We start from the raw sequence: 57,671 nt of genomic DNA on the forward strand, positions 1-57,671 counted from the left end.
CGTGACCGCCTCGACGACGCTCGGTCCCGACGGGAAGAACTCACCAAGTTCGAGGCTCGAACCGAAGAGATCGGCGACGAAATCCGGGAACTCCGCGGTCGAATCGACCGAATCGAAGGCGAAGCGGTGGACGCTTTCAACGACCACATGGAACGCGTGCTCGACATCCTCCAATACGAAAATATCGAGCGAGTGTGGATCGAACGCATCCATCAAGAAGAGTCCGGACGCGGAACGTCCCGCGACCGCAGAGCGTTTGAACTCCACATCGTTAGACAGACCGAATCTGGCTCCGTCTACGAGGATACGGTTGACCATCTGAGCGAGAGTGAACGCGAAGTTATCGGTCTCGTGTTCGGTCTCGCCGGCTACCTCGTCCACGACGTGGCCGAGCAACTCCCGTTTATGCTTCTGGACTCGCTCGAAGCAATCGACTCCGAACGTATCGCGGCACTCGTGGAGTACGTCCACGAACACGCCGAATACGTCGTCGTCGCGCTCCTGCCCGAAGACGCCTCGGCGCTCGACGACGGCCACGAGCGAATCACGGAAATTTAGCCCGAGGAACCGCTTTTACAGCGGAATTGCGTCTCTCTTCTCATTCGTGTCGGTGACTGCGACCGTTACAGGTGTATTGGTGTAATATAATTATCAGAGTGTGAGAATATATACCGTCTCGTCAGCGAAGAGATAGTCGTGCAGTCAGGCGTCAGCTATCGTCTGAAACGCTGACATTCGACGCCATAATAAACTGGTATGTACTTCTGGTTGAGGGCACGCAGTCTGTTGGTTCGCTTTGAGATTATCGCCCTCGAGTATCTATCAAACTCACCAATACCAGCTTGTATTGATATGTTTGTTAGTTTTTATATTGGTTTCTGCTTTCTAATGAAAGAATCAAATGTATCTATTATTCATTTTGCATTCTAGTAAATATATCTGTGGCTGGCCACTCTTCAACACTTATGTGGTCGCGCGCCGAAGATGCCATTATGAGGGTAGATATCGGCCGGGCCGGCATTGCGATTCTCCTCACGTTGTTCGTTATCCTCGGTATCGAAGACGCATACATCTGGGCCGCCTCGGGTGTCGTCCCCGGTATCGAATTCTTCGTTGCGCTCGTGTTCGTTCTCGTCATCGCCGTCGTTGCAATCCGCGAGGCGCGGGCACACCCCCCAAGTCGGTAGCCGATTTCAGTCCCGTCCGCGTTTCGTCACCGTGGATTCGTCTTCTCGTCGTTCGTGCGACAGTCCAGTGACGCCTCACAGCACGCCGACCGGTAGGCGGACGACTCTCGAACCAGTTTGCAATCTCGATACCGGTAGGCGATATCGCTTCCGCAGTCGGCGCAAGTGAGGATATACTTCGGTTCGGCGAACCGACGAACGCGAACGGGCGCATTCACAGCGTCGGCACGCCGTTTGAACGCCGACCCGTGGTCAGTCGCTCCGAACGCCTGAAACTGCTCGACGTGAACGAGTTCGTGGCGAAGTATCGAAGTCCACTCGTCTCGGTCGAACGCTTCGAACGCCCGCCACGAAAGCGACATAGTACACGGCGGTGCCGTCGCGTCGTCTCCGACGGACCGAGACGCCCAATCGACCCGCTTGCCGACAGTCGTCCCATCGACGGTCGGAGTCTTCACCGCCGCCGCCCTCCGCTTTGCGCGGGTCGAAACGTCCCACCGAACGAGGCGAAGACTGACAGCGAAATCGTACGACGACACGGCACGCGAACAGTACGCCCGAGACCAGCGAATCAACTCTTCGTGTGTCTGGATGGTCTCGAACTCCTGTGTGTTCTCGTCGTCGTGTGCCACGTTCTACTCCGTGGTTCGGAGTTCGGTGTGATGGATGTTTTGTTCGTTAACCTCGATTTCCGAGTTCGTCGATTTCGGTTCTCCGATTCCTGCACGCGCCCCGACCAAAATTCCGAGGCGTCTCCGACTTACCAACTATCTAAGTTGTGTTCCCTGCCGTCCGATGGGATAGCTGAACCGTTTCTATCGCGTTTTCAACGCTCAGTCTCCGCTCTAACTTATTCGACCGATAATAACGTCTCTCGGACCCGGTGTGTCTTTATGAGCAGTGTTGCCACCATTCGCATTCCTGCGTCCGCGTTCGTTCTCGACGACGCGCTTTCTCGAACGCCTGCGCTCGAAGTTCGGCCGCTTCAGTCGGTCCAGCTCGACCGCGGGAGCCTCGAACCGCTGTTGTGGATTCGAGGTGCTGACGGTCCCACAGTCGAGTCGTGGTTGCGTGACGACCCGAGTATCTCCGCCCTATCGCGTCTATTTTTGCTCTCAGAGACGAGTCCCGGGGAGACCGCATCCGCCCGCGGTGGTGTCTATCGCGCCCGACTTTCCCCGGCCGTGGACGCGGTTATGCGCGTCTTCGCTGACAACAGAGTGTGTGTCCGTCGTGTACACGGACAGGACGGGTCGTGGACGCTCCGCGTGCTTTCGGAAGACCGTGGTGCACTCGGGTCGGTGGTGGATGCGTGGCAACGCGCCGGCCTCTCACACACTATCGAACGCCACGTGGACTGTGCTTCTCTCCCCCGTTCCACGCGCTTCGGTCTCACCGATTCGCAGTATCACACGCTCGTCACCGCGTATAAATCGGGCTACTACGATATCCCGCGCGAGACGGATATCACGTCGCTCGCCGAGCGGTTCGGAATCTCCCATCAAGCGACGTCTCAGCGCCTCCGCAGAAGCCACCGCACGCTCGTTCGGCAAACACTCATTGACCGTGCGACCCCGGAACTGCCGTTTTGACGCCTTGCAACTGCAACCAACAGTAACATTTCAATCGAACGAGAGAACTCCAGGGGAGCGACCCTTCTCTTGTCACACTTGATTACACGATTTTGGGGTGTGGCGGTGTCTGTTGGTATCCGATTGGCTGTCGTCTCCGGACGTTGCTAGTCGTCGCCACCGACCGTCATCGCCGGTTGTCGCCGCTAGTTGCCACCACTAATCGCTGCCATCGAACCGCCCGTATCACGACTCTGCTCGACCTCTCGAAGCACGACCGACACGTTAAGGTACGATGACAAATGGTAGTTACGTACCACCCGCTGAACGCCGTTGGGACCCACCAACGTTACGAACGAGAGACGCCACTCCATGAGCAACCGAAGCAACAAGGACACACGCCCTTCCACGCCATCACTCGTCAGAACCGGGGTCGAAAGCGGTATCGTCAACTATCGTCGAACAGTTTTGTATCCGCTTCTCGCGTACTGTAAGCGCGTCTTTGGCGATCTCGCCGCGTCCATTCGGAGACGACTCGGTCAGGGGGTCGCCGGCGCGTCCGCTATCGACTTGTCGGCTCGCGGGACAGTGGGCGACACCCTCACGAACACAGATACCACCACGACCCATTTGGATGACGACCCTTCCCACTCAAAACAGCGTTCCGAATCTGACGGATCGGGCATCGAAAATACACTTCCCGACGTGGACCCCGAACTGCTCGACCCCGAGCGTCGAATTTTCCAACTGCTCATCATCGAAGGCGGCCGCCTCTCGCAGGCGACGTTGGTCGAGCGGACGCGGTGGTCTGACTCGACGATTAGCCGGACGCTCTGTCAGATGGAGTCGCAGGGTCGTATCGACCGGTATCGACTCGGCACTGGCAAGTGTGTCGTTCTTCCACAACGCCGCGAGAAGTAGTCTCGATGCGTCGTTGCGACCGCGTTCGGTCGCCCGCTCAGAGTGCGAGCGCTATCGTCCCACAACATAAAAACAGACAGACGAACCGACGTGCTTGTACCGGTGATGGACCGACCTGGCTCAGGTGTCCGATTGCCGACGTTCCCAGTGCGAGTCCGATGAAAACGGCACTCACTGTTGTGAATCGTCCCGTGAACATTGGTCTACTTTCGTCGCCTGCCTTTCGTTAGTGACTGCTCAGTACGCTCGCGTTCTATGCCGACATTCATGGTTTTTGATTACTGTGTTGGCTCTTCGCTATCGGGGTCGTAAGATCGTATTACCGGCGTGATAAGCGCTGAAACTGTCGTGGAATGTTACTCGCACCGTCAGTACGACGTCTACGTACCTACTCGGTCGCACCGCGATAGCCGAAAAAGCAGACGACGAGCGCGACAGGGCCGAATGCGTGTACCCGGTCGGCCGGTCCCGGGCCAAACGCGCCGATGACGAGACCCGCGATACCGAGACACACCACGGCTACGTTCAGTAGCCCCGTCGCTGGCAGTTCACCGGTGCTCGTATCCGGTGTACTCGTGGTCGCTCCGTTCGGCTCTGTGTGTCGCTTCCGAGCTTTGACCGCCTCGGGTCTCCGGTCGAGCCGAGGAGGTCCACCTTCGAATGCCTCTCGACTCGGGTCGTCGCCATTGATTGGCTGTATCACGCCCGTCGCCGGGTCGTATACGATTTCGCCGGCCGCATCGAGATACGGGAGGTCGAAATCGTAGAGCGTCCTGTGTATCTCCTCGTCGGTCGGAACCACCCCGTCGGTCTCCGCTCGGAACCACGCCGCGAGTTCGACGGCGAGTTCACCGATGGTGTACCGTGACCGGGGACGGTCGTTGACCAACGAAACGATGGTGTTGCGGCGCCGCGCCTCGGTGACGCCGCCGAGACGGGGTCTGTCGTCGAGCATCGGGCTAGCGTTTGTTTCGCCGCCGTCTGGGCGACGCGGTGCCCGCGATGGTACCATTGACACGCGGCGGTACTCCACCTATAAAAATAAAACCCGGGTGTCTCCTCTCTAGGAGACCCCGAAAACATCCGTGTTCGCGTTTGAAACCGTTTATCTGTCGTATAGCAATTCGGTGAGGGTTCCTTCGTTCTCACGGTAGCGTCCGAACCGTTCGACCACCACGAGACACCGGACCGATTCACGCATGTTGCGACCGCGGTTTTGGTCGCCCGGATTTCTGTGATACGGTGGGCGACTGATAACCGTTGGTCACCGATTCGAGCGCTGTCCAAGCCGAGATTCACGACGACTTATCGTTGTACTCGTCGCCGGCGAACGTGAATGGCTTAAAATTGTTGGATAATTGATGGTGTCGCAGTATGGCGATTACGTGTGGTTAAACGAACTGAAACAGTTGATAAACTGAATGGATTGCCTTAGCAGTGGACTAAACAGTTCACAACAGTTCGGACTCACCAGAACGAAGTCCGCGATTTATTTGGGGTCGAAATAACGGTTGGAGCGAGAATGTCAACCCAGGTAAACAGTCATGACAACTCACTCATCGACCAGCAGGTAGCCGCCGACGGGCAGGCCGACGAACTCGGTAAAGACGAAATCTACCATCTCCTCCAGAACGAACGACGACGAAACGTACTTCGCTACTTACGCGACCGGGACGGTTCGGTTCAAATGCGCGATATCGCAGAGCAGGTCGCCGCGTGGGAACACGATACGACGGTGCAGGCGCTCATGTCCGACGAGCGACAGCGCGTCTACATCGCCTTGTATCAAGCACACCTCCCCAAGTTAGACGAACAGGGCGTCATCGACTACAACCAGAGTCGCGGTATCGTCGAAAAGAACCCCCGGGCGGCGGAACTCATCGACTACCTCGACCGACCGGACGACGAGGCTGACAACGCCACCCCTAGCCGACCGTGGGGAACGTATTATCTCGTTGTCTCAGGATTGAGCGCAGTTCTCATCGGCGGTTCCGGTCTCAATCTCCCACTTATCGGGTCGATACCGCACTTGTTCGTCGCTCTTGCGATTATGAGTGTCTACACGGTCCTCACTTTCTGGCAAGTCTTAGACGACCTCGAAATGGCCGACGGAAACGGGTAATTTCTCTGACACGCGGTCTCGCGCTTAGACCTATCTGTCCAGTGCTGACTCCCCGCGAGGGAACTGGACGTTCGCTTCGGCTCCCGAGACCGGACCGTCACAGTCGTCTGTGTCCGTTTCTGCCGTGAGATTGATATTGTTGAAGCGAGGTTTGTCAAACCAGACACAACTGCTCGCCATGTGTACAGCCGTGTGTGCCCCGCCCTCCCGAGAGACAGACGTATTCGTCCCCAAGCGACCGCGAGCGACGCATCTCGGAACTCGGTTCGGCGGCGACACACAGCTACCACGCCGCGTTTGTGATAATGTCCCGAAATAATACCTTGCTTCTACTTACTGTGTTCGTCGTCGTTGCGGCTATCGCCTCTGCTCCCGCGGCAGGGTCGAGAAACGTCACCGACTTCGAAATACCCGTCGAAGGACAGTTCACCGACACCGTCCCGGTCAAACAGACCGGCGCGTCAACGTTCCTGTGGGAGTCGGAATCGAATACGCTCGCCGTGGAGTTCACTGCCGCGAACGAGTCCGAACGCTACGAGGTGTGCATCCGAAACGAGACCGGTGAGCGACTCGCCTGCCAGTACGAGCGGTCCGCCTCTCGCAACCGAGTCGTGAGATTCGAGTACGACAACCTCTCTTCGTTCTCGGAGTCGAACAACGTTACCGTGGTTCTGCGGACCGACACGTTGAGAAATCCAAAGACAATCGGTTCCGATACCATCGACATCACCGTTATTCGGCAGGCCGCCGACATCGACGGTGACGGACTCACGAACACGAACGAGGTGACGAATAATTCGTCGATGTTCCTCATCGACACGGACAGGGACGGTCTCAGCGACGGCGCTGAAGTAACAATCTACGGCACGTCCCCGACAAACACTGATACGGACTCGGATAACCTGACAGACGCCACGGAGTTGTCGAAATCGCTGGACCCGACTGACCCCGACACCGACGGTGACGGCCTGAACGACGAACTCGAAACGAGACTGGGGACGGAACCGGACGACGAAAATACGACGCCGATGCTCCTGTTCGCTGGCGGGACGTTCTGTGGTTTCCTCGCGGTCAGTAGTCGATGGGTTATTTGTTCGTCTCAGCGTCGCTTGACCGGCTTCTTGTCGTCGGTTCGCTCGTCGGCCGAGGCTCTCCGCTCGGACACTGCGGACGACCCGGGGCCGACCAACTCGCCTCGCACTTCTATCTCTCGTACCCGGTCGCGCGACCGACACGTCCCGAAACAGTCCGCGCCACAGATCTCGCCCGCCGAGGCCGAGGTCCTTCAACTCCTCCGCGAAAACGAAGGCTGGGTGTATCAAAGCCGCGTCGTCGAACGCACTAACTGGTCGAAATCGAAGGTCAGCCGCCTGCTCTCGAAGATGAACGACAAGGGGATGGTCGAAAAGGTCAGTGTCGGGCGGCAGAACATCATCGCCGAAGCGGGGTCGATGCCGGAGGCCGCGAAATCGACCTTCGACGAGTGACTGTCTTGGCGACTTACTCTCCGACGATGCGCGTGTGATTTACGCCGTGTACTGGGTTTGAAGCCCCACGTAGACGTTGTAGCACAGGCCGGGAAGTTGCCGAAGATCGGGAGTCAACCCGGAACGGAGATACGCGAGTCCGCGGTCGAACCGCCCCTCTTGCAGGTAGAGCGACGCGAGCGTGTAGTGGTGCGTGCCGGTGATGTCGTAGCCGCGGGTTTCCAGTTCCACGACGTCTTCTGCAAACGTTCTGAGATAGTGCGTGTTCGCCTGTCGGACTGCGTCCGCACTCGGGCCGCCCGAGGGATATCGCCGCAAGAGCGGTTCGTCAACGTAGGCGAGTTTTCCCCGTTTGAGGACGCGAATGAGGAACTCGGTGTCCTGATACCGGTCGAACGATTCGTCGAACCCGTCGATTCGCTCGACGACGTCAGATTCGACGACGAGCGTTGACCCGGCGCTCGTGTGGAGGTCCTCCATGAGGATGTCTCTGATGAGTTTCTCGCCGCCTTCTTTCCCCTCGGTCGTGCCGTGGCGACCGACGAACGACTTGAGTCGTTCCCACGTGCGACTGGCTTCCCCGTCGTCGATGAGGGTCGTCCCGCAGTAGGCGGCGACCCACTCGTCACCCCGGCGCTCTATGGTTTCGACCTGCCGTTCCAGTTTGGTCGGTGCCCACTCGTCGTCGGAGTCGAGAAGCGCGATGTATTCCCCGGTCGCAACCTCGATTCCGGTGTTTCGGGCGGCGCTTCCGCCTCGGTTCGTCTCGTGGGCGAGGTACGTCACTCGCGGGTCGTCGTAGGACTCGACCACGGCGTCGGTTTCGTCTCCGGAGGCGTCGTCGATGACGATCACTTCGACGTCCGACAGCGTTTGGTCGAGAGCGCTGTCGATAGCGCGCGAGAGGACATCTGCTCGGTTGTACGTGGGGATGATGACGCTCACTGTCGGCATCGGGTATCGACTGCCACTCCGTGGCGGGGGTGCTTTATTATCACTCGGGTAATGGCCGTTGCGACCGCCGTTGTCCCGTTGACGACGAACAATCCGTCCCGCAACTGTCTCGTCTTCTTGCGGACACAGTCGTATTGCCGTCGGTCGGTTCGCTTATCGGAGCGATAAGTCAGGGCTACGGGCACGATAATAACGGGGGGCGGCTACGATTGCCGAGTCGGATACACGATGACGTTCGAACTACGGACAGGCAGAGATGTGCGTGCTACAACTCTCGTTCCGGCGGCGAGTCGCCTCGGGTTAGCAGTGAGTGAATTCACTCCGGCGGCGTCAACCGCCGCGACGTCTAACCGGCGACCGACCGGGCGCTAATGTGTCGCCGAATCACGCCCGAACAGGAGGACAGACGACCTCCCGGAGCGCGGCTCCGACGGTCTGCTGTTGATGGGGTGAGACGCCGATGAAACGGAACATGGTCACCGCGTTTTTCTCTATCGTCGGCGGACGTCTCTTCATCGTCCTGTCGTCGGTCGTGTTGACGCCGCTTCTCATCACGACTCTCGGATTCGAACTCTATGGGCGGTACAGCACTCTCACAGCCGTCTTCGGTATCTCCACGATTCTCATGAGTTCGGGCATCAACAGCGGCGCTCGAAAATACCTCGCCGAGGAACGGTCGTTCCGCGACTGGAAAAGCAACGTGTTCGGTTACTACCTCCGTCTCGGAACTGTCCTCGCCGTGCTGACGGCCATCGCGTTCGTCGTCGCGGCCCGGTTCGGTCTCGTCGCTACGTATCTCGGTCCCGAGTACGTGGTCGGATTCTACGGGCTGGCAGGACTCACCATCGCAACGCAGTTCCGCGAGTACGCCCGTCGGTCCCTGATGGGCCTCAAACAGGAACACCGCTCGGAGCCGTTGCGCGTGCTCACCAAAGTCGGGAGTCGCCTCACGCTCATCGGCATCGCCTTTCTCGGCTTCGAAATCGGCGGCCTGCTCGTCGGTCTCATCGTCGTCAATTCGCTCGTCGCGGTGCTCGCGCTGTGGTGGCTCCGCGAAAGCGTCTCGCTTCGCGGCGCGTTGACCGGGCCGCCAGACGGCTTTCCGACCGGAGAGCTGTTCAATTTCAACCATCTGTCGGTCGTCTACATGCTGTTTCTCACGTCGCTGTATCACGTTGACGTGCTGATGCTCGCATCTACGGTTACGGAGACGCAGGTCGGCTACTACAAGTCCGCGCTGGTCATAAATCAGTTCCTCTGGGTGATTCCGCGCTCGATTCAGTCCATGCTCATCCAGTCCGTCTCGGACCTGTGGGCCGACGACCGAATCGAGCAGATCAACGAAATCGCCTCGCGCGTCACGCGTTACGGGATGCTCGTCGTGCTCCTGTTGTCGCTCGGATTGGGCGCGCTTGCGAGCGATTTCGTGCCGATGTATCTCGGTTCGGGGTCGATGCCGGTTGTCACCCCGCTTCTCATTCTCTTGCCCGGGACTGTCGGTTTTGCCGTCGTCAGGCCCGTGCTGGCGATTAGCCACGCGAAAGGAGACCTGAAACCACTCATCGCCGCCACCGGTGCCGCGGCACTGTTGAACCTCGGACTGAACGCGTCTTTGATTCCACACTACGGGATTCCCGGCGCGGCAATCGCTACGACCATCGGCTACAGTTCGCTCCCCGTCTTCAACCTCGTAAGCGCCCGTCACCTCGGGTTCAAACCGTTTGTCGGCGCCAGATTGGGACGCGTGGGTGCGACCGCGGCCCTCTCTTCTGTGCCTATCTTCCTCCTGTCGAACGCCATCCAAAACAGCCTCGTCGCTCTCCTTTTCGTTCCGCCGGTCGGGCTGTTCGTCTTCGTCGCGGTCGCGTTCGCCATCGGCGCGGTCGATATCGGTGAGGTGCTGGACGTGATAGAATCGCTTCCGGACCCCGTCGGTTCGTACGCCGCCGCTGTGAACGAACGCCGCGGCGGATTGAGAGCAAGTCGCATTCAGCCGACGGACCGCGAGCCGTGGACCGAACGACACAAACATACGCTCCATCGCGTGCTTCTCATCATTGGCGTCCTCCTTTCGATTTTAGGCGTCGCGCTCGCGGTCGGCGTTCCCGGAACCAACATCGGCGCATCTCCGGATAGTCACACTGGCGCTTCACAGGTACCCACCACGGGACCGACCGCGGAGACGGTGGCCGCACCGGTGACCGAACCGGTGGCGACGACCAACGTGAGCACTAACACGGCTACCGTAGTCACATCCGAGCGGGCGTCCTCGTCGGCGACGACTACTGGACCGCCGCGAGCGTCCGTTTTCGAGTCGCTTCCAGAACGTCAACGTAGAGGTCCGCTATCTCTTCACAGACGTATTCCCACGTGAATTTGTTGGCGTAAGATTCGATGGCGTCGGCGTCCCAGTCTCGACGGAGTGCCGTGACCACGGCGTCGCCGAGTTCGTCGTGGGCCTCCGGTCCATCGACGAGGAGTCCGTACTCCTCGCTTGCGATGACCTCTTCGCTTCCGCCGTTTTCGGTGGCGACGACGGGCGTTCCGCAGGCCATCGCTTCCAGTTGGACGACACCGAAGCTCTCGCTGTAACTTGGCAGGACGAACACGTCTGCGGCGTTCATCCAGTCGTTCAGCGTCTCCGATTCGACGTATCCGAGGAGGTCGGTTCGGTCGGCGATACCGAGGCTCTCGGCGAGCGATTCGAGTTCGTCACGCACCCGTCCCTGTCCGCCGATGACGAGCCGCGCGTCCGGCTCGGACTCGTGGACGCGGGTCATCGCGTGCATGAGGTGTTGGAACCCCTTTCTCGGCTTCAGTGTCCCGAGCGCGAACACGAGGGGTGTGTCGGCGTCGATACCGAGTCGGTCGCACGCGTCGTCGGAGTCGAGTCGTTCGAACACGTCCGTATCGTAGCCGTTGGAGATGTGGACGACGTCGTCGTTGTAGGCTTCGAGTTTCGAGCGGTCGCGGCGGTTGACGCGGATGAGTCGGTCCGCGTTGGTCCACGCTTCGCGCAGGCGCTCGTTTTCGGACTGGAGTTGCGTCTCGAACCAGTCGCGGTTCGCGTGGACGGTCAGGACATAGGGGATGTCGAGTGCCGCTTTCAGTCGCGCGCCGACATAGCCCGCGGTCCACGACATGTGACAGTGAATCAGGTCGAACGAGACGGGATACGATTCGAGTTGGTTTTCGACCTTTCTGGCGTGTTGTCGTCCGAGCAGGTGCTCGCGCTGAACGTCCCACGGGAGATACCACAGGGGCGTCCCGATGACGCGGACGTTGTCCGGAGCCTCCGAGTCGATTTTCGCGTCTTTTCCGAACCCCGTCGCGCCGTCTATCGGCAGACGCGACGCCACGTCTGCGAACCCGTTGTACCTGACACAGACGTGAACGGTGTTGAAATACTCCGCGAGAATATCGACTTGCGACTTGACGAAGTGTTTGTATCCGTGTGAAATGACGAGGAGGTTCTTATCGGCTAATCGGTTGTGGTCCATGCGTTGCGGGCCGTTCGAAGTCGGACCTCAAGATTATCCGGTGGGTAAACCGGGCTTCGTCAGGCCGGAGGCACTTCGGTGTTGTCCACGACGAATCCCCCGGCCCGAAGCGGGATTTGGTGGTGACGCTTCGGAACGTCGTGTCGTCGGCGTCGTTGACGGTTTGACATCAGTCGTGTATACATTGGACCAAACCACCGTACAGTCGTCGCTCAGAATATTGATGCCTGAAGCGGTAGTCGCGTTCAGTCTGTCTGATATCGAGTCGGTCGAACTGCAGTTGCCACGCTTGGTGTGGACGGCGTAGAATCCCGTTGAAAAACCGCTGAGTCGGTCGATTTCGGTCTGCTTGGGGGCGTCGGAATCGCTCGGTCTTTCGATGTGGACGCCTGCCCGGGCGTGTCGAACTCGATTTCGATGGTCAGTACACCGACGGAACTAGACTTGGGTAAGATAGTAACGTCTCTCGTCGGTACATCGCCTTCGCCGACGACACGAGCGTCCTGAATCCACGACCGCGCCAGCGAGCGAAAGCGTTTCGAACGCGCCACCGATGCGTTTCAGTGCTCGCCGACGCGAGACGCCGCTGTACTGTTCGTCCGCGCTCGTGTTACGCATCGGATGCATCTCGTGGTCGGTCTCCTTTGAACTTTTTTGGCGTTATTCATGTATTCTAACTACTAGCTCGGTCGGCGAGCCGACGGACCCACCGAACGCCGGGTGTTCCGTCGAGCATCCAGAGGATGCCGCCGAGTGCGAAGATGGACGCGTATCCGAGTACCAACGCGACGTTCTCCGGACTCGTCATTCGAACGAGGAATATTCCGACGTACCGTCCGACCCGCTCGACGAAACTGAGATCGTGTTCGTACGGCGGCCACGAGACGAGCGGCCAGAGCAGTCGCCCGACTCCGAAGACGAACTCGCGTGCGCGGAGCACGTCGCCGACGAGGTGCGAAGCGTACCCGACGAGTACCGCGACGGAAACGGCCTTATTGCGCACCCGCGCCGCGCCAGCGAGCAGTACTACCGCGGGGACCCCGACGAACACCGAGTGCGCAGGTCCGTACCCCGTCGTGACGACGCCGAGAGTCCACGAGAGCGGCTTGTCTACGAGGTCCGGTGCTTGCGTCGCCACCGCGACGACGACCGCTTCCGCGTCGTTCGGCGGCCGACCGCGGAGAGAACGGCTCACCCCTGACAACACCACGTAGCCGAACAGCAGGTGCTCCCACGGCAACATCAGATTCTCTCCTCCTCGTTCGACTCCTCTCGTGGCGGTTGTGCGCCAGTTTCGTTGTCGATGGCGGCGACGAGGAGTGAATCGAGCATCCAGCGACAGGAGGGCGACTGCATCGCTTGTGGGTTGACGGGCCGCACTCAAAAATGGGCGCGACCGTTCATATCCGACCCCGGCACCGAATGCGGCTTAGCGGTCCGGTAAGGCGTCTTTGAGCCGTTCTCGCGTCCGCAATCGGTGCGTGGCGGTTTCCCCAGTGAATCCCGGTCGTTGCTTCGGTTGCGTCGAATCTAGTGATGGCACAAGCGACGGCCCCGGACGAGACAACTCACACCCGTTTTGGTGACCGTTTGCTTACCTGCCCGATAATAATGGCCGTCTCGCGTGACCTCTGGTTCGACTCGCGGGCCGTTGCGGTCCGCGGCGTGATCACATATGCGAACCAGAACGAAACTCATCGCGGCACTCACAGTACTGTTCGTCATCGTCAGCGCCGTCCGCTCGCTCGGCGGCCCGTCGCTCCCGGAGTACGAGATGGCTTCCGACGGGTATTCGGAATGACGGACGCCGACGCGAGAACCGGCTATCTGAGCGACGGTGCCGTCGCGGGCGACGACCCGAGACGGCTCGCCGTCGGTGACGACAGCCTCGACAGGGAGAGCGGAATCCGTGTCTGAAACGGTCTGTGTCGTCGGGTTGGGCTACGTCGGACTCCCGCTCGCACTCGAATTCGACCGCGTCGGAAAGTCGGTCATCGGCTACGACGTGGACCCCGAAACGGTCTCCGCGCTCGCCGACGGAATCGACCCCACGGGCGACGTGACAGACGAGCGCGTTGCGTCCGCTGACGCGTTGTTCACGACCGACCCGGCGCATCTCTCGGACGCGGATTTCGTCATCGTCACCGTCCCGACGCCGGTCGATAGCATGGAGAACCCCGACCTTCGGTTCGTCGAATCGGCGGCCGAGACAATCGGCGCGCACATCTCGCCGGGGACGACCGTCGTCCTCGAATCGACGGTCTACCCGGGTGCGACCGAGTCCGTCCTCGTGCCCGCGCTCGAATCCGACTCGGCGCACACCGTCGGCGAAGACGTCTTCGTCGGCTACTCGCCCGAACGTGCCTCACCCGGTGAGACGGGTCGCGGCGTCCGCGACGTCGTGAAGGTCGTCGGCGCGAACAGCGAGCGCGTCCGCGACGAGCTCGCTGAACTCTACGGGAGCATCGTCGATGCCGGTATCCATCGAGCGCCCGACATCGAGACGGCGGAGGCGTCGAAAGTCATCGAAAACGTCCAGCGCGACATGAATATCGCGCTCGTCAACGAACTGGCCATCGCCTGCGACCACATGGGGCTGACGACCGACGATGTCCTCGAAGCCGCAGGCACGAAATGGAACTTCCACGACGGCTACTCGCCGGGGTTCGTCGGCGGCCACTGCATCCCCGTAGACCCGTTTTATCTCACCTACCGGTCCAAACGCGAGGGCTTCTCGCCGAAACTCGTCCTCCAAGCACGCGAGATTAACGAGTACGTTCCGGTTCACGCCGCCCGAAAGACGGTTAAGACTATCAACGACGCCGGGCGTGTGCTCCGCGACACGCGGCTGTTAGTCCTCGGACTCGCGTACAAACCCGGCGTCGGCGACATCAGAAGTTCCGAAGTCGGAACGATGCTGGAGAAACTCGACGAGTTCGACATCGACTTCGTGGGGTACGACCCGCACGCCGACCCGGAAACGTCCCGCGACGAGTTCGATATCGACGTGACCGAGTCGGTCGAGTTCGAGGCGTACGACGGTGTCGTCGTTGCAACCGCCCACGACGAGTTCGCCGCGTACGACCTCGAAGCGATGGCGACAAGTCTCGGGTCGAACCCGGTCATGATCGACGTGGCCGACGTGTTCGACGCCGACGAAGCGGCCAGTCAGGGCTTCCACTACGCCCAGTTGTGAGGTGTGTCCATGGATATCCTCATCACGATTCAGCATCCCGCACACGTTCACTTCTTCAAGCACGCAATCGACGAGTTCGAGGCCCGCGGCCACGATGTCCACGTCCGCGCGCTCGACAAGGACGTCGCGCTCTCGTTGCTCGACGCGTACGACATCGACTACAAAGTCCTCGGCTCTCGTGACGGGTCGGTCACCCGCGCCGCGCTGGCAACGCTCGCAATCGAGTGTCGCCTCTACCGCGAGGCGAAACGAATCCAACCGGACGTGATGACCGCCATCGGCGGCGTCGGCGCGTCTCACGTCGCCCAACTCGTCGGTGCGAAGTGCGTCGTGTTCACCGACACGGAACACGCGACGCTCTCGAACGCGATTACGTTCCCTTTCGCTGACGAGGTTGCGACGCCGGGGTGTTACCGCGACGACGCGGGGGCGAAGCAGTACCGCTATCCGAGTTATCACGAACTCGCGTATCTCCATCCGGACCGGTTCGACCCCGACCCGTCGGCGCTCGACGGTCTCCCGGTCGAGGCGGACGACACGTACGCGGTCCTCAGACTCGTCAGTTGGGGGGCCGCACACGACGTCGGAGACGCCGGTCTCGACAGGTTGACCGAGTTAGTCACGCGCCTCGAAGACGCCGGTGCGACGGTTCTCGTCTCGGCGGAAGACGACGCGCTCCCGCCGGAACTCGCCGGATACGACATCGATATCCACCCCGCGCTCATCCACCACGTGCTCGCGTACGCCGACCTCTTCGTCGGTGAGAGCGGAACGATGGCTTCGGAGAGCGCGGTCCTCGGGACGCCGACCGTCTACGTCCACAGCACGAACCCCGGGTTGATGGACGACCTCGCCTCGTTCGACTTGCTGTTCGGCTATCACGGCGAGGACCGCAACGAACGCGCCGTCAGGCGGGCGCTCGATATCCTTCGGTCGTCGAACGACGACTGGGACGACCGACGGCAGTCGCTTTTCAACCAGAAGGTGGACGCGACGGACGTTATCGTCCAGCGGGTGCTGGTCGCGGCGTCCTGACCGCGACGGGATTCGCGGTGTCTGGCGGAGTGACTCACCGGAGACTGACTCCGGAAAACTGCTTGCGCGTGGTACTTATCGGGTATATAATACGGACGGTGTCGTTCTTTTGCGACTTCTCGAATTCGTCACCACCGGCGCAGACGGCGCTTGGCCACGAATATCCGGGTCAGTCGAGCCGTCCGAACAGCGTTTGAGGGACGGCTAATCGGGTGATTGTCCCTCGGTGTTACTCGCTTCGACTGCGCGCACATCGCTTAGCCCGTCTATAGTAATGGATGTGTCACGAATGGGCTTTGCCACGGGACGGCCAGCAGTCTGCCGTCCCCGAACGAACTATGAGACGACAGCGACACCGGTTGGAAGAACCGGACTGCGACCGTTCGACGGAACCAGACCGCGCCGCGAGTCCCGCACGTAGCTCACGGACCGTGGTCGAACGTCAGACTAGACGCATCTCGTGGTGGGACTAAGATGTGTGGCATCATCGCTCACGTCGGCGACGGAAGCGCGCGTGACCCGCTCGTGACCGGTCTCGAAAGCCTCGGATACCGCGGCTACGACTCCGCCGACGTCGCCGTCGGACCACAGCGTCACCGTCGAATGACCGCCTCATCGAACTCCGACCTGTGACGATGAACAAAGAACTGTTCGGCGTCCTCGACGACGACGGCGCGTTCGACCGCCTCGCATCGCGGTCGAGTTTCGACTGGGTCGCGGACGGCGACCGTGCGACAGTTGCGATTCGTGACCCGGCGCTCGGCTTCCACGGGCGGTCTGCGACGTACAGTGACGACCGAGGAACGTGCATCCTCTGGGGTGAAGTCTTCCCCCCGGACGACGTGTCGATTCCGTCGGCCCAGTACGCGCTCGACCGCTTCGACGCCGTCGGCCGCGACGCCTTTGCGGAACTCAACGGGTCGTTCCTCGCGTTCGTCGAATGCGGCGACGACGCGGTTCTCGTAACCGACCCACTGCGCACGTGCCAGTGTTTCTACGCCGACACCCCTGACGGCCGAGTCTTCGGAACGAACCCACAGCGCGTTTTGTCGGCCGTTCCGGACACGAGAGTCGATAGACGCGGGCTTCTCGAATACGTCCACATGGGCGTCGTCGTTGACGAACGGACGGTGTTCGACCGCCTCAGCTGTCTCCCGTTCGACGGCTACATCACGCCGACCGAGACCGGCACGCTCTCCAGATTCGTCTACGACCCCGCCGACCCCGACGAGTTCGATTACGTCGGTGAACTCGCGTCACGGTTAGCGCGCGCTGTCGAGCGCCGGACGAGTTACCCGGGAAGACAGGGTTTGCTCTTGAGCGGCGGCTACGACTCACGTTCGATCGTCGCACAACATCCCGGTATCGACGTGTGTTACACGCTCGGCACGCCCGACCATCCCGAGGTGGAGACCGCCCGCGCCATCGCAACGCAGTACGGGGCGACCCACGAAACGCTCGTCGCGGACGAGAACTACATCAACGTTGACGACGCCGTCATCGAGTATTCGCTCGGAACGCGCGAGTCGATTCACGTCCACCACGCAGGCTGTGACGACAAGGTGAACGTTGACACCATCTTCCACGGGCTGTTCTTCGATACGCTTCTCCGCGGTCACTTCCTCCCGCGGAACGTTCTCGACCTCTTTGGGAATCGGTTCCCGCTGAACGGTCTCGACCCTAACCCCGACCCGACGGAGGTGCTGTCCTCGAAGTTCGGCTACCACCCAGCGTGCGACCGCGTCTTTCCCGACTGCGACGACTTCGACACGAGCATGGAATTCATCGACGATGTCGTCAGCGGGCAACTCGACAAGTGGGCGGACCGCTACGACAACGTCTACGACAGCATCGCACTCGTCGGCATCCAAAACCAACCGACGCTTCCGTTCCACTTCGAGTTATCCGACAACTATATCGAATCGTTCGTCGCGGCCGACGCGGAACTCATCGACTGGCACCTGAAGACGCCGCCGGAAGAGCGGAATACGGAGACGATGAAGCGGGCGTTGCGACGTCTCGACCCCGATATCTTCAGACACCGCCCGCCCGACCGCCCGTACCACTCTCACCGGAAAAATCAGGTCGAGAAGTTCCTCCGACGGAAGATTCCGTTCATCGAGCCGTTTAGCTCGCCGTGGCCCGACCTGCAGGTGCAGTACGCGGCGAACGAACTAGACAGGAAACTCTTCCCGGGCTACGCGTGCATTCACGACCTGCCGGCCAGGGTCAAACTCCGCATCAACGACATCACCACGTGGATAAACGCCGCCGTCGATGACGCCGCACTCACGCCACGTGACGTGCTGTGTCCGTCGAACGAACCGCTGTCGAACTCAACGCCCGCGACGCACGCGACACACTCGACTGAGTCCTGATCTCTCGCCGTCGCAGAAGGGACCCATCGACAAAGGAGATAAAAACGGACGAACCAACGGATACACTCACCGCGGCGGGTGAAAAAGCGATTCGACACCGGTTCCGGTGAGAGCGCAAGTACGTCACACAGACAGTTTGTGGCCGTGCTGTGGTCACTAGTTCGAGAGCCGAACTAAATATATGGCCACGAATCGTCAGTGAGAACGAGCGATTCACTCGCTGGCCCTCGCATGACCGACACACACGATTCGACCCCCATCGTTCGGACCGTCGTCCAAAACCTTCCCGAAGGGATTCTGGTGGAGGATGCCTCACGAAATATCCTCGCCACGAACGAGCAGTTCGTCGAGATGTTCGACCTCGAACAGTCTCCCTCCGAACTCGTCGGAATGAACTGCGAGGGCGTCGCGGAGGCCGTCGGCCATCTCTTTATCGACACCGAGCGATTCCTCTCGACTATCAACACCGCTCTCGAACGGCGCGAGCCGACAGACAGAATGGAGTTCAAACTGACTGACGGCCGGGTGTTCGAGCGAAACTACGTTCCGTATATGCTACCGGACGGGGCGGCAAACCTCTGGGTCTACCGCGACGTGACCGACGACAAGAAGTACGAACAGTTCATCAGACGGCAAAATGAGCGCCTCGAAGAGTTTGCGAGCGTCGTCTCGCACGACCTTCGGAACCCACTCAACGTCGTTCAAGGTCGTCTCGAACTGGCTCGAGAACAATACGGTGACGACGAGAATCTCGACAAAGCCGCGGACGCGCTCGACCGGACGTTCGAGCTTATCGACGATCTCCTGATGTTGGCGCGAGAGGGAACGGCCGTCAAAGACCCGGAGCGAATCGATATCTCGGATATCGCCTCTGAGTGCTGGGAGACGGTCGAAACGGGCGACGCGACACTGCGAGTCGAGACTGGCGATATCGTACACGCCGATAAATCGCAGGTCAAACAGCTCTTGGAGAACCTCATCCGCAACGCCGTCGAACACGGCGGGAAAGACGTGACGGTGACTATCGGCCGCCTCGACGGTGGGTTCTACGTCGAAGACGACGGTCCCGGAATCCCGGCCGAAAACCGAGAACGGGTGTTCGACGTTGGCTACTCTACGTCCCGCGAAGGGACCGGCTTCGGTCTCTCTATCGCTCAGACTGTCGCCCACAATCACGAGTGGGAGATCACCGCCACAGAGGGCCAATCGGGGGGCGCGCGCTTCGAGATAACTGGTGTGACGGTCCTCGACTCGGTTGAGTGACTGCTGTTTCGCTGTTTTGCTTCGCACCGCGTAGTGAGAGCCGAGGGTCTAGCTCTGGTTTGTGCGATCTATCGTGGTGAGATCGGCTGTCTTCGCAAATTAGTTGGGAGAGTGAGTATTTGGTGAAGCTCATTGTCGCAGTGAGACAATGAGGATTAGCGAATTTGGGCTCGGATAAGAGACTGAACGAATATATTGTATAATGCTATATCAAATCTGCCTCGCAGGGGACCCCCCAGTTTCGGAGGGTAGACCATTTTAGCGTTGCTTTGCCGCCGAATTAGACAAAATTTCGGGGGAGTTGGCTAGAAACACTGTCCGAAGCAGTTAATCCACTGTGATTGTCAGAATACCACCAAAAATTCTGCCCAGAGATAGTGCCACCGCTCACGAGAGGCAAGCCCAGCGTGCTCATTCACTTAATCTGTGGAAGCGACTCCGAAGAAACCACTCGACACATTCTCCAGCAGTAATGACCGGTGCGTAGTCCGTCTCATCATTGACGGTTGGAAGTCGTAGGGACTCCAGCTGAGAGTACTAGATGGAGAGGCACCACTCGTTGTGTGTGTGTGTGTCCCCTCAGATACCGCGGTCGTGTTTCGAACGTATTCGTAGATCGTTTTTATCTCCCCGTGGATATTATAGAGTACTTGCAACGTTTCTTATTTTCAGGATAGTAGAGGTGAATTAACCGCAACAACGTACGTGATGACCGATGGGAATTCTACCAGTTTAAATAGGTTTTTTCAGAGACGTTCAAGATAGAACTCAATAGAACAAGCGGTCAACAGTGGTTAGTTTATACGTCGAATCCGTTCCGTCTGAGTGCCTCTGCCAACTCACTGTCAGGGTCAGCCGCAAACTCAACTAACGATGACTCTGGTCTTGTTGTCGTATATAGTTCAGAGTCGATATTGTCAGGAATTTCGTTCGTGTGTGTGTTATCTACAACTGCAACTGATATTTTTGGTCTCGTGTCCGTGTCTTTTGACTCGCTCATTAACTGATGGTATGGGAGAGCGATGTTTGGCTTTTGGGATTCGAGTATACAAGTCTCTGCTCTGTTGAAAACCCTCGACAGCGAACATATTCTGGCGTGACTGGTAAGTACACAGACACACTACGCATCTGGCTCGCTCTTCAGAATCGTCTCTATCCGGAAACTAAGGTCTTCATCTTCCACGGCTTGTCCAGATAGATACTGGATAGAAGGGAACCCCCGTGAGATACGCATCGTTAATAGAGGTGTGAATAGTCGTTCCCCGAAAGTCAAATTCGACTGGCTAAACGCTATCTACGAAGCTGTCCGTGTAGTCAAGTTCGGCGTATCCTGGATTTTCCTTGAGAACCTCTCTAGCGAACTCAAAATCTTCCACAGTGGCAATCACCGACGACGACGCGACAAAGACGGCCAAGCGATGAACGCCGTGGCGACGACGAAGCCAATCCCGATCTTACCGAGCAACTCCCCGGCGACGCGCTCGCCGGTGACGAATGCGTTCACAGTGACGATTCCGAGACACAAGAGAATCAACAGCGCCAGTGCGACGCCTTCCTGCCGAGTCGAGAGCGCGGCCTCTGTTGCTTTGAAGAGGAGAATAGCGACCATAGTGATTGCAACCGCGGCGGCTTCGAACGGTCCCCATGGTCCTCCCTCTGCGAGACCTGCTCGCATGATAACGGTGACAATCAGGAGCGAAACCACCCCGATGACACCGAGTTTGAAACGCTTCAGAGATGCACCCATACTGTCGTTGCGGTGTCGGGTTCACATTAATCCAAGGTACGACAACTCACGCAACCCGCGCGTGCGCTCGACTACGGCAGTAGAACGCCACGCAAACCTGCGAGAGATACGAAACGGGTACTTCGAGTGTTACGCTCCGAATCCGACTCTCGAACCACGCTCCGCCTACGCCTTAGCCCGCCAAAATCGGAAGTACTATCAATATTTAGGTTGGCCTAAATTTATGACGGATACCGACCCAAGCCGAGAGGGACCGACGCGAAGAGAGTACCTCAGATACGGCGGCGCGGTTGTTTCCGGTGCTTCGCTGGCCGGCTGTATGGGTGACAGCGACTCGACAGCGGACGAACCGACCTCGACGCCGTCGGGTGAAGACACAGAATCGAGTGAATCAACCGCATCCAACGACGGGAACGCCGCTTCAGACGAGTCGTACTCGGTCACGATAGAACCGGTTGGGACCGTCGAGTTCGACTCGGTGCCGGAGACGTGGTTCCCGTACACGGCCGACTACGCCGACATGGGCGTCGCTCTCGGTGAGGGTAACGGACTCTCGGCCGTCGGTGTGAAAGATCGCTTCGGGACGTACTTCTACGATGAAATTCCCAGTGTTGCTGTCGATAAGAGCGATCTTACGGAACTCTGGAACGACGGGACGAGCAAAGAGTTGTTCTACGAACTCGATGCCGACGTCCACCTCATCGACCCGAATTTCATGGTCAACCGCCTGCAGTGGAGTCAGGACGACGTCGATGAGATTCGTGAGAACGTCGCGCCGTTCTTCGGTAACACGATTTTCTCGCGGTCGTACGATTGGCACGACTACGCCGACTACACGCTCTACGGAGCCTTCGAAAAGGTCGCCCAACTGTTCCAGAAAGAACCGCAGTACGAGGCGTTCAAACAGTACCACGACGGCGTGCTCTCGGACGTTCAGAGACGGCTTCCCAACGAGACACCCGATGTGGCCGTGTTGTACCCCGGTGGGGTGCCGCCGGAGTCGTTCTATCCGTACCGTATCGGCGAGGGAACACAGGCGAAACACTGGCGGGACCTACAGGTCAGCGACGCGCTGGCGAAAAACGACATCACCGACGCGCAGGCCGGCGGCGGAACGATAGATTACGAGACACTGCTGGATATCGACCCGAACGCCCTCGCAGTCAGACTTCAGGGCGAAATTTCACAGGAGTACTTCGAGGAGAACATTGTCTCGCACCTCCGAAACCACGAGGTTGCAAGCGAACTCAGCGCGGTGAAAAACGACCGCATCATCTACGGCGGTCTCACCTATCAGGGACCGATTACCCACCTGTTCCAACTCGAACGAGCGGCGCAGGGTCTTTACCCCGACGTGTTCGGTGACGAGCAGTTGTTCGACCGCCAGCGAGTAGCTGACATCGTCGCCGGCGAGTTCTAATCGACCCGACCGACGCAACGAACACCGACCGCGCTCATCGCCCCGCGTATTGGTGTTCTCTATTCCATCTGCTGTTACCCGCTGTTCTCGACTGCTTTCGACTGTTCTCGATAGCACTTGAAGAACGAACTGACACCGCGAAAGCTGGTTTTTCGCTCGGGTCGCTCGTCTGCAGGACAGCCATAGAAACGCGTACAGCGACTCAGCAGGTCACCCTCGCGTGGCCAAGACGTACGCGGCCGCGGTGAGACCGCCCCACGTGACGGCGGCGGCGACGCCGATTCCGACCAGCGAGCCAGCACCGACCAGTCCACCGACGAGCCAGACGAGGACTGCGGTCACTGCAAGCCCCTGTATCCGACGACCGCTCACTGGTGGCGATTGATTCTGCAAGGTCAGTACCATCCCGTGGCCGCCGAGGGCTAACGCCCCCAGATAGAGCACGCCACCGAGGAGCCCCCATACCGTTCCGGACCCGGCAAGGAGACCGCCACCACCATTGGTTTCGCCCACGCTGGTGAGCGCTCCAGACTCATTGCCCGGCGTCGTGTTCGATTGCGTCGGCTCTTCTGTTGTTACCGGTTCCGTCGCGTTGATTGTGGCTGTCGAGGCGTTATTGCTGTCAATCCCCAGTTGGGTTTCGACTGTCAGTCGAACGTCGAGCGACTGGTTGGGCATCGTGACGTTGAGAACCGGTGAGGACTGCACCGGTCGAGCGGTATCGTTGACGACGAAGTGATACCGACTGACAGGTGGGTGAGTTCCCGTCGAGTTCGCGCCGGAGAGACGCACGGTACTCTTTGCGGGTGCCGTCGCTGGCGCATCGACGCGCGCGACTGGCCGTTCGTATCGCGGGTCCGGCGTCGCTGTCTGGAACGGCGTGAAATCGACCCACCCGCGCTCGGTGACGACTGGGTCACCACCACCTGCGGGGAGAATCGAAGAGTGGTACGGGCCGTTCGTGGCACCCCAGTAGTTTGATTCGGCATGGACGGTCCGAATCGGGTCTACGATGAGCCTGGCAGTGGTGTTCGAGCTAATCAAGGGCTCCATATCGACAACCAGGCCACGGTGCTGGCCGTAAATGCTGTTGTTGACGATGCGGTGGTTTTGGACGTCGGCTCTGTCTTTTTCGATGCCGACACCGGTCGGGATGGTGCCGCTCACCTGTCGAATTAACAGCGAACTCGCTTCCGCGGACCGTATCTCACTTTCGCTGTCCGTCCGTAAGACGACTACCATGTCGTCCCAGAGCCGGGCGATGGTAAGCTCGTCTGTCAGTGCGGGGTTCGAAACGAGTTCTTCGAGCGGAATCTCCGACCGCGCCTGATTGATGATGACACCGGACGAACCCTCTGAGACGTGCACACCCGTGCCCAGATAGACGTCAGAGACCGAGGCCGGTTCGGCGAACGCGTTCGTGTTGTACACGATATCGTTCTCTCGGATGGTCGTCTCGACGGCCCCCCGGACGATGACACCGTAGGAGTTAGCGGCGATGATGTTGCGCACAACCGAGAGATTGCTTCGGTGTGTGACCGGGCTGGCGACGAGTAATCCCGACCCGGCGTTGTTCGCCAGTCGGTTCTCGCGGATATCGACCTCGTGAACGAGCAGGTCCGAGCGCACCGTGACGCCGTGGCCGCCCCCGTGTTTCACGGTGTTGTTGTGAATCGTTATTTTGCGCGCTGTCGCCCGCGTCCGAACGTCCATCCCCGTCCCGGAGTTGTTGACGACTTCGTTGTGGGACAGTGTGAGGTTCGACGTGGCCACCCCAGCGAGGATGAACCCGTCGCCGTCGTTGTCCGTGATTAGATTTCCATCAATGCGACTCCGTTGTGTCTGCCACGTGTGGATGTTGACACCGTCGCGTCCGTTGTCGCGGATCGTGTTGTCGGCGAGGTGGAGTCTGAGTCTGGTGGTTCGTGCGTCGATTCCGATTCCGTGGCCGGCATTATCGTGTAGGGAGTTCTCACGGAGTGAAATATCGCCAGTGCGGAATATCTGTGCGGCCGATTGGTGGACTCGGATACCCGTCTGCGCGCCGTGAATGCGGTTCCCGTACCCCGTCATCGACGTTTGTGAGCGGACGTCCATCTGAACGCCAGCGTCGCCAGCCGAGATGTCATTATTCGAGAATTCTATCTCGCTTCGTGCCGCGCGGACGGCAATGCCGCTTCCATCCGTGTTCGAGATTCGATTGTCGAACAGTCGGAGTTGGCGAACGGTGTCGGCGGCGACGAAGATACCATTGCCGCTCACCTTGTCGAACGAAGAGTCACGAACGGTGAGTCGATTCGCGCGCGTCTTCGCCGGTGTGTTCCGGTCAACCGGCGACGTGACGTTGCCGACGACGAACGAAGCGCGAACGCCATCGGATAGCTGTGAGATCGAATTCTTACGGAGGTCTACTCTGACCGGGTAGATGCCTCGCGTCGATGGATTGACGGCGTCTTCGTACTCGACCAGAAGGCGACCGTTGCTCGGGACTGTGACCGGCTCCGACAACGAGATTCGAAGGCGTCCATCCGTCGAGGTGACGTCGGAGACGAGCGAGCTAAACGACTGCTCGACACTCCCGTTTCGGTTGCGGTCGAGACCAATCCGTTCGAGACTCGCCGGTTCGACGTTGCCGACGGAGCCATCTGACAGGTACTGTAACTCGACCGTGTCGAATTTCACGCCCACGCCGGCATCGAGCGAGAGGGTGTGTTCCGAACGCAGGTCACGGTCGCTCGGTGACGCCGTCAGCGACACGTCGCCGGTCGCCCCCATCGACGGAGTCGCCCGAATCGCGTGCCCGTCGATAAAACGGAACGCCGACTGTTCGACGGTGAGAGACGGCAGTGCGGCAGTGTCGCCGACCGATAGTCCGGCCGTCGCAAAGTTCCGCAGTGTCGAATCGGTGATTCGAATAGACCCGTCCGAACTATCCACGGTGATACCGCTCATTCCACCGTCTAACGTCGTGTTGCGCACGACGAGGCGGGACGCGTCCGTCCCGTTGTATCGGATGCTTGCCCACCGGCGGTCGGCCGCGGCTCCGTCGGTCTGTGAAATCGTTACCGGACTGTCGGCCGTGCCATTCGCGTAGAGTGAGCCGTCAACTGACAGCGTGATTCGTTCGGCGAGTTGAATTTCGGTACCGGGACGTATCGTCAACGTGGCATCGGGGGCGACCCGAATGTTTTGAACGATTCGATAGGGTCCACCGCCCGGCGTCCACGTCGTGTCCGTCGTAATATCGGACTCGACGAACGTGACGTTCGTATCGGTCTCGGCGGCCGCCACTGGACTGCCGAGTGAGATAGACACCGACACGACGATGGCGATGACCAGTATCCGCCAGACCCACTCGCGTTTCACACTAGTCAATCAGGGCACCTCGCTGGGTATGCGTAGCTACTCGTTTAGAAACTGATGAAACGTGTGGCTGAGCGGGTCGCTCTCCCGACGTACACCTCTGGAGCGCCGCAGAACGGCCGAGACACGGGTGCCGGACGTGCCGTATCCAAAATCGATAAAAAATATCCATACCTGAAAATTGAATTAAACGGGTATATATTCACCGGTTGATACGGTCTCTACGTGCCGAACACGCCATCGACACACGAGGCCATTCGGCCGTTACAGTGAGACCACCGGTTCCGAACACATCCCTGTTCCGCTCTGTTCTCAAACCTGAATCTGTTTACAATTTTCATTCATTTAATATTTCCAGTACGCTGAACCCTCCGTAGTTGCCGCTCGCGTCACGCGGACTACCCGGTGAGCCAATCAAATCCCGACACTCACGTACTTTTACCCGACAAAATATACTGTATCGTCAATTTGATATATAAGTATCGAGACAATCAATGGATATTAACGTCCGGCGCACAAACCGGCCATGTTGGGAACCAATGAATTCACTGGAGATCGGCATCCGTCTCATCGCAGGGCTCTTGCTCATCCTTGCGAACGGATTTTTCGTCGCCATCGAGTTTGCGCTGACCCGCGCCCGGCAGTTCACAAAAGAAGAGTTCATCAGCGGCGACCCTCGTCTCGAACGGGCGTGGGAGATGACTCAGGACCTCGAACTATATCTGACGACGTGCCAAGTCGGTATCACGGCGTCGAGTATTGCGGTCGGTATCGTCGCCGAACCGGCGCTGGCGGCGCTGTTCAAGCCGCTCTTCGGAGGGACACCCCTGGCGTCTATCGGCGCGGGAGCGCTCATCGCCTACCTGATTATCAACCTACTTCACCTGACCCACGGCGAGCAGACGCCGACGTATCTCGGCGTCGAGCGGTCGAGGATGGTCTGTCGGTACGGTGCTGGCCCGCTGTACTGGTTTTACCTCCTCATCTCTCCGCTGATCTCTTTCGGAGATTCGGTCGCCAAGTGGACGCTCAAACTGTTCGGCATCGAGATGAGCGGCGCGTGGCTCGAAGCCGAAGAGGACGTTATCGAGTCGCGCGCGCAACTGCGAAACCGACTGAGTTCCCTGCTCGAACTCGGTGAACTCTCGCCCGAGCGCCACGACGAGGTGTTGAACGCGCTCGACGCGGGAACTACCGAAGTACAGGAGATAATGGTCAACGAAGCGGATATCACCTTCCTCTCGACGGAAGCCTCCGTCGAAGAGAACCTTCGCCGGTGTTCCGAGACGCCGCACACGCGGTACCCGCTGGTCGGAGCCGACGCGGAGGAGTTTCTCGGCATCGTCTACGTCCCCAGTATCGTAGACCAGATGGACGGACTGAAAGCTGGTGAGAGAAGTCTCGCGGACATCGCGGCACCGCCGATGACGGTCTCGGCTAGTACGTCTGTCAGCGACGCTATCGACCGATTCCAAGCCGAGAGCCAGGAACTCGCGCTCGTGTTGTCCGACGGCGAAATCGTCGGTCTCCTCACCGCAACCGACGCGTTCGAGGCAGTTATGGGCGAGTTGGAAGACCCATTAGAGACGGCGCAAAAGACCCGGGTTTCGGGGTCTACGGACCCAGTATCCGGGTAAAACGTCGTCTCGTCAGCCATTCGAACCGCCGACATCGCCATCACAGTAGTCTCGTCAGGGCCGGTTTCACACTCGGCACGAGGGTGTTCGGTTTAGGGGTGGAAGTTAAGAGACGAGAGACGACCGAAAAACAGCGACTCACGCGACTCGATAGCTCGTCTGACCAGAAACCGGCGACGTGCCTGCTCGTTCGCCCTGAATCGGGCAGTTACGCGTCGTCTCCTTGGTCGAGAAAGCCGTGGTACGGACAGACGAACTCGTCGCGGATGAGCTGTTCATCGACGATGGTCAGCCCGATACCGTCCAGTTCTTTACTGATTCGATTGAGGTCGTCGTGGTCTTTTCCGATCGCGTTCACGTACACGTTCCGCTCGCCGGTCATTATCTCTCGGACCGCCGTCACGCCGTGTATGTCGCGCGCCCGACTTGCGAGTTCGGACCGTTCCGGAACCGGTGCGGTACAGATTATCTTCGTATAAAGAGGATAACCCGCGAGGTCGTAGTCGATGTCGATGTAGTATCCACGAACGATACCGCTCGCTTCGAGTTTATTGAGGCGTGTTCGGACGGTACTCGGTGAGAGGTCGAGTTTCTCTGCGATATCGTTGGACGAGGTTCCGCGAGCGTCTTGCTGGAGGTAGTAGAGAATGTGTTTATCGGTCGAATCTAGCTCGCCATCCTTCATTCGTACTCTATGCTGGCGGCCGGTACGGTAATTAGTCTTGTTCTATCCCACCTACCAGCGACGGGAGGCGACACCACGCAGACGCCGACGCCACGGAGATGTAACGACAGCGATGGCGGTTCGAACCGAGTCTCGGGTACTATCGATGAAAGGTATCGACATCGAGACCACCCATCAGCAAAAACAATGCCACCCGAACGACCAGTGCAGATTATGACGGATGAGTTCCTATAGCATTATTATTTGACGGGTCGTCAAAATAACCCATTAGTTTAAGGTATTCCGTCACTCACAACCAGTATACACACGCAGTCGAAACGGCGCTTTTCAGACACTACTCTCTCGGACATCACACCACACATGACACTACAAACAACCACCGCAGACGACAGCACCACAGGCTGTGAACCGGACGCGTACGGCGTTCAGAGTGACAGATACGCCGGGTCTGACGTCACCCAACGCCTTCGAATAGACAGTCACGACTCCTCTCGTGTTGCTCTCTCCCGCACGACGACCATCCCCCTCACGAACACATTCGTCGAAGTCCCATGAAAGAACTAGAACGCGACCTTGGATTGCCGTCCGTCCTCGCAATTAGCGTCGGGGCGATGATTGGGAGTGGGATATTCATCCTCCCGGCACTCGCGCTCGAAATCGCAGGGCCAGCAGTAATCCTTGCGTACGCTCTCGCAGGGTTACTCGTCGTACCGGCCGCTCTCTCGAAATCCGAGATGGCGACCGCGATGCCCGAGGCTGGCGGGACGTACATCTACATCGAACGGGGAATGGGTCCGTTGCTCGGTACGATTGCCGGCATCGGGACGTGGTTTTCCCTCTCGTTCAAAGGGGCACTCGCGCTCGTCGGCGGTGTCCCGTACTTGCTCTTGTTGTTCGACCTGCCGCTGAAACCGGTCGCACTGGGACTCGCGGCGGTGCTGATACTGATAAACGTCGTCGGAGCGAAGCAGACGGGCCGGCTACAGGTCGCAATCGTCGTCGTCATGTTGGCCGCCCTCGGCTGGTTCGCCGCCGGGAGTGCCCCCACCGTCCAGTCGGCCAACTACGCCAACTTCTTCGCTGACGGGGTGGGCGGACTCCTCGCGGCGACCGGATTGGTGTTCGTCTCCTACGCGGGTGTGACGAAGGTTGCGAGCGTCGCCGAAGAAGTCGAAAACCCGGGTCGTAACATTCCACTCGGTATCCTCGGGTCGCTCGCGTTCACGACAGTCCTGTACGTCGCTATCGTCGCAGTGTTGGTCGGCGTGACGGAACCGGGAAGCGTCGCCGGGTCGCTGACGCCGGTTGCGGTCGCCGCGGAGGCGACGCTCGGCCGAAACGGCGTCATTGCCGTCATCCTCGCGGCCATCCTCGCGCTCGTCTCGACGGCGAACGCGGGTATCCTCTCTTCGTCGCGCTACCCGTTCGCCATGAGCCGGGACAAGCTTGCTCCGCCCTCGTTCTCGACGGTGAGCGACCGGTTCGGAACGCCCGTGGCCTCAATCACGCTCACCGGTGCGGTGTTGTTACTGCTCATCGCGTTCGTCCCGATCGTCGAAATCGCAAAACTCGCCAGCGCCTTCCAGATTCTGGTGTTCGGACTCATCAACGTGGCCGTCATCGCCTTCCGCGAGGGCAACGCGGAGTACGACCCAGAGTTTACGTCGCCACTGTACCCGTGGGTGCAGGTGTTCGGTGCCGTCACCGGACTGCTCTTGCTGACGCAGATGGGGACGGTTGCCCTCGTCGGAGCCGTCGTCATCACCATCGGAAGCATCGGTTGGTACGTGTTCTACGTCCGGTCACGGGTAAGCCGAGAAGGCGTGGCGGCGGATGCACTTCGCCGACGGGTCGGAAGAGACGTGCTTACAGAAACGCAATCGGCCGTGGAAGATGCACCCCGTGAGGTGCTCGTCGCGCTCACCAAGAATCTCGACGAAAGCCGTGAAGCGTCGCTCATCGCCATCGCCGCCGACCTCGTTCGCCCGGACGACGGCCGCGTCGTCGTCGTCAGGTTCGAAGAGATTCCCGACCAGGCACCGCTCACCGAAGAGGTGACAGCCCAGTCGGCGTCAGATATCTCGTACGAGACGCGGGTCGAAGCGCTCTCGTCGGAGTTAGATGTCGATATCGAAGCCGACGAAATCGTGAGTCACGACACGAAACACGCAGTCGTCAATTTCGCGGCAAATAGAGGAGTGGATACGATAGTGGCCGAACACGAGCCGCTTCGACTTCGGTCCCGCCTGTTCGGCGACCCAATCGACTGGATCGTTCGTCACGCCTCGTGTGACGTGCTCCTCGTTGACAACCTCGGTTACGACGAGCCAACGCGCGTCGTGCTCTCCGGCGACGGTGAACTGTACCCGCCGCTGGCGGTGAACGTCGCCGAAGCAATCGCTGGTGCGAACCGCGGTACAGTCTCACTTTGGCACTGGACCGGTCGCCGCGGCACCGACCAATACGAGCGCACGCTCGACGACTATGAGGCGAAACTCGCGGAGATGCTCTCTGTTCCGGTCGGTTCGGAGACCATCAGAGCCGACGGTGGACCCCCCGCGGACCCCGATGTGGTCGTGCGCCGGGGCACCGACGGGACGCTACAGAGCCTCCTATTCGACGACAGACCGGCCCTTCCAAGCCCCGGGTGTACGACGATCACCGTCTACCCCCACAAATCGCGGCAACCGGGATTCGCCCGTCGACTGGTGGAGTATATCACGTTCTAACTCGTCTCCTCGAACCACGACGTGCGCTTTTCGGCGTGTCGAACGAGACGCGACACCGAGCCGAGAGTCGGTGTTATCTGCCGTCGTATAGCCTAATCCCGGCACCTGCCAAGGCAACCAACACGCCCCCTATCTGTATTCCGTTCGAGACCGAACTGCCGACGGAACCCAGTGTCGGAAGAACGTAGCCCCCGCTTACGAAAACCGCCAAGCCAAACAAGATACCCAGTCGCCCTCGATAATCGACGTTCACGCGCTGTGTTTCTGACTGACAGTCATAATAGTGTCGTCAGATAAGAACGTCTAGCCTGTCGGTGTCGGGTTTCTCTACCAGTTTTGACGACCCTCCGAGACACGTATATCATGCCCTCCAGCCGTGGTAGTCGCTCAATCGTGTTGTCCGCGCCAATCGCACTAATCGTACTGTCTGCGGCAACTGTCCAACCGTGTTAGTCGTGCAACCGTGCCCGCCGTCTCAGTCGTCGTGCAGTGACGCGAGTCGGAGCACGTACGAGAGGCTCCGAATGTGGTGTTCTTCGGTTGGACCACCTTCGTCCCCATCCCCGGCTGTGGGTTCCGTGTTCGGTGCCAACGATAGAATGCGGCTCCGAGCGGTTTCGCAGGCGTCGTCGCCAAGCCACTCGATACGACGGTAGTACGAAAGAACGTCCAGTGCGCCTTTCGAGCCGAGTGCTTCGACGAGGTAGCCACACCAGTCGAGGAGGGTCTGTTCCGCGCGCGGAGTGTGTGGTATCGTTTCGAGATAGGGTCGGCCGTCGGGAGCGACGTGAGCCGCCGCCGCGGCGAGGCGCTTCGACGCGACTTCGTGCCACTCCTCGTCGATAGGGCCATCGATCCAATCGAACTCCGCCTCGGTCCGCCCGTGAGCGGCGTGGCGGAGTTCGTTGACGTCGTATCGGCGTGGGTCGAGTGGCATACAGAAGATGGTACGCCCCCGTCAGAATAAGCGTTCGGGGAGCGAGTTCCAGTCGGTTAGTTACCCGCGAGCTTCGAAGCGATGCGATAGGCCCCTTCCGCGGGGGCGAGGTCGGGTCGCTCGGCGGCGACGGCGTCGATGTCGCGGTCGAGTTCGTCGCTCATCCGCGCCTCGAACTCGTCGAGGAGTCCCGGGATACAGGTCATCCCGCCCGTGAGGACGATTGGACGCGACAGGGCAATCTGGTAGGGTTTCATGTGGGCGTTTGCGAGTTCGGACAGGAAGTTGTTGGCGAGTTCGTCAACGACGTCGTCCAGATACTCGTCGAGCGACTCCATGACACTGCGTTCGATGGTGAACTCGTGGGAGCCACCGCCGGGTTGTTGGATAACGTCCGTGAACGCCTCGAAATCGTCGAAGTCGGCGTGTTCTTCCTTGTATTCGCGGGCGGTCGTGAGGTCGATGTTCACGCGACCTTGCGTCTCTTCTTCGACGGCGTTGGCAATCTGGCGGTCAACCTCATTTCCGGTCGCCGCGCCGGAGACGAACGGCGATAGTTGCTCACCGTGTCGGTAGGCGCACGCTTCGAGATTGGTCGAACCGAGGTTAGCCGCGACGAAGATTTCGTCCACCGCTTCGAGACCGTCACCCATCGCCGGAACCGCGCCGCAAAGTGACTCGGGGAAGCTTCTGACCAGTTCGCCGCCGATAGCGCTGTTTTCGATGACTTCGTTGAGATTTGAGAGACCCCGTTCGTTGTCGATCGTGGGGATGGCGTAAACCACGGCGCTCTCTTCGGGCAGGTCGTGAGTCTCACACAACTTCTCGAAGAACCGCTGGGTGAGCTTCGTTCGGTCGGTGTCTTCCGGCAGTCCGGACCGAAGCATGAACTGCACGCGGTCTGGGTACTGCTGTGCGGCGTCTTCACCGTAGAGAACGCGCTCGTCGCCGGTGAGAGCGTCTTCGTAGGTCGCAAGACACGTGAGTGTTCGAACCGTCTCGATGTCGCCGTCTTCGTTCGGGTACGTGAGGACAGTCCGCGTACTGCCGAGTTTGACACCGATTGGGAGCGGGCCGTCGTCAGTGTTGAATGCGTCCGAGGCATCAGAGTCGTCAGACATGGTAATACCTCCTCACGCCAACGATGAAAGAAGTATCGGTGAATATAAATATATTAAAAATATTAACTTTCAAATTCCGCAACTACTCAATCGGCATTTTGCGGTACTCAATATGCTCTTCCTACTAATACTGATAATAGACTGTGTCGAAGATAGCCGCGATGTTAGGTAATTAAAAAGGAAACTGCATCCGATTATCAGAACCATTAATTGAAATCGGACTGTAGTCTGTGCTGACCGACATGTACGACGGGCCCTCAATTTCTGCAAAAGTTCGAATTGTTAGAAAAGAACAAAATTATATCGTCGGGTCCGTCGTTTCGTCCGATACGGAACTCATCGAGGTTCCGGAGAACACCACTATCGACCGAAGTTCCCTCGGTGTGCCGATAAAGATTCTCGCGTCGTACGACGATTCGGAGTTCCAACAGCGGGTGAAAAGCGACCTCACTCCCGGAACGCTCATCTCGGCGCAACTGCGCGGACACATCACGCCGTTCGATACCGCCGCCATACTCGGAGAGTACACGGTTTTGGACGACGATTCGCTCGTTATCGCGTCCGGCCAGTTCGACACCGATTCAACGTTCCACGCCATCCTTGGGTGCGCCGAGTTCGACGGCAACGAGAGTGCGACGGTCAATATCACGACGAGAGATGAGACTGTTGGCGTGGTCGAGGTTCACTCGTGGGACCGGACGATGCTCGCCCGAATCTTCAGCGGGTCAACGCGGGCCGTCGATAACGCGTTTCGAACGACAACCGAAGGGCGGCGGAACCAGTACGTTCTGGTCGTTAACTCGACCAACCACGAGTACACGGAGGTCATCAAAACGCCGTCCCAGCAGGTCTTCGCCGACCAAGTCAACGCGGTCAAAAACCAGATTTCGAACGGCAACCTCGCGGCGTTCAAATCCGAACTTCGGTACGATAATTTCGGCGTCACCGAAGACTCCGTTGGGTACGTAACCGATATCAGGCCGCTCGACGGAAAACAGACGGTCGAAAAACTCGAATACACGCCACACCCGTCAGAACTGAAGACGGAAACAGAAGGCGTCTCGACCGGTGCAGACACGCCGCCAGACGGAAATACTGAGAGGTCGGAGCGTTCCGGAAACCCGACGCCCACAGAGACCACAACACAGGAGCGTTCTGCTCCGACGCGAGCGCCCAGCCGACCGCAATCGCGGCTTTCGGAGTTGCATATCGACTTCGAATACCAGTGGTCCGAAGCGTTCGAGACAGACCTCTCGGACTACGGCGGGCGGGAGAAACTCTGCCAAACGATTCAAGAGAAGTTGGTGTACCCGTATCGGGACAACCCGAACAGAGTTCGTGAACTCGGCATCCCCATTCCAAGTCTACTGCTGTACGGCCCGCCGGGGACTGGGAAGTCGTATCTCGCGGAGGCGATTGCCGGGGAAATTGGCTATCCGTACGCGATTTTGAGCGGTGGCGACATCCTCTCGCAGTGGATCAACGCGAGTGCCAAACAGGTCAAACAGCTGTTTTCGGAGGCGAAAGCGATAGCCGACCAGACTGGCGGCGTGGTCGTCTTCGTGGACGAAATCGACTCCGTGTTGAGCAAGCGAGGCGGCGCAAACCAACACGCCGAAGACCAGAAAGTCGTAAACGAGTTCCTAACGCATCTGGAAAACGCGGGCGAGAACCATATCCTGTTTATCGGCGCGACGAACGCGCACGCACAAATCGACGCGGCGGCCATCAGCCGATTCGACGAGACTATCGAAATCGGGCTTCCGGAGAAGGCGACGCGAAAACAGATAGTCACTGTGCAACTTCGTTCGCGGCCGAACGCGATTTCGGACGACCAACTATCGCAGGTGGCGGACGCGACGCAGGGTTACTCTGCACGAGACCTCAAGAAAATCGTCATCGACGCCGCTCGGCACGCGCTCATCAACTCGGACCGAAACCGAATCGAGTTCGAAGACCTTCGCCGCGCAGTCATCGACTTCGACCCGCAGTGACGACAAGTCGAAGTGGCCGACGCCGACACGTGGGCAACTCAGTCAGTGAGTGAGTTAGTCACCCAAGCAACCAATCGAGCAATCAGTGAGTCAACCGACCACCAATCACTCTATCAATGGCGTCGCATCGGCCCACAGCGTCTGAAACTGGCGTTCGAACTCGGCGATAACATCGACATCCGTCACGCCGACGACACCGAGTCGGTCGGCGGGCGACTGTGGGTGAGGGATGTCAATGGTCGTTACAGACTGGTCGATAACGTCGAACGAGACCGGAATCTCCGGGCACACGCGAACCTCGACCGACGCCTGTTTCGAATCCAGTAACTCGGGAAGCGACTCGGGGAGGACGTCGAGCACGCGTTCGCTGAAGACGAGCGAGACGCTGAGGTCGCTGGCCGCACCGTGGAAGAACGCGTCGAACTCGCGCTGGAGGACGTCCCAAGAAGCGCTCTCGTAGGGCGGGCCGACCGTGGCGTGGACTGACTCCGTCGCGGTCCGCACGTGTTGTTGGAGCGCCGTGCTCATCTCGTCGCTTCCGAGACGCCCGAGCCAGAGGTTACTGTCCGCCGGCGTCGTCGGCAGTAAGTTCGAGCGGACCGTCTCCGCGACATCTCGGTAGCGCTCTAACTCCTGACGCAACTCGGCGGTTCGCTCTGCGAGGAGTCTCTCGACGGCGACCTCCGGTTCGACGGCGTCGTACCTCGCGGGGTCGGTCGATTGCGTCTGGACCAATCCGCGTGCTTCGAGTCCGTTGAGAACGTCGTAGATTCGCCCCCTCGGCACGTCGCTTGCGGTCGAAAGTTCCGCCGCAGTCGCGGTTCCGGTCACGAGGAGCGACCGGTAGACCTTCTCTTCGTAACTCGACAGTCCCAGTTCGCCCAACTCCGTCATGCCGTGGTATCGTCCCGGCGGCGGTAATAAATGTACCAATACCGATGTGAGGGGACCCGACGAAACCGACGGAAAACCGAACAACGAACCGCAAGTGGCGGTCGGTTCCAGTAGTTCCATATCCGGCGTCTAGTGTCTCGAACGTATGCATCCGTACGTACTACTCGCCGCCGCAATCGTTTCGGAACTCCTCGGAACAACCGCCCTCAAGCTTTCTGAGGGCTTTTCCAATCCGGTTCCGAGTCTCGGCGTGCTCGTCGGCTACGGGGCGGCCTTCTATCTCGTCTCGCTGACGTTAGAGGAACTTCCAATCGGTATCGTCTACGGGACGTGGGCGGCGCTGGGCATCGTCGGCGTTGCGGGAATCGGCATCGTGGTCTTCGACGAATCCATCGATGCGGTCGGCATTCTTGGAATCGCACTGATTGTCGCCGGCGTCTACTGTATCAACGTTATCTCCGAGATGTCGGCCCACTAACCCGAGGATTTTGGGAACGTGTCTCCATCCGCTATCAATTGAACATTTATGTTTTTGTATTGAGAACTGTCGCATATGGCAGGTCGATTCAGCCGCGGTCTCGGTGTTGTCGATGACAGCATCGACGTCTTCCGCGACAACCCGCGCTTAGCTCTCCTCCCCTTTCTGAGTCTCCTCGCCACGGGGAGTGCATTCCTCGTCGTACTCGGTGTCGGACTCCGATACGGCGTCGTCGAATCCGTGCTCGAAAACGACATCCTCCGATACGCGGGCGTCTTCGCCGGTATCTCGATCTCTTCGAGCGTCGGAACGTTCTTCAACGCCGCCATCGTCCACTGCGCCTCGCAGTACTTCGACGGCGAATCGACCTCGGTCCGCGACGGGCTTGCGGCGGCGTGGCGCGTGCGCCGGACAATCGCTCTCTGGTCGGTGACTGCGGCCACGCTCGGGACCGTGCTCTACGTCATCGACGAAAAGTTCGGCGTGTTCGGGTCGGCCGCTCGAATTATGTTCGACCTCGGGTGGGCGCTCTTGACGTTCTTCATCGTCCCAGTTATCGTCCTCGAAGAGACGGCAAGCCTGCGGTCGCTCCTCCGCGAGAGTGGTGACGCGTTCCGTGAGACGTGGGGCGAAAGCGTCTCCGCGTCGCTGGGAGTCTCGTTCGTGTTTCTCCCGGTCGGAGTAGTCGGTCTCGTCGGTCTTGGATGGGCGTACTTCTTCGGGAGCGGGGCGCTCGCGTTCCTCGTCGGTGCGGCCGGATTCGTCGTCCTCGTCGGGTCGATGGTCGCCGCGCAGGTGGTCGGCGTAGTCGCCCGAACCGCACTGTACCGGTACGCCGCCGATGGCGAACGCTTCGGTCCCTGCGTCGGTCGAGACCTCGAAACGGTCTTTTCGACCGAGTAGTCGCCGAGAGTCCTGATTTTTCGACGCGAGCCAGTAGCGACTCAGGCGAAGGCTGTTTCAGAACCAGCGCCTGATTCAGAACTAACTCAGAACTAACTCAGAGCTAAGCCAGAGACAGAACCTCACTGAGAGAACCCGTTCGTGGACTGTTCCTATACTACGAGCGAACGGAAACAGGTCTAATCGAGTGAGAACGACCTTACGAGTCCGATTGTTCCGAAGTCGGTTCGGCGGACACATTACGGCGGAGCGCCGCTTGATCGACGACACTGACGACAGAGCGGTTCGCTAAATCGACCGTGATCGAGTACTGCAACTCGCCCGTTTCGGGATGGTCTACGAGGACGACAGCGCGATTATCGACGTACCGGTCACGAGTCGCACGCCGGACGACGGCACCGTCGTCGGTCTCATTAAGTTCAGTATCGACCCGTGCGGTGAACGTGGTCGTTTCGCCGGTCGAGTTGTCGGTATCGATAGCAGTGAGTTGGCCGGTCGAAATTTTCGGGACCGGCGAGACGGTAATAGAGGAGTCATCCAACACCCCTAACTGACGGACAGTTTCGTTGTGTCGCGCGATCTCGACTGCCTGTTTTCGTTCGGTCGCGTTCAGCGGCGTCTGTCTCTCAGCGCTCACTTGGAACTGCGTCGAATCGACCCGCCGTATCTCGATGTGGCTGACGTTGGAGATGTTGCCGACGACGGTCGCGTTTTCCTTACCGTTCGTGACCGTTACGTTGTCCGCGCCGACCACGAACTCCGCGTTCGACCCGGTCCCCGCCGAACCGACGCCGAACGAGGTCCCCACACCCGCGAGACAGACGCCAACGACCGCAAGAACGACGAGGATAGCGAGCCGAGAGCGAATTTCAGTGTCCATACATGACTATTGGGTGAAAGACCAGTTGAATATCGGGGTGAAACGCGTTCGGAAGGCGTTTGAAACGCGTTTCACGGCGTTTCAGAACCCTACAAACGGTAATCGTTAAGACTTAGTGTTAAATATCTGTCCGTATGAATTTCCGCGCCCTCCGGAACGTCAACCTCGTCGCGGCGGTCGTCTTTATCGCCGCCACGCTCACTCTCGCCGTCCAACTCCTGTCGCCGTCACCGGTCGTCGTCTCGCTCGGTGACAACGGGATGCAGACGGCGCAAATCGGCCAGTATTTCACCTACAATGAGGTTGCGGTCGTCGTCGTCGCGGCGGTGATTTGCGGCTCCAGCGGAACGTATCTCGTACTCCACGACCGGTCGAGCCACGTCTCGAACCGACCGCACCCGTCGAACGCGCCGCATGCAACCGACCAAAGCAGAGTGATGACCAACGGTGGCACAGAAACCGTCCAGGCCGACCGAGAGCGGTGGGAATCGACCGCGGAACGCCTCAAGAACAACGAGGCGGTGATTTACACAGCCTTACTGGAGGCCGATGGCAAACTCGCACAGCGGAAGTTAGTCGAAGAGACCGACCTCTCGAAAGCGACGGTGAGCAGGACGCTGGACAAACTCGAAAACCGAAGCCTCGTCGAGCGCAAACGCAGTGGGATGGGGAATACGGTATACCTCCAATAATCGCCGAAACGGCCAGTAACACGTTTTGAGACGCGTTTACAACGGCTTTCCAACTCGTTTCCAATCAAAACATATGAGGTCTTTCACACAACGTGGAACCGGGTGAATCAGAGGAGACGGACTTCCGCTCTTCGGTTCACCACCAACAGGAACGAACACCATGCGACACAAAACAATCGCGCTCGCAGTGGCCGCACTCGTCGCCTTCGGGGCGAGCGGTGCGGTCGCCGCCTCGATAACGATGGACTCACCGGCTGTGACAGCCCTCCAATCAGCCTCGGACGCACCGTCCTCCGAGAGCCACACGGTAGCGGTAATCGACCCACACGACAGGCTCACTTCGAGCGAGGTCGAAACGGCGTGGGAAATCACACAGACAAACGAGACGGTTCGAAGCCACTTCGACGGTGAGTCGTCGCTCCACTACCAAATCGAAGCCGAAGCCGACGAGCTTCAGGTTTACGTGGCCAAAAACGACACGGCACCGCCGCGCGTGCAAGCCGTCGTCGCTCTCGACACGCAGTCGGTCTCGGCGGTCAACGAGATAGAAACCGTCGTGGCGGCCGACGGAAAGGCCACGGGACGGATAGCCCCGCAAGGACAAGACGGGGGTGCGTTCGAGAGCGGTGAGGAAGTTACGCTTCGCACAGTGCCCGAAACCGGAGCCTCGACCGACGAAACAGACAGAGAGATACCCCCCGGAGAGACGTTTAACGCGACGGTGACGGACGATGAATTCCGCGTGAACAACGAATCGAGCGGCGAATAATGCGAGTCGGGAAGCGACGAGGACCACAACGCGGCGAGTGTGACACGAAACAGAGCAGAGCGTCCACCCCGAAGGGAGCAATCACGGGACGGGGTGAACACCGCGGTACCAGCGTCGAGACCGCTCGTACCGCAGTCGCCCTACGATAGTAGCGTTTGCGACGAGACACAGCCGGTCGCACGACAGCGCTCGACCGGGCGTGTCCGACCGATAAACGCTAGTGTAACGACGACCGGTTACTTGCTTCCGATTAGTTGTCTACCGAGAAGTCACCCGAGAGGTCGCGGCTGTTGTCGGAGTAGTTGAGGACACCGACAGCCGCACTGTCTTCGGGGATACCGACGGGCGACTCGACGTTGTACTGGCCGCTATCGGTCACGCGTGCCGTGTAGTACTTCTCCGTACCCATGTCGAGGAAACAGAGACCGAGTGGGAGTTCCGGGGAGTACGAAACGTCGAATTCGTAATACCCGCCCTCGACGATGGCCAACGAACTAACGGCGGAGATTTGGCCGGGTGTAAGGTCGTTGAAATCGCGGCTGAAAGGCCACGACGCAAGCGTCGTGATACCGTCGCCGACGACGTGAACGTCCTCCGGGTCGACGTGACCCGCGGTGACTTCACTGGCCGGCGTCTTGGATTCCGCCGCCGCACCGCCGGTTGCGACCGCACCGAGACCAACAGTAGTTACCGCGCTTTTCCGCAGGAACGAACGCCTTGTCTGCTGTGACATGGCATCCGATGGAACTCGACAGATTGTGATTACTCTACCTTCCCGTACGGGGTTGGAACGTTCGAACCGGTGTGAGAAACTGCCACCCGTGCGGTCGGGTTAGCGGGATGTGAAATGTCACTACCCCAAATACGGTCACGGCATCGAATCGGGACGACCGCAAGGCATGTAATTAGCACCAGTATTAATGTGAGTAAAAAATTATTTTGTGATATGGCAGAACGTCTCACGAGCATAGTCAGGTTACTCAATCGGCGACAAGAGTGTCTCCAGGAACTCACCGAGTCCCCACAAGCGAAACGCGACCTCGTGGACGCACTCGACATGCCGCGGTCAACGCTCGACGACATCGTTCGCAAACTCGACGACGCCGGTCTCGTCGCGTACCGAAACGGAACGTGGCACCTCACGCATCTCGGGCAGTACGCGCTGGACGCGTACGTTGACTACGCAAACCAGATCGAAAGTCTCCTCCGAGCCACACCGGTCATCGAGGAGTTACCGCCGAATACGACCATCGGATACCGGTTTCTCATCGATGCGGACGTGTACACGGCCCCGACGGAAGTCCCGGACAAGATAGTTCGGGTGTTCTTGGAGTCGGTCGAATCGGCGACCGAAATCCGGGGATTCACACCCATCGTGATGGCCGGCTACGCCGAGGATGTCTACCGGGCCGCCACGAGCGGTGAGGAGTACCAGCTCGATTTCGTGCTCCCGAGAGACGTGTTCGAACAGGTACAGACACTGTTCCCCGAGAAGACGCACGAAGCGACCGCCGACAAGCGGATTACGGTCGCCCATCGTACGGTTCCGAGCGCATTTTCACTGTGGATTGCGGACGACGACCACGCAGGAGTCATCGTCTACACCGACCGCGGAATTCGAGGCATTTTGATAAACGATACCGAAGAAGCGCTCGACTGGGCGGTCGAGCAGTACGAGCGAGTCAGAGACGGCGGAAAACAGAAGGTCAAAACGCGATTGTGACGCGAGAGAGCCGGATTGTGACGCGGAAGAACCGCGACCAAAACCGGACGACAGTCGTCGGTCAGGACCAGAAGACACTAACTGGGCCGTCGGTCGGGAGTAACAAAAGTGGGCGAAGTCGGGGACCGATTCTCGTCGTGGGACCAGTGGTAACCAGTTCTAGTGAAAGCCGAGACGGTCGGTCTACTCGAAGCGTTCGACGGCCTGTTCGTAGCGTGCGGCGGGTTCGTCCCAGTCAACGACTTCGAAGAATGCCGAGACGAAGTCGCCGCGGGCCGGCCCGTAGTCGTGGTAGTAGGAGTGTTCCCAGACGTCGAGTGCGAGAACCGGGTGGGCACCCCAGAGTGCGCCCTGGTCGTGCTTGTCGACGACGACGTTCCGAAGCTGGTTCGAGAACGAGTCGTAGACCAGAAGCGCCCAGCCACTGGCCGCACCGGCCGCGGCTTCGAATTCACCTTTCCAGGCGTCGTAGGAGCCGAAGTCTTCGGCGATGCGGTCGGCAAGTGCGCCTTTAGGCTCGTTGCCACCCTCCGGCGACATGTTCTGCCAGAACAGGTCGTGAAGAATGTGTCCGGAGCCGTTGTGAGTGACGTTACGGAGCGCGCCGGCAGACGAGCCGAACTCGCCTGCTTCGCGGTTGGCTTCGAGCGTCTCCTCGGCGGCGTTCCAGCCGTTGACGTAGCCCTGATGGTGGGTGTCGTGATGCCACGTCAGCACCTGCTCGGAAATGTGGGGTTCCAGCGCGTCGTACTCGTACGGAAGTGGGTCGAGTTCGTAATCAGACATTGTAGCGTCACCTGAATCGAGGAACCGTACCTACATGTAGCTTCGCTGAACGCGATTTACGTAGTATTACTTACATAAATGCAGGCGAGTCGGGACGGCGTTGTGACGACCAACCGTTCCACCAAACTGACCACAATTTTCAAAATTTTTGAAATTTGTAAACGAGTCAGCTGGTGCCGACGAACGGACGCTGAGCTGGCGACACAACAAAAAGACGAAACGGTGGATTACCCGTCTCGTTCTGGTTGGTACTGTTCGAGTTCCGACTGCACCGCACCCCACGAAACCGGCGGTTCGAACGCGTCGAGTCGGTCACGGAAGGACGCGATTCGCTCACCGTACTCGTCCGTCCACGCCGGACAGGCGTGTTCGTCGAGTCGAGTGTCGAGTCGTTCGAGACGCGAGTCGAGTTCGTCGAGTCTCGCCGCACCGGTTTCGAGGTCGTCGGCGTCAGCGTCCGCGCGGGCGGCCAGCTCGCGGAGGTCGGCGAGTTCGGCGCGAACGTCGGCGACGAGGAGCGCAAGCACGTGAGACCGGAGCGTCGCGTCGAACCACGCGGTCGCGTTGGTGTCGGTCTCGGTGGGGTCGTCGCTATCGTCGGCTTCGTCGGCGGTGTCGCTGTCCGTGGTCACCGTCTCGACGCTCCCTTCGAGGTCGGAAAGCGCGTGTTCGAGCGCGTCGATATCGGCCTCGAACTCACGCACGCGAACGCCGTGATTCGAAATCCAGTGCTCGAACTCCTCGATATTGAGTTGGATATCGTCCGCACGCGCGGCGAGCGTCTGTGCTTCCGACGCCGCGTGTCGGAGACCGGTGACGACATCGAAAACCGGACGCGACTCCGCATGCCAACGCGACAGCGTTTGGACCGTCGAGCCGAGTTCGTCGATGCGGTCCGCCGCGGTCGAGACCTTCGATTCGAAGGTTTCGAGCCGGGAGCGAACGGCGTCGATTGCCGCCGCATCACCGGCGGTCTCGCGGGCGTCGGAAAGCGCGATAGATGCGAGTTCGACGCGCGTCTCCGCTGTCGAGAGAATCATCGATGTATCCGTTACCGCATCGTCTACACCCGCCCGCGTCACCACGTCGTCTTCGGTTACGTGGTCGAGTACCGCCCGAACGGTCGCGGGGTCGTGTGCATCGTCTACCGCGACGAGACGCTCGGTCGCCTCGTCTTTGGACAGCCCGATGATACTATCTCGCTCGTGTTCACTTCCCGTCTGACCCATAGAAAGCGTGTTTTCTCCGGACCGTTATATTTCCTATCGTTTCAATTATGTAATAATATATAGCACGACGTACTGCTCGTTGGGAGTACGGCTACCCATTTCTGGTAGTTATTGTTACGTGGAACTCTGATAGAACTAAAGTGGTATTATAAACGCATTTTATTTAAAAACGGGTCAACTGAGGTGATGGCGCACGACTCTAAGAAGTTGGCAGATAGCGTATCACGGCGCGAATTCATCGTTGCATCCGGTGTCGCTGGCATCACCGGCCTTGCAGGGTGTTCGGGACAGTCCGGGGAGACGACCGACGCACCCGCGACGGATGAAGAGACGAGCACGCCGGAGACCGAGACAGAGACGACCGAACCCACGAGCGAGTCGAGCGGGCCGTCCATGCTCACCGCCGAGGGGTCCTCGACGGTCTACCCGATTGCGAACCGCGGAAGCTCCTACTGGAACTCTAACGCGCCGCCGAGCGACGGCGAGTACTGGGGGTCGAACGACGAAGGAACCATCCCCGGCTGGGAGGACCTCGGTGAGCCAGACATGCGTCTTGCCGACTACTTCGCAAGCCTCTACGGCTTCGAGCCGACCGAAACGCAGGCGAACCCGCCGTTTGCCACCAGTATCGGTCTGAGCCACTCCGGTACCGGTTGTAAGTCCGCCCGCGACGGACTCGTCGATATCGGGAACTCGTCGGGTCCGATTACGGCGGAACTCGGCATCAGCGAGTCCGAGGCGAAAGAGAAGTACGTCGATCACGTCGTCGGCCGCGACGGCCAGCCCGTCGTCGTCTCGAAGGACATCTACGACGCGGGCGTCACACAGCTCACCGGCGAGGAGATCAAACAGATCTATCAAGACGAGATTACCAACTGGAGCGAAGTCGGCGGCCCAGACCAAGAAATCTACGTGGTCGGCCGCGCTGAAGGGTCCGGAACCGACACCTCGTTCCGCCTGAACATGCTCGGCGACGCCGAAGCTCCGATGTCGGGCGTTGACACCCGTAAGGGTCAGAACCAGCAGGTCGCAACCGTCGTCCAGCAAAACGAGGGAGCCATCGCCTACATGGCACTGGCGTTTACCGGCCCGCAGGTCAAGCCGATTGCAATCAACTTCGAGGGAACGGTCTACAAGCCCGACAAAGACGCCGAAAACACGATTTTCGACAGCTCCTATCCGCTCAACCGCGACCTCCATCAGTACACGACCATCACGGAGGATACGCCCAACGGGACCGACAAGCGCGAAGCCGCTTTCATCAACATGTTCTTGACCACCTTCGGCCAGAAGGTCTTCGTCGAGGATAACAACTACATCCCGCTTCCGACGAAGGACATCGAGGCACAAAAGGAGAAACTTCCGAGCCAAGCGTAAGCCCGGACCGCGACGTAAAACGGGCCTAACCCTCGTTTTTTATTCATTCACGTTCCAAACATGACCATACTCCCACAATACGACGGTGCTGGCCTGCGAACGGCGGTACGGCGCGAGCTTCAGCGGGGTCGTGACTTCGTAGACGAGACAGAACCGGACGCGCTCGTCACGGTCGCTGTCGCGTCGGTATCGCTCCTCGCCGCCTTCGTCGGCTTTTTGGCCGTCTCGTCGTTGACGGCCATCCCATTCGCGGTGTTTCTCGTCGCGACGGGATACGGCTGGATTCGGCACCAAGAATTGACCGCACGCGTGCTCACGCTGACGACGACGATTTCGACGATTCTGATACTCGGGCTCATCCTCGTGTTCATCTTCGCCGAGGCGTGGCCGACAGTCGAGTACGCGACGATGACCGTCTTCGGAATTCCGATTCCCGGGCTTCGACTCTTCGTCGAGACGCGCTGGAGTCCGGTGACACCGCCGATTCGCTACTCGCTGGTGCCGATGATTCACGGGACGGTGCTCGTCACTATCATCGCAACTGCCGTCGCCGCCCCGCTCGGCGTGGCCGCCGCGCTCTTTCTCAGCGAAATCGCGCCGCGGACCGTCCGCGAACTCGTCAAGCCCGGCGTCGAGATACTGGCTGGAATCCCGTCTATCGTCTACGGCTTCATCGGGTTTACCATCCTCAGCCCGTGGGCGTCGGACCAGTTCGACATCGTCGGACAGGGAACCTACCTGTTCGTCGGCGTCGTCGTTGGCCTGATGGCGCTTCCGACGGTCGTCTCCGTGGCCGAAGACGCACTCAACAGCGTTCCCGAATCGATGAAAAGCGGGTCGCTCGCGCTCGGCACGACCGACTGGCAGACGATGACCTCGATAACCCTCCCAGCGGCGTTTTCAGGCGTCTCAGCGGCCGTTCTTCTCGGCGTCGGTCGAGCGATTGGCGAGACGATGGCCGCGACCGTGATGCTTCGCGGCAGTCCCGGTCTCACCAAACCACTGTACAACGTCTTCTACGGGAACGACACCCTGACGTCGCTCATCGCGGCGAACTACGGTGACGCCGACGGTCTGCAACTGTCGGCGCTGTTCGTCGCCGGCGTCATCCTCTTTATCACGGTGTTGTTCCTCAGCATCGGCTCGCAATATATCGAGGCGCGCATGCGCCAGAAGCTCGGAGGGACCGACTAATGGCGGGCGCGGTCGAGTCCTCGCTCGTCAACGAAGACACGTCGGGGACGGAGACAATCGCCGCGAGCGCGGTCGGTCTCGCCGCCGTCCTGTTCGCGCTCTCGCTCGCGGCGCTGTTCGAGTTCGTCGCCATCACCGACCCCATCGCCGGGGTTTCGATGGTCGTGTTACTCGGCGCGCTACTGGTCGTTCTCGGTGCCGCGGTCGTCGCGTTCGGCGTCGGTTCTCGACTCGGCTACGTCGCCACGCAACCCCGCCCGAGCGCCGGATTAGTCGCGTCGGTGGCGTTCGCGGGGCTCTGGTTCGTCGTCGGCGGACTCGTCGCCTCGCAGACGCTCGGTCTCGGCACAGTCGGCTGGGGCGCAACCGCGCTCGTGACCGGCGGCGTCGCATTCGCGGCAACCGCACTGCCGAGAGAGGACATCGGCTCGACGCTCCCCGCGGGGTCACTAGCGATTCTCACTGGGGTAATCTTCCTCGCCGGTATCATCGGTCCCTCGTGGGTCTGGGACCTCGGCTGGGAGCAACAGGCGTCGTTCAACGCGGAGTTCGCAATCCCGGTCGTGACGGCGTTCTGTTCGCTTCTCGCCGGGTGGGCGTCCGCAAAAGCCTACGGCGGGTTCGGCGCGCGCGGCCGCCACGTCGGCGCGTACGTCCTCGTCTACCTGAACGCCCTGTCTATCATCGCCGTCCTGTTCCTCCTCGTCGCCTTCACGGTGCTCAAGGGCCTGCCGGGGCTGTTCAACGGACTTGCCTTCGGTCCCGGTGCAGGGCCCGAGACGACGCTGTTCGGCGTGACGTTCACCCTCCCTGTCTCGTGGCCGTTCGTGATGAACGGCGTCGCGCTCCTCAACGATATCAACGGCGTGCTTCCGGCCATCGTCGGCACCATCTGGCTCGTCATCGGCGCGGTCGTGTTCGCCGTTCCGCTCGGCGTCGGCGCGGCCGTCTTCATCACCGAATACGCCGAACGCGGGCGCTTCACGCAGGTCGTCGAAGTCGCCACGAACGGGCTGTGGAGCACGCCGAGTATCGTCTTCGGCCTGTTCGGACTGGCGTTTCTCGTGCCGCGTCTCGGCAACGGCAAGTCGTTGCTCGCGGGGATGCTCACGCTCGGGTTCATGCTCCTCCCGCTCGTCGTCATCACCAGCCGCGAGGCGATGCTGGCGGTTCCAGACGAATACCGCGACGCGAGCGCCGCACTCGGCGTCTCGAAGTGGCAGACGGTTCGGAGTATCGTCCTTCCGGCGGCGCTTCCGGGCATCGTCACGGGTATCATCCTCGGCGTCGGCCGCATCGCAGGCGAGACGGCACCGATTCTCCTGACGATGTCGGGGAGTGTCGCGCCTCCCGGCAGTCAGACGGTCGATGTTATCGGTGGGTTCGAATTCACGACCGCACCGCCGTTCGTGGATAATCCGGAACTCCTGCAAGCGACGTCGGCACTGCCGTACCAACTGTACTCGCTTATCACCGCGGGCGTCGGGCAGTCGTCCAACATCGCCAACATCGACGAGTTCCGGTGGGCGACGGCGCTCATCCTACTCGTCGTCGTCTTGAGCTTCTACGCGGTCGGTATTGCGACCCGGTACTACTTCCGGCGGAAATTACAGCACGAGTGACACATGACTGAGACAACACAATCGACGGACGCGGAACAGGCGGCTGAATCGACACAGACGACCGGTATCGATATCGAAGGCGGCACCGGCCAACCGCTCGAAGTGACGAGCGGCGAAACGCGAGAGCAGACCCGCGACGAGTGGGTCGAATACGAGTTCGACGGTGCCGCCAAACTCGCCGTCGAGGACCTCGACGTGTACTACGGCGACGACCACGCCTTGAAGAGCGTCTCGATGGAGATTCCCGAAAACAGCGTCACGGCTCTCATCGGCCCCTCTGGTTGCGGGAAATCGACGTTCCTCCGGTGTCTCAACCGGATGAACGACCGCATCAAGGCGGCGCGTATCGACGGGTCGGTCGCGCTCGAAGGTGAGGAGATTTACCAAGACGGCGTCAATCTCGTCGAACTGCGAAAGCGCGTCGGTATGGTGTTCCAGTCGCCCAACCCGTTCCCGAAGAGCATTCGAGACAACATCTCGTACGGCCCGCGAAAACACGGCGACCTCGAAACCGGATTCCTCGCGGGTCTGCTCGGCCGAAGCGACGACGACGCGGTTGACGACTTGGTCGAACGGTCGCTCCGACAGGCGGCGCTGTGGGACGAAGTACAGGACCGACTCGACGACAACGCGCTCGGTCTCTCGGGCGGGCAACAACAGCGCCTCTGTATCGCCCGGGCGCTGGCGACCGACCCCGAGGTCCTCCTCATGGACGAACCCGCATCCGCGCTCGACCCCATCGCAACGTCGAAAATCGAGGACCTCGTCCACGAACTCGCCGAGGACTACACGGTCGTCATCGTCACTCACAACATGCAACAAGCGGCGCGCATCTCTGACCAGACGGCGGTGTTCCTCACCGGCGGCGAACTCGTCGAGTACGGCGAAACCGAACAGGTGTTCGAAGACCCAGAGAGCCAACGCGTCGAAGACTACATCAGCGGGAAGTTCGGATAGCACCCCCGCGACGCGAGAGCGCCCACCGGTCACGACGAATCGACGTGACGGTGGTCCCCCGACGACCTGCAGGCATCGAACGGCCGGTCTGCGGCGTCTCTCGTTCTTCTCGCCACTGTCTCGGTTCCGGAGAGTGGTGTAGAGCGGACCCGACGACGTGACGATCAGGAACCACACTCACAGCATACCCCAAAACAATGGAGACACGCAAGATACAGCAGGTCAGCAACGGGACGTTCACCGTCTCGCTCCCCAGAGACTGGGCGGACGGTGTGGGAATCACCGCCGGGACGGTCGTCGATTTGCACACGCATATCGACGGCGTCCTCGTGGTCCAGCCACCGGACTGCGAAGAGCAGTCGTCGGTGCAGGTGACGGTTCGCGCTGGCGACGACAGCTATCTCGAACAGACCCTCCGCGCCGCGTACGCCGCCGGGGCGAACGAAGTCGTCGTCGAAGCCGACGGGTCGTTCGACAGCGACCAGCGACAGACGATCAGACGAGTCGCACGAACGCTCGTCGGCGTAACGATAACCGAGGAGTCCGAGACGCACGTCACGGCTCGGAACGTCCTCGACGCAAACGAGGTGTCGATTCGCCAGTCGGTCCGGCAACTCCAGTTCGTCGCGGTGTCGATGCACCGAGACGCGACCGCCGCACTGACCGGCGACGCGACTATCGGCGGCTTCGGCGACCGCGACGACCGCGCCGATAGGCTGTTCGCCATGGTTGACCGCCACTTCACCCGCGGTCTCGACCGTCTCGATGCGGTTGACGCGCTCGGCGAAACCCGAACGGAACTCTACCGACTCCACGCCGCCGCCCGGGAGTTAGAGCGTATCGCCGACCACGCCGAACAGATTGCGTCGGTCGCATCCGCGGTCGATGACTCGCTCGACAACTCACTCGCCGACGAACTCGAAGACTGCTCGCAGACCGTCCGGGATGCGGTCGAATCCGCGGTCTACGTCGCGTTCGTCGGCGGCGGCTCAGAGGCCGCCCGCGACATCTTCGAGGCGCGCGACCGGGTGTGCGAACAGATAACCGACATCGAGCGCCGCATCTTCGAAGCGGGTGACGCCGACTACCGGTACGCCCACGCTCTCCACAGCCTCCGCCGAACCGCAGAACACGCCGGGAATATCGCAGAAGTCGGGTTGCGGACGGCCGTTCGCCGCAAGGAGTTAGACGACTACGCGGTGGAAACCGACGAAGAGTCGTCAGAATTCAGCGAACCGGTGTCGAGTTCGGGACTCGTCGGCTCCGGCGGGTCGGAAGACGACCGAGGCGGGTCCGTCGTCACCGACTGAGCCACCGGCAGTACAGGACGCGGAGGAATCCTACTGCTGACCGTCCGATTCGCTTTTCGAGACGAGGTTTTCTAACGCGCGGTCGCCGAACAAGATGACGAGCGCGGCTCCGACGAGGTTGAACACGAGGTCAAGCGCCGTGTCCACTCGACCGTAGGAGACGAGAACGGGGTCGATTCCGAGCGTGTCAGCGCCGCGGTGGATGGCGTATTCGGCGAGTTCCCAGAGGATACCGCCGCAGACGATGACGGCGATGACTCGCTGTGAAGGGTCGCGTCCGCGTCGGCGAGCGAGCACGTGGACGAAGCCGCTGAGGATGGTCGCCGAGTGGGTGTGGGTGAGGTGGTCCCACCACCACACGTCGTCGTAGGGACCGAGCATGCCGACGGCGTGTGTCAGCATCGCTACTTCGACGTAGACTCGTTGCCACGGGTGGAAGGTCACACCGGTCAGCCGCTCGAACACGTCGGGGACGAAGGTTCCCACGAGCGCGAAGACGGCGTTCACCATCGCGGCGGGCTTGCGACTACGGAGTCCGGCGAGGAACACAGCGACGATAGCGTACCTGATGCCGCGTTCTGCTGTTCGTGCCGCCGGTTGGTGTGTTGTGTTCGTCACGTCTGTTGTTCGTCGTGACCGACGGCGTGTTCGATTAAATAAGTTAACCGCAGAAACCGACGGGTGGCGAAATCGAGGCTGTCACCAGCGACAACAAGAGCCGTCAGCGACGACGGAAAACCGTCTGCTGGCCCGAAAGCGGCTATTCGGGTGGGGGAGTGTACAACCCACGTCCGATACTACCAACCGCGATGAACAGATTCCGTGCGTTCGAGGACGTGAACACCAAACACGACTCCGACGACACTGCAAAGCGGACGAAAAGTGGCAGTCGATTGGTAGCGTGAGCCGACAGGAGGACGGTACGCGGTTCCACCGATTGTGATGCGACTGCCGAGTCGCGGCGAGGGACCCAACAGTAATTTGGCTACTGAAAATAGACTTGTTTCGACGACAAGCGTTCCGAACGCGGGCGTGCGGCACACCGACGACACGGCTGTAACCGACGATATTCGACCCTCAACAAAATGACCGACACAATAGACCAGTCCGACAGCACAGACAACACCACTGACACGGAAGCGACTCCCGATTCGGTACGGACGAACACGCCGGGGCGCGGCATTCGACCCGAAGCGGGAACCATCGAACCCGACGCCCCCGACGAGTTCGGACTCGTACAGGCGTGGTGGGGTGATGGCAAGGGAAAGACGACCGCCGCGATGGGGATGGGCTTTCGCGCCGCTGGACACGGGTACCGCGTCCACATGCTCCAGTTCTTGAAAGGCGGGGCCGACTCCGTAGAGGCGGTTCGTGGCGAGTACAACGCCATCGCGGCGATGCCCGGTTTTTCGTTCGAAAACCTCGGGCACTACGGGTGGGCCGGGATGGCCGACGGGAGCGACGACGCCGACCACGCCGAACAGGTCGCCGCCGGTCTCGAACGGGCACGAGAGCTGGTTGACGCCGCCGCCGACGCCGACCTCACCGCGCCGCTCGACCTTGACGGCGAACCCGAGGCGGGTGTTCACTTCCTCATCATCGACGAAATCCTCTACGCCGTTGCGATGGGCCTGTTGGACGAATCCGACGTGCTTGACCTCGTCGAACGAAAGCCCGCCCACCTCGAACTCGTGTTGACCGGGAGCCACGAGGACCCGACGTATCTCCACGACGCCGCAGACCTCGTGACGAACGTCCGAAAGGTGAAACATCCCATCGACGCCGGACAGCGCGCCAGAAAAGGAACGGAGTACTGAGCGACGGCCTCGCCGACGAACATCGGTATCCCACTATCAACCGGAATAATAAGCGGGGAACTGATTTGTCGCCACGAGAATACGATACAGTTAGGAGTCAGACTAGATGACACTCGAACGGTTCATAGGCCGGGTTGATGCCCCGAAACGAGTGCTGTCGGTCGTCAACCGGTCGGAACCGGCGCCGGTTCAGCGGATGTTGGAGACGACCTTCGACGAGCAACCGGTGACCGTCGATGAACTCGATTTGCCGGACGAAGAGCGCGACACCGTCATCCTCAGTGAGGTAGCCGACGGCGAGACGCGAGTGCTCGCCACGTCTCCGCTCGCCGAGTTGATGGACGCTATCTTGTTGGTCAACTCAGATATCTACATTACGGGCCAGTCAGACCTCGCGGCGTACGAGTTGCCCGAGGTGCTGACGCGACTGGACGACGTGCCGTTTTCACTGCGAGGCTACCCCGAATCGAACAAGGAGAAGTTACTGCTCATCGCAATCTCTCGGTTCATCGAACGCCGCGCGTGGGATGTCGGCGCGGGGCGGCTCAGGACGTCGTTCCAGCGCCTCTCTCGAATCGACGACGAACGCGGAACGCGCGAGGTCTACGAGCAAATCGCGGCGACCGACGTGCAGACGCACATCTACGGAGTTCCTGACTGGCACCCCTCTCCCGAATTCGGCGTTCTGAGCCACGGCGGGCACACGCCCGACTACCGAAATTCGTGGTTCGTCGTCTACACGCCGCCGGAGGACGCGGCCGAAACGGTACACGAGTCGGCGACCCCAGTCGCCTTGCTCGCCTTCGAAACCGAGCCGAGAAGGTGGAAAGGGTACTGGACGTTCCAGTCGGCGCTCGTCGCCGATATCAACAGGTACATCGAACGAAACATGTGACATCGCTCGTCCGTTCGTGTGGGTCGTAGACAGTAGATAGAAACCGGTGAAGAAGACGGCAGAGAGACTGGAGCGGGCCGAGAAAGCAGGGTCGAAACGAGAGTGAACAGAAAAACCGGTCTCGTTCGGCGTTTCTTACCCACCAATTTCTCACCTCTCGATACTCAGACACGGTTTCTCACCTCACTTTGTTCACTCGTCTGCGGTGAGCGTAATCACGGGAACCGGGGCGGACCTGACGGTCTGTTCTGCGACGCTCCCGAGGAGAATCCGGTCAACGCCGCTTCTGCCGGTCGTTCCCATCACGACGGCGTGGATATCGTTGTCTTCGACGGCGGCACGAATCTCGTCGCTCGGCGTTCCGTGTTCGACGTGTTCGACGAGGTTCGTGATACCGAGGTCGGTCGCCTCCGAGACGACGGCGGAAATCGCTTCGTTCGCCCCCTGTTCGCTCTCTTCGCCGGAGAGCATCGACCGCACGTCGAATCCGAGCGACGAGTCATCGACGACAGAGAGGACGTGAACGGTCGCGTCGAGTGCCGCCGCGAGTTGGAGTCCGTGCGTCGTCGCGCGCTTCGAAGACCGACTGCCGTCGGTCGGAATCAGGATTCGCTCGTACGGGAACGCGAGTTTGTCGTCGGGGTCCATGCGGGCGGTGAGGACGGGGCGGTCGGACAGACGAACGACCTTCTCCGTGACACTCCCGCGGAGTTGGCGTGAGATTCCCTTTCGGCCGTGCGTCGGCATGACGATGAGGTCGTAGTCGTACTCCGAAGCGTACTCCACGATAGTCGGCGCGGGGTTGCCCTGAACGATATCGGTCCCGTAACTGACGCCGAGCGTGTCGAGCGTTGCGCCCGCCTCCTCGACGACGCTTTCGCCTTCGCGTTCGAGTGCATCGACCACGTCGTTGTTGACGACGGTCACGCTGTCGCGGGACGTGTCCGCGACGAAAAGCAATTGAATCTCCGCGTCGCCCCAGTGGGCGAGTTCGCTGACGTGGTGGAGCACTGCACTCGAAGTGGTGCTCTCATCGATAGGGAGAAGGATTTTCTCGTACATGCGCTTTCGTAGGGTTGGTCGGTGGTAAGTCCTTTCGACGGACTGGAACCCGATACTTCGAGCATGGGCAATTTCGTGATTCGTGCAACCGCTTAACATGAAAGGCCCACAGTTCTGTGCGTGATGCCACCGAGAGACGAATCGTACTGGCGGAACGACGACCGCGGCTGGCGAACCGACGATAACCAGCCACGTCGGGGCGACACCGCGGGCGCTGACGTGCTCGCCGACTATCGGTGAGACGCGACCGGGTCGATTCACCGAGGCAACTCGGTCAGCAGATTTTCATCCTTCCCGCGATGACACTCAGAATATGACCCTGTCCCCGCATCCGGGTTCGGTACGTCGAGGTGGCGACGCGTGATGGACGGTCAATCGCGCGCAGACGACCCCGTCGAAGCGATGCAAGCGGCGGCCGACGACCTCTCGGCGCGGCGCTCGCAGGTGGCCGAAATCGGCACGGAAGAGCTTCGGGCGCTTGCCGAGGCGTATCACGACGTAGCGACGATTTTAGACCGCTACGAAGCCCAGGCGACCGACCGCGACGACTTCCAAGGCTACGTCGAGTTTCGGGATACGCTCTCGAACCGCCTCGAATCGGTCCCCGCAGACGTACGCCACGGGGAGGCGTTCATCGAGGCTAACGAGACGCTCACCACGGGCGTCACGTCGTCGCTTTCGGCGTCCGACTTCGACCGCGCGAGAGAGCAACTTCGACCGGCCCGCGAGGACGCGGCACTCCTCGATTCCCTACAGGACGCAACGGAGACGTACCGCCACGCGCGCCGTGCCCTCAAAGAGCGCGCGGACGAGGTCGAACGCGAAATCGAGCGCCTCGAACGCGTCTTGGAACTCGGCGAAGCCGACATCGACGCGCCGGTCCACGAACTTCGAGCGCCGATCGACTCGTACAACGAGATGGTCCAAACCGCCTTCCAACGATTCGTCAGCGACGAACCGTCTCGGAGCGTTCTCGGGTGGTTACAGCGCGTCGAGTCGTACCCGCTCGTCGAAACGCCGGCGGTTCCGGACCGGCTCACCGACTATGTCGAAACCGCGACCGTCGGCGATGAGCCGATAGCAACACTCGTCGAATACGCGGGCTACTCGCGGTCGAAACTCGACCACTACGTTGACGACCCGCAGGCGTTTTCGGCGGCTGTCGGGGCGAACACACGGTTCCTCGATACGCTCGACGCCTCGGCTTTGACCGTGTCGTGGCCGCCAGCACCCGCCGCCGAGCTACGGTGGCGAACGAAAGAACTCGTCTCCGTCGTGAGTCGGTTCGCCGACGACGACGTGGTCGCTCGTGCCCGCGAAGTACACGAACTGACGCACGACGAATCGTTCGACCGGCTACGGGACGCGGCGGTCGCCCGCGAAGAACTCACAGATGACCAGCGCGACCGACTGCGACGCGGTGCGGTCGCGGACGAACTGGACGCGCGTAGAGACGAGTACGACCGTCTCCGGAGCTGTATCGACGACCACCCACCGCTCGACGAGTGAGGAAACTGACGAGTCGGTGAACTGAGAACGGCAACGGCCAACCGACGAAGAACCGGCCGACGAAAAGCTCGTTTCCGCTATGCGACGGTTTTCGCTCGTTCGTGGTACCACCCGCCGAAGGCACCGATAGGGACGATTACCCAACCGGCGGCAACCACGGCTAAGCCGAAAGAGATGGGAAGAAACAGTGCGAAGAAGGTCGCGGCCTCGGTCACGGCCATCGTGCCACGGAGCAGGTTCGAAACCGAGAGGAACAGCACCGGGCCGACCGACCCGACCGTGAGACTGGCGAGTGCGGTTGCCGCGCCGAAGAGAGCACCGTGGGATACCCGGGATGTTTCCGGGTACGCCTTGCGCCAAAGCAGTAGCCCGACGACGAAGGAGGTTGGAACAGCGAGCGGAATCGAGAACACGCCGGCGGCAAGTACGAACCCGATTGACTCGTTACCCGTGAGAACAGTTGTAAGGTACGCGCCACCGAACCAGACGACGAGCGCCAAGAGGCCGGTTGCGGCCATCGCAATCCCGCCGCCGACGTCACGACGGGACGCGTACGGAAGCCGACCCGGCCCGAACCGATGACAGAGTCGTTGACTCATACTAACATATTGAATACACGACACATAAAGATAATTCTCGTCGAACGTTGGCGAGGAATACCCGGCTATCGATTCCGATGGCTCTGTCGGTTCGCCGTAGGGTCTAAAATAAGTCCAGAGTCAGTCGGCGATTAGTTCGCGTCGAGGATTTCGACGTCAAACACCAGCGTTTCGCCGGCGAGTTCGTGGTTGAAGTCGATACGAACGACGTCGTCGTCGACGTGGATGATTTCGCCGAGACCGCCCTGTTGGGTCTGGACGTACATCCCGGCTTCCGGGTCGTCGCCGAGAACCTCGCGGAGTTCGTCGAAGTCGTGTTCCTGTACGAGGTCGTCGCGCGGTTCGCCGTAGGCCTTCTCCGGCGGAATCTCGATTCGCTCTTCGTCGCCGACTTCCATGCCGACGAGCGCCTCGTCGAGTCCTTCGATGACCGTTCCGGCACCGACTTCGACGGCGAGCGGTTCGTAATCGCGGTCCGGTTGCGACTGCGCGAGACCCTCATCCTCGGCGACGTCCTGCCGCGACGTGTCAAAAATCGTGCCGTCAGTCAGTTGACCGATGTATTCGAGTGAGACAGAGTCACCAGTTTCAATCGTCATGCTTCTATTCTCTGGCGGACACGGATAAATGGCAGTACTGCGACCCATCAAGTCAAACAAAAAACACAACAGCGCGGATTCATCTCGACTCCGAGCGAATAGAACATATGCCATTTATTCGCACGGGCGACATCGACACGTACTACGAGCGGCGCGGCGTCGGGCCGCCAGTCGTGTTCGTCCACGCCGCGGTTCTCGACCACACGCAGTGGGACGACCAAGCAAGCGCGCTCGAAGACGAGTACACGACCATCACCTACGACGTCCGCGGACATGGCCGGACCGGCGGGTCAGCCCGGAAAGCGTACTCGCTCGACCTGCTCGCCGACGACCTCGGCGCGTTGATTACGGCTTTAGCTCTCGAAAAGCCGATTATCTGTGGTCTCTCGACCGGTGGCTGTATCGCGCAGGTGTACGCGGCGGCCAACTCCGACGGACTCTCCGGGTTGGTACTCGCGGATACCTTCACACCGGAGGTGTTCGACCGGCGCGAATGGCTCCAACGGTCGGTGCTACTTCGAGCGGCGATTCCGCCGGTTCGACTCGTCGGCTACGAGCGCGTCGAGAGAGTCATGGTGTGGATACAGGAACGGCTGTCGAGGACGAAAGCGGGCGGCGACTACGAGCGGGTTGCGGAACTCCGGGAGGACGTCCCGAAGATGCGAACCGACGAGTTTGCGAAGGTACTCCGTGCCATCGCGGCGTTCCACGAAACCGAGGTCGTCCTCGCGGCGATTTCGGTTCCGACGTTGGTTCTCTACGGCGAACACGAACTGCCGTTCATAAAGCACCACGCGGAGAAATTGAAACGCGAAATTCCGACCGTTACCGTCCGCGAGGTTCCCGGAGCAGGTCACGCGTCGAACCTCGACAATCCGGCGTTCTTCGAGGATGCGCTTCGGACGTTCGGTGCCAAGTTCACGGCGGACGTCACGTGAAATCAGCCAAATTGATGGCCAGATGAGATATAAATAGCTACTGGAACCGGACTTGTTCGTGACAATGCTAATTTTCAAGCTTGATAAGAAAGTCATAGAGAGTCAGACCGGAAAACATCATGCAAGCGGCACACTACTACGGCCAAAAGGACGTTCGTATCGAAGACATCGAAACGCGGGCAGTCGGCGAA

At 60.1% G+C, this 57,671-nt stretch carries 52 protein-coding genes (2 of these 52 only partly in view); 32 read left to right on the forward strand and 20 right to left on the reverse strand.

The window, feature by feature from the left end:
• Positions 1 to 558 carry the end of an archaea-specific SMC-related protein gene (locus tag C440_RS02495; protein WP_008317947.1) on the forward strand. 1,359 nt of this gene lie to the left of the window's left edge, so 558 of the gene's 1,917 nt are visible here — the last part of the coding sequence; its start codon lies off the left edge, out of view; its stop codon occupies positions 556 to 558.
• Positions 559 to 992: 434 nt separating this feature from the next.
• Entirely contained in the window at positions 993 to 1,187 is a 195-nt protein-coding gene (locus C440_RS02500) for a hypothetical protein (protein WP_049915232.1), read from the forward strand.
• A 26-nt stretch (positions 1,188 to 1,213) separates the two neighbouring features.
• On the opposite strand, the gene C440_RS02505 is transcribed toward C440_RS02500, so the two are convergent.
• The gene (locus C440_RS02505; protein ID WP_008317951.1) at positions 1,214 to 1,819 is read right to left on the reverse strand and encodes a SprT-like domain-containing protein; all 606 of its coding nucleotides are present in this window, start codon (positions 1,817 to 1,819) and stop codon (positions 1,214 to 1,216) included.
• 261 nt (positions 1,820 to 2,080) lie between these two features.
• Between C440_RS02505 and C440_RS02510 the strand changes: the two genes are divergently transcribed.
• Together C440_RS02510 and C440_RS17955 are read left to right on the forward strand one after the other, a co-directional pair.
• Positions 2,081 to 2,779, forward strand: a complete 699-nt coding sequence (locus C440_RS02510) for a helix-turn-helix domain-containing protein (protein ID WP_008317953.1) — start codon at positions 2,081 to 2,083, stop codon at positions 2,777 to 2,779.
• A 351-nt stretch (positions 2,780 to 3,130) separates the two neighbouring features.
• A complete protein-coding gene (locus C440_RS17955) occupies positions 3,131 to 3,679 on the forward strand; it encodes a helix-turn-helix transcriptional regulator (protein WP_008317955.1) in 549 nt (182 codons plus the stop codon).
• A gap of 388 nt (positions 3,680 to 4,067) precedes the next feature.
• Here the strand turns inward: C440_RS17955 and C440_RS02520 are convergent, their stop codons facing one another.
• Positions 4,068 to 4,691 (reverse strand): DUF7344 domain-containing protein, encoded by a 624-nt coding sequence (locus C440_RS02520; RefSeq protein WP_049915185.1) that lies wholly within the window; start codon positions 4,689 to 4,691, stop codon positions 4,068 to 4,070.
• A 510-nt stretch (positions 4,692 to 5,201) separates the two neighbouring features.
• Here C440_RS02520 and C440_RS02525 point away from each other — a divergent pair.
• Positions 5,202 to 5,801: a DUF7344 domain-containing protein gene (locus C440_RS02525; protein ID WP_008317959.1), complete on the forward strand. Its 600-nt coding sequence runs from the start codon at positions 5,202 to 5,204 to the stop codon at positions 5,799 to 5,801.
• Positions 5,802 to 6,124: 323 nt separating this feature from the next.
• Positions 6,125 to 7,288 carry a DUF7343 domain-containing protein gene (locus C440_RS02530; RefSeq protein WP_241431975.1) on the forward strand — a complete coding sequence of 388 codons (1,164 nt, stop codon included), beginning with the start codon at positions 6,125 to 6,127 and terminating at the stop codon, positions 7,286 to 7,288.
• A 39-nt stretch (positions 7,289 to 7,327) separates the two neighbouring features.
• Here C440_RS02530 and C440_RS02535 read toward each other — a convergent pair whose 3' ends face one another.
• Positions 7,328 to 8,242 (reverse strand): glycosyltransferase family 2 protein, encoded by a 915-nt coding sequence (locus tag C440_RS02535; protein ID WP_008317963.1) that lies wholly within the window; start codon positions 8,240 to 8,242, stop codon positions 7,328 to 7,330.
• 460 nt (positions 8,243 to 8,702) lie between these two features.
• On the opposite strand from C440_RS02535, the gene C440_RS02540 reads away from it, so the two are divergent.
• Positions 8,703 to 10,616 (forward strand): oligosaccharide flippase family protein, encoded by a 1,914-nt coding sequence (locus C440_RS02540; protein ID WP_241431976.1) that lies wholly within the window; start codon positions 8,703 to 8,705, stop codon positions 10,614 to 10,616.
• Here C440_RS02540 and C440_RS02545 read toward each other — a convergent pair.
• From C440_RS02545 to C440_RS02555, 3 genes are all read right to left on the reverse strand, one after another.
• Complete coding sequence (locus C440_RS02545; RefSeq protein WP_008317967.1) at positions 10,525 to 11,742, reverse strand: glycosyltransferase; 1,218 nt, start codon at positions 11,740 to 11,742, stop codon at positions 10,525 to 10,527. The two genes, C440_RS02540 and C440_RS02545, sit on opposite strands and share 92 nt — an antisense overlap.
• Before the next feature lie 438 nt (positions 11,743 to 12,180).
• Positions 12,181 to 12,360, reverse strand: coding sequence for a hypothetical protein (locus C440_RS17915; RefSeq protein ID WP_049915187.1), 180 nt, complete (start codon positions 12,358 to 12,360; stop codon positions 12,181 to 12,183).
• Positions 12,361 to 12,415: 55 nt separating this feature from the next.
• Positions 12,416 to 12,985: a metal-dependent hydrolase gene (locus C440_RS02555; protein WP_008317968.1), complete on the reverse strand. Its 570-nt coding sequence runs from the start codon at positions 12,983 to 12,985 to the stop codon at positions 12,416 to 12,418.
• 432 nt (positions 12,986 to 13,417) lie between these two features.
• Here C440_RS02555 and C440_RS18115 point away from each other — a divergent pair, with 432 nt between their 5' ends.
• From C440_RS18115 to C440_RS02575, 6 genes are all read left to right on the forward strand, one after another.
• Positions 13,418 to 13,543: a hypothetical protein gene (locus C440_RS18115; RefSeq protein ID WP_275040239.1), complete on the forward strand. Its 126-nt coding sequence runs from the start codon at positions 13,418 to 13,420 to the stop codon at positions 13,541 to 13,543.
• A 108-nt stretch (positions 13,544 to 13,651) separates the two neighbouring features.
• Positions 13,652 to 14,938, forward strand: a complete 1,287-nt coding sequence (locus C440_RS02560) for a nucleotide sugar dehydrogenase (protein ID WP_008317970.1) — start codon at positions 13,652 to 13,654, stop codon at positions 14,936 to 14,938.
• A 9-nt stretch (positions 14,939 to 14,947) separates the two neighbouring features.
• Positions 14,948 to 15,973, forward strand: a complete 1,026-nt coding sequence (locus C440_RS02565; RefSeq protein ID WP_008317972.1) for a DUF354 domain-containing protein — start codon at positions 14,948 to 14,950, stop codon at positions 15,971 to 15,973.
• 474 nt (positions 15,974 to 16,447) lie between these two features.
• The gene (locus C440_RS17615; protein WP_008317974.1) at positions 16,448 to 16,606 is read left to right on the forward strand and encodes a glutamine--fructose-6-phosphate aminotransferase (isomerizing); all 159 of its coding nucleotides are present in this window, start codon (positions 16,448 to 16,450) and stop codon (positions 16,604 to 16,606) included.
• A gap of 2 nt (positions 16,607 to 16,608) precedes the next feature.
• Complete coding sequence (locus C440_RS02570) at positions 16,609 to 18,351, forward strand: asparagine synthase-related protein (protein WP_008317976.1); 1,743 nt, start codon at positions 16,609 to 16,611, stop codon at positions 18,349 to 18,351.
• 231 nt (positions 18,352 to 18,582) lie between these two features.
• Entirely contained in the window at positions 18,583 to 19,614 is a 1,032-nt protein-coding gene (locus C440_RS02575; protein WP_008317978.1) for a PAS domain-containing sensor histidine kinase, read from the forward strand.
• Positions 19,615 to 20,998: 1,384 nt separating this feature from the next.
• On the opposite strand, the gene C440_RS02580 is transcribed toward C440_RS02575, so the two are convergent.
• Positions 20,999 to 21,361: a hypothetical protein gene (locus C440_RS02580; RefSeq protein ID WP_008317979.1), complete on the reverse strand. Its 363-nt coding sequence runs from the start codon at positions 21,359 to 21,361 to the stop codon at positions 20,999 to 21,001.
• A gap of 223 nt (positions 21,362 to 21,584) precedes the next feature.
• Between C440_RS02580 and C440_RS02585 the strand changes: the two genes are divergently transcribed.
• Positions 21,585 to 22,781, forward strand: coding sequence for an ABC transporter substrate-binding protein (locus C440_RS02585; RefSeq protein ID WP_008317981.1), 1,197 nt, complete (start codon positions 21,585 to 21,587; stop codon positions 22,779 to 22,781).
• 210 nt (positions 22,782 to 22,991) lie between these two features.
• Here the strand turns inward: C440_RS02585 and C440_RS02590 are convergent, their stop codons facing one another.
• Entirely contained in the window at positions 22,992 to 26,147 is a 3,156-nt protein-coding gene (locus C440_RS02590) for a right-handed parallel beta-helix repeat-containing protein (protein ID WP_008317983.1), read from the reverse strand.
• A gap of 536 nt (positions 26,148 to 26,683) precedes the next feature.
• On the opposite strand from C440_RS02590, the gene C440_RS02595 reads away from it, so the two are divergent.
• Complete coding sequence (locus C440_RS02595) at positions 26,684 to 27,781, forward strand: CNNM domain-containing protein (protein WP_008317985.1); 1,098 nt, start codon at positions 26,684 to 26,686, stop codon at positions 27,779 to 27,781.
• A gap of 208 nt (positions 27,782 to 27,989) precedes the next feature.
• On the opposite strand, the gene C440_RS02600 is transcribed toward C440_RS02595, so the two are convergent.
• Complete coding sequence (locus C440_RS02600) at positions 27,990 to 28,466, reverse strand: Lrp/AsnC family transcriptional regulator (RefSeq protein ID WP_008317987.1); 477 nt, start codon at positions 28,464 to 28,466, stop codon at positions 27,990 to 27,992.
• Positions 28,467 to 29,017: 551 nt separating this feature from the next.
• On the opposite strand from C440_RS02600, the gene C440_RS02605 reads away from it, so the two are divergent.
• Positions 29,018 to 31,195: an amino acid permease gene (locus C440_RS02605; RefSeq protein ID WP_008317988.1), complete on the forward strand. Its 2,178-nt coding sequence runs from the start codon at positions 29,018 to 29,020 to the stop codon at positions 31,193 to 31,195.
• Positions 31,196 to 31,670: 475 nt separating this feature from the next.
• Here C440_RS02605 and C440_RS02610 read toward each other — a convergent pair whose 3' ends face one another.
• Entirely contained in the window at positions 31,671 to 32,132 is a 462-nt protein-coding gene (locus C440_RS02610) for a FlaD/FlaE family flagellar protein (protein WP_008317990.1), read from the reverse strand.
• 56 nt (positions 32,133 to 32,188) lie between these two features.
• Entirely contained in the window at positions 32,189 to 33,253 is a 1,065-nt protein-coding gene (locus C440_RS02615; RefSeq protein ID WP_008317992.1) for a hypothetical protein, read from the reverse strand.
• 383 nt (positions 33,254 to 33,636) lie between these two features.
• Between C440_RS02615 and C440_RS02620 the strand changes: the two genes are divergently transcribed.
• Positions 33,637 to 35,247, forward strand: coding sequence for an ATP-binding protein (locus C440_RS02620; RefSeq protein WP_161605907.1), 1,611 nt, complete (start codon positions 33,637 to 33,639; stop codon positions 35,245 to 35,247).
• 105 nt (positions 35,248 to 35,352) lie between these two features.
• Here C440_RS02620 and C440_RS02625 read toward each other — a convergent pair whose 3' ends face one another.
• Positions 35,353 to 36,141 carry a TrmB family transcriptional regulator gene (locus C440_RS02625; protein WP_008317995.1) on the reverse strand — a complete coding sequence of 263 codons (789 nt, stop codon included), beginning with the start codon at positions 36,139 to 36,141 and terminating at the stop codon, positions 35,353 to 35,355.
• 145 nt (positions 36,142 to 36,286) lie between these two features.
• Here C440_RS02625 and C440_RS02630 point away from each other — a divergent pair, with 145 nt between their 5' ends.
• Positions 36,287 to 36,619 carry a DMT family transporter gene (locus C440_RS02630; protein WP_008317997.1) on the forward strand — a complete coding sequence of 111 codons (333 nt, stop codon included), beginning with the start codon at positions 36,287 to 36,289 and terminating at the stop codon, positions 36,617 to 36,619.
• A gap of 75 nt (positions 36,620 to 36,694) precedes the next feature.
• Positions 36,695 to 37,522 carry a DUF6159 family protein gene (locus C440_RS02635; protein WP_008317999.1) on the forward strand — a complete coding sequence of 276 codons (828 nt, stop codon included), beginning with the start codon at positions 36,695 to 36,697 and terminating at the stop codon, positions 37,520 to 37,522.
• A 199-nt stretch (positions 37,523 to 37,721) separates the two neighbouring features.
• Here C440_RS02635 and C440_RS02640 read toward each other — a convergent pair whose 3' ends face one another.
• On the reverse strand, positions 37,722 to 38,402 hold the full coding sequence (locus C440_RS02640; RefSeq protein WP_008318000.1) for a hypothetical protein: 681 nt from the start codon (positions 38,400 to 38,402) through the stop codon (positions 37,722 to 37,724).
• A 134-nt stretch (positions 38,403 to 38,536) separates the two neighbouring features.
• Between C440_RS02640 and C440_RS02645 the strand changes: the two genes are divergently transcribed.
• Positions 38,537 to 39,094 (forward strand): helix-turn-helix transcriptional regulator, encoded by a 558-nt coding sequence (locus C440_RS02645; protein ID WP_008318002.1) that lies wholly within the window; start codon positions 38,537 to 38,539, stop codon positions 39,092 to 39,094.
• Positions 39,095 to 39,254: 160 nt separating this feature from the next.
• Entirely contained in the window at positions 39,255 to 39,863 is a 609-nt protein-coding gene (locus C440_RS02650; protein WP_008318004.1) for a hypothetical protein, read from the forward strand.
• 250 nt (positions 39,864 to 40,113) lie between these two features.
• Here the strand turns inward: C440_RS02650 and C440_RS02655 are convergent, their stop codons facing one another.
• Positions 40,114 to 40,596, reverse strand: coding sequence for a hypothetical protein (locus C440_RS02655; RefSeq protein WP_008318007.1), 483 nt, complete (start codon positions 40,594 to 40,596; stop codon positions 40,114 to 40,116).
• A gap of 213 nt (positions 40,597 to 40,809) precedes the next feature.
• Here C440_RS02655 and C440_RS02660 point away from each other — a divergent pair, with 213 nt between their 5' ends.
• Positions 40,810 to 41,586, forward strand: coding sequence for a helix-turn-helix transcriptional regulator (locus C440_RS02660; protein WP_008318010.1), 777 nt, complete (start codon positions 40,810 to 40,812; stop codon positions 41,584 to 41,586).
• Between the two features lie 183 nt (positions 41,587 to 41,769).
• Here the strand turns inward: C440_RS02660 and sod are convergent, their stop codons facing one another.
• Positions 41,770 to 42,372, reverse strand: coding sequence for a superoxide dismutase (gene sod / locus C440_RS02665; protein WP_008318011.1), 603 nt, complete (start codon positions 42,370 to 42,372; stop codon positions 41,770 to 41,772).
• Between the two features lie 227 nt (positions 42,373 to 42,599).
• Entirely contained in the window at positions 42,600 to 43,601 is a 1,002-nt protein-coding gene (locus tag C440_RS02670) for a coiled-coil domain-containing protein (RefSeq protein ID WP_008318013.1), read from the reverse strand.
• 186 nt (positions 43,602 to 43,787) lie between these two features.
• Between C440_RS02670 and C440_RS02675 the strand changes: the two genes are divergently transcribed.
• From C440_RS02675 to C440_RS02695, 5 genes are all read left to right on the forward strand, one after another.
• Positions 43,788 to 44,978: a PstS family phosphate ABC transporter substrate-binding protein gene (locus C440_RS02675; RefSeq protein WP_008318014.1), complete on the forward strand. Its 1,191-nt coding sequence runs from the start codon at positions 43,788 to 43,790 to the stop codon at positions 44,976 to 44,978.
• Positions 44,979 to 45,038: 60 nt separating this feature from the next.
• A complete protein-coding gene (pstC, locus tag C440_RS02680; protein ID WP_008318016.1) occupies positions 45,039 to 46,172 on the forward strand; it encodes a phosphate ABC transporter permease subunit PstC in 1,134 nt (377 codons plus the stop codon).
• A complete protein-coding gene (gene pstA / locus C440_RS02685; RefSeq protein WP_008318018.1) occupies positions 46,172 to 47,794 on the forward strand; it encodes a phosphate ABC transporter permease PstA in 1,623 nt (540 codons plus the stop codon). Before pstC ends, pstA begins: the two co-directional genes overlap by 1 nt.
• Positions 47,795 to 47,797: 3 nt before the next feature.
• The gene (gene pstB, locus C440_RS02690; RefSeq protein WP_008318019.1) at positions 47,798 to 48,751 is read left to right on the forward strand and encodes a phosphate ABC transporter ATP-binding protein PstB; all 954 of its coding nucleotides are present in this window, start codon (positions 47,798 to 47,800) and stop codon (positions 48,749 to 48,751) included.
• A gap of 197 nt (positions 48,752 to 48,948) precedes the next feature.
• Positions 48,949 to 50,061: a phosphate uptake regulator PhoU gene (locus C440_RS02695; protein WP_008318021.1), complete on the forward strand. Its 1,113-nt coding sequence runs from the start codon at positions 48,949 to 48,951 to the stop codon at positions 50,059 to 50,061.
• A gap of 30 nt (positions 50,062 to 50,091) precedes the next feature.
• Here the strand turns inward: C440_RS02695 and C440_RS02700 are convergent, their stop codons facing one another.
• Positions 50,092 to 50,679 (reverse strand): hypothetical protein, encoded by a 588-nt coding sequence (locus tag C440_RS02700; protein ID WP_008318023.1) that lies wholly within the window; start codon positions 50,677 to 50,679, stop codon positions 50,092 to 50,094.
• Positions 50,680 to 51,146: 467 nt separating this feature from the next.
• Here C440_RS02700 and C440_RS02705 point away from each other — a divergent pair, with 467 nt between their 5' ends.
• Together C440_RS02705 and C440_RS02710 are read left to right on the forward strand one after the other, a co-directional pair.
• Positions 51,147 to 51,878 (forward strand): cob(I)yrinic acid a,c-diamide adenosyltransferase, encoded by a 732-nt coding sequence (locus C440_RS02705; protein WP_008318025.1) that lies wholly within the window; start codon positions 51,147 to 51,149, stop codon positions 51,876 to 51,878.
• Between the two features lie 106 nt (positions 51,879 to 51,984).
• On the forward strand, positions 51,985 to 52,773 hold the full coding sequence (locus C440_RS02710) for a DICT sensory domain-containing protein (protein ID WP_008318026.1): 789 nt from the start codon (positions 51,985 to 51,987) through the stop codon (positions 52,771 to 52,773).
• Positions 52,774 to 52,965: 192 nt separating this feature from the next.
• Here C440_RS02710 and C440_RS02715 read toward each other — a convergent pair whose 3' ends face one another.
• Complete coding sequence (locus tag C440_RS02715; RefSeq protein ID WP_008318028.1) at positions 52,966 to 53,835, reverse strand: universal stress protein; 870 nt, start codon at positions 53,833 to 53,835, stop codon at positions 52,966 to 52,968.
• Positions 53,836 to 54,198: 363 nt separating this feature from the next.
• Between C440_RS02715 and C440_RS02720 the strand changes: the two genes are divergently transcribed.
• Positions 54,199 to 55,344: a DUF7118 family protein gene (locus tag C440_RS02720; protein WP_049915192.1), complete on the forward strand. Its 1,146-nt coding sequence runs from the start codon at positions 54,199 to 54,201 to the stop codon at positions 55,342 to 55,344.
• 77 nt (positions 55,345 to 55,421) lie between these two features.
• Here C440_RS02720 and C440_RS02725 read toward each other — a convergent pair whose 3' ends face one another.
• Positions 55,422 to 55,862 (reverse strand): hypothetical protein, encoded by a 441-nt coding sequence (locus tag C440_RS02725; RefSeq protein WP_008318029.1) that lies wholly within the window; start codon positions 55,860 to 55,862, stop codon positions 55,422 to 55,424.
• A 212-nt stretch (positions 55,863 to 56,074) separates the two neighbouring features.
• Positions 56,075 to 56,542, reverse strand: a complete 468-nt coding sequence (locus C440_RS02730) for an FKBP-type peptidyl-prolyl cis-trans isomerase (protein ID WP_008318030.1) — start codon at positions 56,540 to 56,542, stop codon at positions 56,075 to 56,077.
• Between the two features lie 107 nt (positions 56,543 to 56,649).
• Between C440_RS02730 and C440_RS02735 the strand changes: the two genes are divergently transcribed.
• Positions 56,650 to 57,480: an alpha/beta fold hydrolase gene (locus tag C440_RS02735; RefSeq protein WP_008318031.1), complete on the forward strand. Its 831-nt coding sequence runs from the start codon at positions 56,650 to 56,652 to the stop codon at positions 57,478 to 57,480.
• Positions 57,481 to 57,599: 119 nt separating this feature from the next.
• Positions 57,600 to 57,671: the 5' end (the start) of a 2,3-butanediol dehydrogenase gene (locus C440_RS02740; protein ID WP_008318032.1), read on the forward strand. The gene runs 1,005 nt beyond the window's last position; 72 of the gene's 1,077 nt are visible here — the first part of the coding sequence; the start codon lies at positions 57,600 to 57,602; its stop codon lies beyond the right edge, outside the window.

It is taken from the genome of Haloferax mucosum ATCC BAA-1512 (assembly GCF_000337815.1).
GTDB lineage: Archaea > Halobacteriota > Halobacteria > Halobacteriales > Haloferacaceae > Haloferax > Haloferax mucosum.

What these genes read in the sequence shown, in the direction of transcription:
- C440_RS02600 (WP_008317987.1), bottom strand. Translation starts at nt 28,466, where the DNA reads ATGAAGGATGGCGAGCTAGATTCGACCGATAAACACATTCTCTACTAC.
- C440_RS02605 (WP_008317988.1), top strand. Translation starts at nt 29,018, where the DNA reads ATGAAAGAACTAGAACGCGACCTTGGATTGCCGTCCGTCCTCGCAATT.
- C440_RS02520 (WP_049915185.1), bottom strand. Translation starts at nt 4,691, where the DNA reads ATGGTACCATCGCGGGCACCGCGTCGCCCAGACGGCGGCGAAACAAAC.
- C440_RS02575 (WP_008317978.1), top strand. Translation starts at nt 18,583, where the DNA reads ATGACCGACACACACGATTCGACCCCCATCGTTCGGACCGTCGTCCAA.
- C440_RS02555 (WP_008317968.1), bottom strand. Translation starts at nt 12,985, where the DNA reads ATGTTGCCGTGGGAGCACCTGCTGTTCGGCTACGTGGTGTTGTCAGGG.
- C440_RS02650 (WP_008318004.1), top strand. Translation starts at nt 39,255, where the DNA reads ATGCGACACAAAACAATCGCGCTCGCAGTGGCCGCACTCGTCGCCTTC.
- C440_RS17615 (WP_008317974.1), top strand. Translation starts at nt 16,448, where the DNA reads ATGTGTGGCATCATCGCTCACGTCGGCGACGGAAGCGCGCGTGACCCG.
- sod (WP_008318011.1), bottom strand. Translation starts at nt 42,372, where the DNA reads ATGTCTGATTACGAACTCGACCCACTTCCGTACGAGTACGACGCGCTG.
- C440_RS02615 (WP_008317992.1), bottom strand. Translation starts at nt 33,253, where the DNA reads ATGTCTGACGACTCTGATGCCTCGGACGCATTCAACACTGACGACGGC.
- C440_RS02725 (WP_008318029.1), bottom strand. Translation starts at nt 55,862, where the DNA reads ATGGCCGCAACCGGCCTCTTGGCGCTCGTCGTCTGGTTCGGTGGCGCG.
- C440_RS02570 (WP_008317976.1), top strand. Translation starts at nt 16,609, where the DNA reads ATGAACAAAGAACTGTTCGGCGTCCTCGACGACGACGGCGCGTTCGAC.
- C440_RS17955 (WP_008317955.1), top strand. Translation starts at nt 3,131, where the DNA reads ATGAGCAACCGAAGCAACAAGGACACACGCCCTTCCACGCCATCACTC.
- C440_RS02670 (WP_008318013.1), bottom strand. Translation starts at nt 43,601, where the DNA reads ATGGGTCAGACGGGAAGTGAACACGAGCGAGATAGTATCATCGGGCTG.
- C440_RS02705 (WP_008318025.1), top strand. Translation starts at nt 51,147, where the DNA reads ATGACCGACACAATAGACCAGTCCGACAGCACAGACAACACCACTGAC.
- C440_RS02640 (WP_008318000.1), bottom strand. Translation starts at nt 38,402, where the DNA reads ATGGACACTGAAATTCGCTCTCGGCTCGCTATCCTCGTCGTTCTTGCG.
- C440_RS02545 (WP_008317967.1), bottom strand. Translation starts at nt 11,742, where the DNA reads ATGGACCACAACCGATTAGCCGATAAGAACCTCCTCGTCATTTCACAC.
- C440_RS02580 (WP_008317979.1), bottom strand. Translation starts at nt 21,361, where the DNA reads ATGGGTGCATCTCTGAAGCGTTTCAAACTCGGTGTCATCGGGGTGGTT.
- pstA (WP_008318018.1), top strand. Translation starts at nt 46,172, where the DNA reads ATGGCGGGCGCGGTCGAGTCCTCGCTCGTCAACGAAGACACGTCGGGG.
- C440_RS02535 (WP_008317963.1), bottom strand. Translation starts at nt 8,242, where the DNA reads ATGCCGACAGTGAGCGTCATCATCCCCACGTACAACCGAGCAGATGTC.
- C440_RS02660 (WP_008318010.1), top strand. Translation starts at nt 40,810, where the DNA reads ATGGCAGAACGTCTCACGAGCATAGTCAGGTTACTCAATCGGCGACAA.
- C440_RS02510 (WP_008317953.1), top strand. Translation starts at nt 2,081, where the DNA reads ATGAGCAGTGTTGCCACCATTCGCATTCCTGCGTCCGCGTTCGTTCTC.
- C440_RS02585 (WP_008317981.1), top strand. Translation starts at nt 21,585, where the DNA reads ATGACGGATACCGACCCAAGCCGAGAGGGACCGACGCGAAGAGAGTAC.
- pstC (WP_008318016.1), top strand. Translation starts at nt 45,039, where the DNA reads ATGACCATACTCCCACAATACGACGGTGCTGGCCTGCGAACGGCGGTA.
- C440_RS02500 (WP_049915232.1), top strand. Translation starts at nt 993, where the DNA reads ATGAGGGTAGATATCGGCCGGGCCGGCATTGCGATTCTCCTCACGTTG.
- C440_RS02630 (WP_008317997.1), top strand. Translation starts at nt 36,287, where the DNA reads ATGCATCCGTACGTACTACTCGCCGCCGCAATCGTTTCGGAACTCCTC.
- C440_RS02735 (WP_008318031.1), top strand. Translation starts at nt 56,650, where the DNA reads ATGCCATTTATTCGCACGGGCGACATCGACACGTACTACGAGCGGCGC.
- C440_RS02645 (WP_008318002.1), top strand. Translation starts at nt 38,537, where the DNA reads ATGAATTTCCGCGCCCTCCGGAACGTCAACCTCGTCGCGGCGGTCGTC.
- C440_RS02720 (WP_049915192.1), top strand. Translation starts at nt 54,199, where the DNA reads ATGGACGGTCAATCGCGCGCAGACGACCCCGTCGAAGCGATGCAAGCG.
- C440_RS02525 (WP_008317959.1), top strand. Translation starts at nt 5,202, where the DNA reads ATGTCAACCCAGGTAAACAGTCATGACAACTCACTCATCGACCAGCAG.
- pstB (WP_008318019.1), top strand. Translation starts at nt 47,798, where the DNA reads ATGACTGAGACAACACAATCGACGGACGCGGAACAGGCGGCTGAATCG.
- C440_RS02675 (WP_008318014.1), top strand. Translation starts at nt 43,788, where the DNA reads ATGGCGCACGACTCTAAGAAGTTGGCAGATAGCGTATCACGGCGCGAA.
- C440_RS17915 (WP_049915187.1), bottom strand. Translation starts at nt 12,360, where the DNA reads ATGCGTAACACGAGCGCGGACGAACAGTACAGCGGCGTCTCGCGTCGG.
- C440_RS02565 (WP_008317972.1), top strand. Translation starts at nt 14,948, where the DNA reads ATGGATATCCTCATCACGATTCAGCATCCCGCACACGTTCACTTCTTC.
- C440_RS02710 (WP_008318026.1), top strand. Translation starts at nt 51,985, where the DNA reads ATGACACTCGAACGGTTCATAGGCCGGGTTGATGCCCCGAAACGAGTG.
- C440_RS02715 (WP_008318028.1), bottom strand. Translation starts at nt 53,835, where the DNA reads ATGTACGAGAAAATCCTTCTCCCTATCGATGAGAGCACCACTTCGAGT.
- C440_RS02655 (WP_008318007.1), bottom strand. Translation starts at nt 40,596, where the DNA reads ATGTCACAGCAGACAAGGCGTTCGTTCCTGCGGAAAAGCGCGGTAACT.
- C440_RS18115 (WP_275040239.1), top strand. Translation starts at nt 13,418, where the DNA reads ATGCGAACCAGAACGAAACTCATCGCGGCACTCACAGTACTGTTCGTC.
- C440_RS02730 (WP_008318030.1), bottom strand. Translation starts at nt 56,542, where the DNA reads ATGACGATTGAAACTGGTGACTCTGTCTCACTCGAATACATCGGTCAA.
- C440_RS02695 (WP_008318021.1), top strand. Translation starts at nt 48,949, where the DNA reads ATGGAGACACGCAAGATACAGCAGGTCAGCAACGGGACGTTCACCGTC.
- C440_RS02625 (WP_008317995.1), bottom strand. Translation starts at nt 36,141, where the DNA reads ATGACGGAGTTGGGCGAACTGGGACTGTCGAGTTACGAAGAGAAGGTC.
- C440_RS02610 (WP_008317990.1), bottom strand. Translation starts at nt 32,132, where the DNA reads ATGCCACTCGACCCACGCCGATACGACGTCAACGAACTCCGCCACGCC.
- C440_RS02595 (WP_008317985.1), top strand. Translation starts at nt 26,684, where the DNA reads ATGAATTCACTGGAGATCGGCATCCGTCTCATCGCAGGGCTCTTGCTC.
- C440_RS02540 (WP_241431976.1), top strand. Translation starts at nt 8,703, where the DNA reads ATGAAACGGAACATGGTCACCGCGTTTTTCTCTATCGTCGGCGGACGT.
- C440_RS02635 (WP_008317999.1), top strand. Translation starts at nt 36,695, where the DNA reads ATGGCAGGTCGATTCAGCCGCGGTCTCGGTGTTGTCGATGACAGCATC.